The following is a 57,671-nucleotide window of genomic DNA, read 5'->3' on the forward strand; positions in this document are numbered from 1 at the left end:
CGTTTAGCTGGCATATTCGCCTTGAAGAGCAAGGCAGTATGAAAAAAGCCTGATAAATATAATCCCAAATTGCACCAATCCATACAGTTAATCTGTTTTGGGTTTAATTAAACGCTCCTTTTAGGGGCGTTTTTTTAGCGCTACTCTACACAATTAATTAGCCACTTAGTCTTGAGTATTAAAAGGCCTAAATTCGGATAATAAGTGCTGGCTAATTACCTTTAAGTAATCCATTAACACCTGGTATTAATGGGTTACTTAAACAGCCTCTAAAATCAAACTTAAGTAAGCTTTTTAGTTAGCCACATACCGCCTAGCACGGCCGCAAAAAACAGCAAAAATTCCATTTTAAGAGACACTAATTGAACCAAGCCCGGGCCTGGGCATATGCCACTTAAACCCCAGCCTAAACCAAAGAGTATTGAGCCAGTAATTAAGCGCGCATCAACTTTTTTTAAATCACTTAAATTAAATGATCCTGAAAGGAGTGGCTTCTCTTTTTTTGCAACCCATAACCACGTAAGCATCATTATTAGCATGGCAACAGCCATCACTATAATTAAGCTTCCATCCCATTGGTTTCCAAAGGTAAGAAAGTTAATTACTTTAGCGGGGTTTGTCATACCGCTAATAATAAGCCCTAAGCCAAATATAAAGCCTATAACAACCATCATAATTGCTTTCATTATTTATCCTACCAGGTTTGCTGTAATAAAGGCGACGAGCATAAATGTACACGTTGCAACCCAAGAGCGGGTAGAAAAACGCGACATGCCACACACACCATGGCCACTTGTACATCCATTAGCTAAAGTTGTACCTACGCCAACTAAAAGCCCCGCAACAACAATAAGCCAAGGCGACAACTGTAATTCGGCTTCTAATAAAGAAGGGGCAAATACCCTTACAGCTACACCTGCCAACAACAACCCTAAAATAAAGTATAGCTGCCAACGAGAGCCCGAACTTACTTTAGCAAATACAGACTTAACAATGCCCGAGATGCCTGCAATTTTTCCGTATAAAACCAGTAATAACGTACACGCTATACCTATTAATGCACCGCCTATTGCAGCCGACACTGGGGTGAATTCTGTTACCATTTTTTAAATTTCCCAAACAATAGAAACACCTAAACCGGTTTGTTTCATTTCGATTGATACTTGCTGATTCGGCGCTAAGTAGTTAGCACCCGTTATTTTTTTGCTGGCGATTAATATCACCGCTTTTAAAAATTACATAGATTCGAGCGTTTTACCGCGTGTTTCTTTTATGTATTTAACAACAAAAAACAGGCTTATAAGTGCCGATAACGCATAAAAGCCATAAGCACCGGCAAGGCCAATGTTAGCCACATAATAGGGAAGGTCATGGTAATGGCAAAGTTAGCAATCCACTGCGCACTGGCGGCCACAGCAAGGGCTGCAGCATCATAATTAGCGTAAGAAATAATATTATTAGCACTATTAATGGTGCTAAATCTTGTCCTAATTAACGCCTGATAACTCAAAGCATTACTGATTACAACTTTAAGATTGAATAATAAGCATAAATACTAGATACTGTTTTTATATACAGTCATGGCAATGTTATGAAAAAAGAATTACCAGCAAAATACTATTTAGCGCATTTTAGAGAGCTTATTGAGTTTGTAACAAGTAAATGCATGCATTTACTTGAGCCTAAACATAGTGAATTTATTAGTAAAATTAATCAGCTAGATGAGCAAAGCCAATGCATGTTGGCGCGTGTGTACTCGCGAAAGCCTTATTTAGTGCAGGCGCAATCGCTTAATTATGAAGAAATAACCTCGCCGCATCAGGCTATTTATACGCTAAAAAAAGCCGGCATTTTATTTGAGCCAAACGAGCAGCATTATTCGCAGCTTTTAGCGCACTTAACCAAACCTGCTTTACTAGAGTTACTAAGTAATTATCCTGATCAAATAAGCTATAAAAAGAGCGCCGCTAAAGGCGCGCTGGTGGATAGCGCCCGTGAGTTTTTTAAAAGCTGCCCGCACGAGCTTGCACCGTTTTATAGCCAGTATGTAATTAATAATCGCAGCGATTATTATGAGTATTTTGAGTTTTTATTTGCAGGTAAACTAAGCAGTGGTGATGTGAATCATCAAAACCGTTTTGTAATGCGAGACTTAGGTTTAACCGCTACGCGTGAAGGGCATAGCGAGAGCTTATCGCGCTTTGAAACGAAGGCCGAGGCGCAATCAAACTATTTATTAAACCGTTACCGATTAGCATTTAAAAATATAACCGATGAGAACGATTACGTTGCTTTAGCGCTGCAGGTTCTAGTGCAAGCTGCGTATGGTGCAATAGCTGTTGCGCTTAAAAATAAGTTATTAGTACAGCTTTTTAAACAGTTAAAAAACACCAATAGCGAACTTGCTTTTAGTTTACTTGAAGGGTGTGTTGATGATAGCGAAGCACACGAAATTCAAATAAGAGAGCAATACAGGCTTGGTAATAAACAGTGGGTAAAAGCACGCTTAGAAGCCATTATTGAAAATCCGCTAACGGATGATTTACTGTACTTTGCTGACGACTTTTTAATGCGTAAATTTAATAAGCAAACGCGTTCGCGTTTAAGCACTATGCTTGCTGACACTCAGTGCGTACTCGAAATTGACGAATTATACCGAGGTGAAGTAGAGCAAGGCGTAAACGATTATTACACTGGCCAAGGTATGCAGGTATTTAATACCGAAAACACATTGTGGCAAAGTTTGTTTAGTTTAGTATTTTGGCACGAATTATTTATTGATACCCCTTATCCGCTATGCAATGAGTTTGATATTTATCCGCAAGTATTAAGGCTTGGTAATTTTTATGCAGCGCAACCAGCGCAAATAAATGAGCGCTTAGCACAGTGCCAAACACCTCAGGCATTACTTAAATTAGTATGTAAAAATGCAGCGCAATACTTTGATCAACCTAACGGTTTATTTAAATGGCATAACGAGTTATTACAACCACTAGAAGCGCTGATTTTAAATAGCCCAATTGAGGCGTTAATTACTCACTTAACTAATATGAGTAAACATTATTTACAGCTAAAAGACGGCTACCCCGACTTAATGGTTATCCATAACGGCAAAGTACATTTTGAAGAAGTAAAAGCCCCAGGCGACAAGCTAAGGCGAAATCAATTAACGACTATAGATAACTTAAAGAGCAGTGGTTTTGAGGTACATATAGCCGTTGTTAAATGGTTTATAGATCCCAACCGCATTTACAGCGTAGTTGATTTAGAAACGACAGGCGCATTAAAAGGCGGTAACAAAATAACCGAAATTGGCTTAGTTAAAGTACAGCATGGCAAAGTAATCGATACCTGGACTACTTTAGTTAACCCACAGCGACATATACCTGGGTTTATCACGTCGTTAACCGGTATTAGCGATAGCATGGTAAGTAATGCGCCAGTATTTGCAGATATAGTAAAACCTTTAATGGCTAAATTAGCGGGAAGCATTTTTGTTGCGCACAATGTTAACTTTGACTACGGGTTTATTAAAAAAGAATGCGAAATGGCAAAGGTGTCTTTTAAAATGCCCAAGTTGTGCACTGTGGTGGAATCGCGTAAAGCCTTTGCGGGCTTAAAGTCGTACTCGTTGGGTAATTTGTCAAAGCACTTTAATTTAAACTTAACTAGCCATCACCGAGCGCTTGCCGATGCAACCGCCACAGCGCAGTTGTTACTGTTAATTCAAAAATCACAAAGCTAGCTCATTACTCTGCTTTTTTTCAAAGTCGATTTTTACTATTTCGAGTGCTTTAAGTACTTCATCAGGAGCAACGTCGTGTTGCTCTAGTAGCATAATTAAATCGACTGCGAGTTTTATATGGGTTGGTGCTTGTTGTAGATTATTGCTCATGCTGAGGTTTCTTTTTTGCAATTTGGCTAATTGCTACATCAATGGCTGTTTGCACTCGCTGTTGCATATGCATACGCTCTGTTTGTGATAAATAATAAGCCATATCTACGTCGGAGCGAATATAGCGCGCAGGCAGTTGATTTAAAACAGTACAGCAAAAATCGGCCATTACATCATCAGTATACTGCTCATTAAGTTTGCGATTAATTATTTCTTCTAAAACAAATTTTTCATAAAAGTTATGTATATCTTCGTGTAATTGCATATTCCACTCGCTCGTTTTTAATCCATTTAATTGAGTTTATACCAAGGAACAGTATAAATCGAGGGGATAGCTTTACAGCTATTTATTAACGGTTAATTAGTTAACGGCTTGATTGGCATTGTGAAACATACTTAAAGTGTTTAGCGAAGTTGTTGTTTTTCTACACGTTGTATTTTTTCTTCGGTGGCCGAAATCGCTTTTCTACAGCGCCCTAAGCGTGCATGCGTTGTTAATATTTCCAAATTTAGCTTTTGTGCTTTAGCTGGAGTTGCTTTATCCATTTGCATTTTACGCTCTTCAATCATTAGTAATAATCGGCGTTCAAATTCGTGATTTTGTTTAAGTTCGTCATAAAGCTCATGAGATGATTGTATTACTTGTTGCACGGCTTGTTTATAAACAGCTTGTTTGGGGCGCGGTTTATAGTGACTTTTATTTTCTTTTATCCAAATAGGGGTTGATTTAATAACATTAAAAACAGCTTGTACTTGTGTTGCTATACGCTCAAGTGCGTAGGTGTATGCATGGCGATGCTCACTTGGTGGTAAAGACGATACTTCGTCTTCTATTTCGGCTACATAGTCGGCTAGGTTCATACTTTTAGTACTAAAAACAGCACGGTCAAATAAGCTTGGTTGCGCTTGCATATAACGGTTTTTAGAAAACAGTTTTGCTTTATCAAATTGCTCGGCTTGCTGCTTTAAGGTTGCAACTTGTTGGCGTAGTTTATCAAAAGCGGGTGAGTGCATATTAAAAGTAAGCCTCGTAAATAAGTTTTAGTGCTAATAATATAACCATAGTATTAAATACTGGGCGAATAAACTTGCTGCCAAAGCGTATTGCTGAATGCGCGCCAAACCATGCGCCTAGCATGATAAAAAAGCCCATAGTAATACCCAGTAAAAAGTTAACATGGCCTAATGCTACAAAAGTAATAAGTGAAATAAAGTTAGACACAAAGTTCATTGAGCGCGATAAACCACAATTTAGCAGTAGGTTCATTTTATATAGCATGCCGTTTGAGGCGGTCCAAAAGGTGCCTGTACCTGGTCCTGCTAAGCCATCAAAAAAACCTAAGCTTAAGCCTTGCAGCCACTGCTTTATTTTCATTGTTTGGGTAAGCTTAGGTAGTTCACTTCCCTCTGTGGTACTTAAACTACCAAACAAGCTATAACAGGCTACAACAATTATAATTATAGGTAATAATTTATTTAAGAAGTCGATACTTAAGTGATCAACTATTAAAGTGCCTATTAATGCGCCAATGGCGGTGGCAAAAATAGAGGCTAGCCAAAACTTAGGGTTAAATAAGTCTTTTTTATAATAAGTATAACTTGCAGTTAAAGAGCCAAAGCTTGCGGCTAATTTATTTGTGCCAAGCGTTAAATGCGGTGGTAAGCCTGCTGTTAATAAAGCAGGAACCGTTAACATACCACCACCACCGGCGATGGCGTCAATAAAACCTGCGGCAAGTGCAACGGCACATAAAATAGCCCAGGTTGTTGGATCGAGTGCAAGTTCAAACATTATTAATAATCTATCTGTCTTTTAAAAGGAGGTAAGGTGTCGAGCATTGCTTTGCCGTATCGCTTAGTGATCAAGCGTCTATCGAGAATAGTAATACAGCCAGCATCGCTTTCTTTACGCAGCAGTCTACCACAGCTTTGTACCAATTTCTTTGCCGCATCGGGAACGGTTATTGATAAAAAAGGATTGCCGCCTTTACTTTGTACAAACTCGGCTTGCGCTTCTTCAATTGGCGAGGTGGGTACGGCAAAAGGAATTTTTGTAATTATTAGATTTTCTAAGTATTTACCTGGTAAATCAAGGCCTTCTGAGAGGCTTTGAGTGCCAAATAAAATACTACCTTTGCCGTCGTCAATATTTTTAGTATGTAATTTAAGCATTGCCTCACGCGACATTTCGCCTTGTACTAATAAGTTAAAACCCTTTGTTCTAAGAAACTTTGATACATGGTCCATTTGCCAGTAAGAAGCAAACAATACTAGGTTGGCTTTTTTGGTGTCTAAATACTCAGGTAGAGTATTGGCTAAGTGATCGCTAAATGCTTTATCGGTTGGTTCAATTTTAGAAACCGGAATACGCAAAGTAGCTTGATTTGGGTAGTCAAAAGGCGAGGGCACTTTAATAAATTTAACGCCTTCCTCTTTGGCCAGGCCTGTTTCGTAAGCAAAATGATCAAACGAGCCTAAAGCACTTAATGTAGCCGAGCATAAAACTGCGCCCGCGCACTCGCTCCATAGCTTGTCTTTTAAGTAGTAACCTACTTCAATAGGGCAGTCGCTTAATAAATGGTCATGGTGGTTTTTATACTCAAGGCGCTTTATCCATCTAGCATGCGGTGTACCTTCACCTTTATTTGCATAGCTAAACCACAGCTTATTTAATTGCTCTAAACGATTTATGTATTGCCCGCTCTCGCCTAAAATAGGGTCGGCTACGTAGGGTTTTATATCGCCGTCGCTTACATCTTGGGTTAGCGTGTCATGCATTTTACTTAAGCAGCGCAGTGCATCTTGCGTGGCTTCGCTTATATCTTTGGCTTTACTGTGTAATGACTGTGGAATTTCGCCATTTTCGAACCTGTAAGTATCATCTTTTGAATATTCAAAGTCAGCATTATCGAGAATGTCGCGTACTACTTTTAAATCTTTGTTGGCGTCGTTAATGCTATCGCAAAGCTTAAAGTTTTGTCCTATCGCCTTTTGACCCACTATTACTTTAGCCATTTTGCCGCTAAATTTAGTGAGCTTATCGAGCCACTCTATAGTGCCTTTTATTGTCGCCGCCGCGGATGAAAAGTCGCGAGTAATATGCGCTAAATGGTGTGCTTCATCAATTACATAAATAGTGTTGTCGGGTTCGGGTAAAATTTTACCCCCGCCTAAGTCTAAATCTGCAAGTAATAAAGAGTGGTTGATCACCAGTACATCCATTTGCATTAATTGCTGACGCGCAAGCTGAAACGGGCAGGTTTGATGCGCTTTCATTTGGCGCTGACACGAGTGTTTATCGCAGGCTATTAATCCCCATACTTTATCGGGAACTGTGTCGGCCCAGCTATCTCTGTCGCCTTGCCATTTTTTAGTCGTATAAGCGGTGTAAAGATCATTTAAACATTTAGTTTCCATTACGCTTAAAGGGGAGCTAAGCGTAGGCATAAATTCCATTTGTGTTTGGCTATCGCCGTTAACCGCATTGTGTAGTTTATGAGCGCAAATATATCGCTGGCGACCTTTTACTAAATCAAACTTAAAACTAAGCCCTGAATGCTTTTTAAAAAAAGGTAACTCTTTGGCTATTAACTGCTCTTGCAGCGCAACTGTGGCGGTTGAAATAACTAATTTCTTTTTTTGTGCTAGCGCAAGTGGCAAAGCGCCTAAACAATATGCCAGAGACTTGCCCGTGCCTGTACCTGCTTCTATAACGCAAATACGTTGTTTTTTGTGATATTCACCCGCTAGCGTTTTTGCTATTTCGGCAACTAAGTAATTTTGGCTGCTACGCGGGCGGTAATCACTTAGGTTATTAGCCACATGCTGATGTACTTGCCTAATAGTTTTTTTTAATGAGCTCGATAGCATGTGATGATTACCTAAAGTATGTATATAATTACAGTGTATATATTAAGTGGGATCGGACATTGACACAAGCAATCTATCAGGGCTTTATTTTATCAAGGCAACAATACTCGTCTAAAAACAGGCAGGGCCTTACTTTGTGTTATTGGTTAAGCTCTGAGTCTGGGCCTATAAAGGTGGTTGTTGAAAACCAGCAAGCCGTATTTTTTATTGCGCAACAACAACTTCCTCTTGCACAAACGTTATTAGCCAAAGCCAAAATAAAGGTAAGTTTTAAAGCGGTTAATATGCGCCACTTTAGTGGTGTTGACTGCACAGCCTGCTATTTTAACGACAGTAGTAGCCTTTATAAAGCAAGAGCCCAGCTTGAGGAGCAAATAAATATATACGAAGGGGATATTCGCCACAGCGACCGATTTTTAATGGAGCGCTTTATTAAAGGAGGAGTGTGGGTAACTGGAGAGGCGCTACAAAAAAATGGCTTTATCGAAATTACTCAAGCAAAACTAAAAGCTAATCCAAACTATACGCCACAGCTCGCGTCGCTTTCATTAGATATAGAATGTAACGCAGAAGGCGTGTTGTTCTCGGTTGGATTAGTTGGCAATGGCCTAGATTGCGTATTAATGATTGGTGAGCCACAGCCTCACAGTAACGCATTTAGTATTGACTGGTGCGTTGATGAAATAAACCTACTGCAAAAATTACAGTGCTACATTACTAGTAACGATCCGGATGTGATTGTGGGTTGGAATGTAATTGAATTTGATTTTAGCGTACTTAACGCCCGCGCAGAAGCATTAGGACTGGTGCTTAATTTAGGTAGAGATCAACAACCTTTAACAATTAGAACGGGTCATTACACCCGGCTTACTTTACCTGGGCGCAGCGTAATAGATGGTATAGATACACTAAAAAATGCCACTTATCATTTTGATAGTTATTCGTTAGCTAATATTTCTCATAAAGTGCTGGGCGAGTCTAAGTTAATTCAAGCTGATAATCGCCTTAGCGAAATTATTCGTCAATTTAATTACGACAAGCTCGCACTTGCCGCTTATAACCGCCAAGACTGTATATTAGTAAATAGAATTTTTGTTAAGTTAAAGCTATTTGAATTTGCCATAGTAAGAACGCAACTTACGGGGCTTGAACTAGAACGTATGGGCGGCTCGGTAGCTGCATTTACCAACCTATATTTACCCTTATTACATCGCAGTGGCTATGTTGCACCTAATTTAGGCGATCATGGCTTATCGTTTGAAAGCCCTGGCGGTTATGTAATGGAGTCGACTCCTGGTTTATATAAAAATGTATTAGTGCTCGACTTTAAAAGCTTGTATCCGTCAATTATGCGCACTTTTTGTATTGATCCATTAGGCCTTATAGAAGGGCTAAACTCTCCCGAAAGTGCGGTAGCAGGGTTTAACGATGCACTTTTTTCACGCGAGCTGCATCACTTACCCAAATTAATTAAGCACTTAACCCGTACTCGCCAAAAAGCTAAAGACACCAACCAGCCAATGCTTTCTCAGGCAATAAAAATAATAATGAACAGCTTGTATGGTGTATTAGGCTCTAAAGGTTGCCGATTTTACGATCCCAGGCTCTCAAGTTCAATTACACTTAGGGGGCACGAAATCATGCAAACCACCCGAAAATGGATTGAAGAGCTAGGTTATGAGGTTATTTATGGCGACACAGATTCAATATTTGTAAAAGTAAATGAGCGCTTAAATGCCACACAGTGTAATGAAATAGGTAATGATGTGATGCAAGTTATTAACAAACGCTGGTCTGATAGCATTAAAACTCGCTTTTCGTTGACCAGTTATTTAGAAATAGAGTTTGAAACCCATTACAGCCCATTTTTTATGCCAACCATAAGAGGAAAAAAAATAGGCTCAAAAAAACGTTACGTTGGCCAAATTGATAAAAACAACGCCAAGCAGCTCATTTTTAAAGGAATGGAAACCGTGCGCAGCGATTGGACCCAGTTTGCACAAGAGTTTCAAACCGAACTTTTTAAAACATTATTTGATCAACAATTTAAAATAGAGCAATTAAACGACATTATAAAAAGCTACACTAAAAAACTATACGCAGGGGAGTTTGATAAAAAACTTATATACCGTAAACGTTTAGGCCAAAATTTAAGTGACTATGTAAAAAATATTCCCCCGCATGTGCAAGCAGTAAAAAAATATAAAGCGAATAACCCCGACTTTGATGTAAAGCGTGGCCAAATAATAGAATATGTTTATGCTATTAATGGCGCTGAAATTTACAATTCAAATAACACCCTCAATTACCCTCTTTATATACAGCGGCAGCTAGAACCAGTTGCCGATATGATTCTAAGCGCACTTGGCGTACAGCCAAACTCAACCCAAAGTACCTTGTTTTAAGCTTAATAATCAGTAAAAAATCAAAGTGTGAAACTGATTAAATAAACTGTTTACAAAAATTCACATGCCGAAAGTTAACAAGTATGATTTCAATTAAACTACAGTCGAAAATAACACTGAAGTAAACTACTTTAAAAACAATGGGTTATTTTTATTTTTTAATTTGTATCGCACTTACCAAAAGACTTTTTGTAAACGGCCAGTACTAATAGCGGTGATTAAGTGTGATATATGATAATGACAGGTCACTTAAAGTTAATTTTATGTTGACCTTTCTGTTCTCATAGTATTATCATTGGTTGCATAATCATTGTTTATTCGTAATCAGATGATTAAATATAAAAAATAAAATAGTATTCTTGGGAGAATCAAATGTTAAATAATCAAGTTTCAAAAGCTGTTCGCTTAGCAATCGCTTTTGGTGCAGCTTCAACAGCTGTATTTTCAGCAAGCTCAATTGCTGCTGAAGAAGGCGTAGAAAAAGTAGAGCGTATCGCTGTTACTGGTTCACGTATTAAAAGAACTGACCTAGAAGGTTCTGTACCTGTAACTGTTATCGATCGTGCTGCGATTGACTTTTCAGGACAAACTTCTGTTTCAGACTTATTACGTAATACAAGCTTTAACTCGGCGGGTTCATTTCGTCCACAGTCTGGTAGTTCTGCGCAAGGTGTTTCGCAAATTAACTTACGTGGTTTAGGTGCTTCACGTTCACTAATTTTAGTTGATGGTCGTCGCTTACCTAAGTCACCTTCAACTGGTAACTCACAAGATTTGAACTCAATCCCAATGGCGGCGGTTGAGCGTATTGAAATTTTATCTGATGGTGCTTCTGCAGTATATGGTTCTGACGCTATCGCTGGTGTAGTTAACATTATTACCAGAAAAGATTTTAACGGTATTGAAATGCGTATCGGTGCTTCAGAAGTAAGCTTACCGGAAGATGGTGGTGACCGTGAAGAAGGCTCTGTAGTATTTGGTGCTTCAAGCGATAACTCTTCTGTAATTGGTGGTGTTTCTTGGAACAGCCGTGACATTATTTATGAAAATGCTTACGAATGGGTACAACCTGGTGCTTCAAGCTTTGGCGCAAACTGGGTAAGACCAAGTGGCTACGATGGTATAGGTGCTGATGGCGAGCCAAGTTCTGGTGGCTTAAGTTCAATTTTATCAGCTAGTGCTTGTGATGGAATCGAAAACTTCTTCTCACTAGGTGATGATTTCTGTGCATATAACTTTAACGCGACAAATGCTAACGAAGCTTCTACATCAAACACATCAGCGTTCTTAAAAGCTAATTATGACATTAATGATGACTGGAGAATCTTATCGCATACTCTAGTATCAAAAACTAAGTCTTTTGGTCGTTACGCGCCATCATTGAATGACGCTGGTGTTGGTGCATTCATGTCTGCTGATAGCCCAAATAACCCAACTAACCCAGCTAGCCCATTTTATGATGCTCCTTCAGATGGTCTAGGTGCTCGTGAAGTTGGATACCGTCATCGTTTTGCTGCATTAGGTAACCGTGATAGTCAAGTTGACAACTGGTCTACAGACTTTATGATTAGTGTTGAAGGTCAAATCGGTAATGTTTTTGTTGATTTTGGTGCACGTAAAAACCAAACTAAAACCTATGAAATTGGCCGTGGTTATTTAATGGGTTCAAATGCAAGAACTGCAGTTGATAGCGGTGACTACATGCTAAATGACCCATTCGGTACTCGTTTTACTACAAATGAGCAACGTAGTGATTATGCTAAACTACTAAACGGTTTAAACGTAACTACATCACGAATTGGTACTTTCCAACAAGAAGAAGTGTTTGGCTCTGCTGCATTTGATGTAATGGAAATGAATGGTGGAACTCTACAAGCTGTTGTTGGTCTTGAATACCGTAAAGAAGATTATTCTGATACGTACGATTCATTATCAGAAGCTGGTCAAGTAGGTGGTTCTGCTGGTAATAGTGCTGGTGGTGGTCGTAATTTAACTAGTGCTTACTTTGAAGCTTTATTCCCAGTTATGGAAGGCCTAGAGTTTACATTAGCAGGTCGTTACGATGATTATTCTGATTATGGTTCAGATTTTTCACCTAAAGTTTCAGTAAAGTATGATGTAACAGAAGAGCTAGTGCTACGTGCATCATATGGTGAAGGTTTCCGCGCACCTACATTGGATATCCTTACAGCTAAACCAGCTCCAGGTAACCCAAGTGTATCTGATGATCCGTCATGTCTTAACTTAGGTTTACAGGCCGGTTGTGATGTGCAAGTAAGTGCAATTACTTTAGCAAACGCTGAAATGGGTTCTGAATCATCAGAGCAGATTTCATTAGGTTTAGCTTACCAACCAACAGATTGGTTAAACTTTTCTGCTGATTATTATGAGATTGAAATCTCTAACATGATCCGTTTCTTTGGTGCTACTACCATTCTGACTCGTGAACAAACAGGCGACCCAATTCCTGCAGGTTTAGGTGTTACACGTTTAAGCAATGGTGGTATTGACCTTATCACTCAGGGTTATGCTAACGAAGGTAAATGGGAAATTAGTGGTTTAGATGTAAATTTAAACACAACATTTGACTTTGATGCAGCGGGTACGTTAAAGCAAACATTACAATTTAGTCATCAGTTTGAAAGTAAAATTGATGGTGGTCGTAATACACTTAAAGACACTGGTGAACCACAGCAACGTGCTTCATTGTCAAATAGCTATGCAATACAAGACTTTGACTTTACTTGGAACATCAACATGATTGGTTCTCAGTATGAAGATGTATCGCAAGTAGCCGGTGGTGGTGTTGAGCGTACAGGTAATATTGCAACGTGGATCACACATGATTTACAAGCGACATATAGCTTCCCTACAGGAACAAAGGTTTCTGTTGGTATGCAAAACGCATTTGAAAAAGAGCCACAGTTAAGCAGCTTCGGTGGTCGTAACTATAACTTCGACCTATATGATGCTTACGGTCGTGTTACGTACTTACGTTTCTCACAATCGTTTTAATTTATAAAATAAGTTAAATAAAAAGGTGGGTTTAAAACCCACCTTTTTTTTATGGGTAAAAAATGCAACATTGGAATTCATACTGGTCAAGGACCAAATCACTTAATAGTTTTGCAGAAGGGGAGCACAGCCAAGGTTATAAAGGCATTGTCGCAAGTTTTTGGCAAACTATTTTTAAATCACTACCTGAATCAACTACAATTTTAGACCTAGCTACCGGGAATGGTGGACTGGCTGTTTTAGCACAGCAATTTAATGCAAGTTTTGATGTTTATGCATCAGACGCGGCAAACATAGCACCATTATCTCAACATGCCTCCTCAGATCCTAATTACAAACACCTCGAAAAAATACATTTTTATGGCAATATGCCCTCTGAAACCTTAGCGTTTGAGAACGTTCAATTTGATAGTGTTATAAGTCAATTTGGTTTTGAGTATGCAGAGCCCGCCGCCGCCCTTTTAGCGGTAAATAAGGCATTAAAACCTAATGGTGAATTTATTGCGTTAGTACATCATCAAGACTCATTTATTTCTACAGATTGTAAAATTGGGTTAAAAGTACTCAAAGACTTAAGTAAAGACAATGGTTTGTTATTGCAACTGCAGGACTTTGCTGATTTTTGCCAGACTATTACAAACAAAATAGAGCCCACTGCTGAGCAACAAGTTCAATTTAAGCAAAAAAATGCAAACCTGTTACAGCAAGTAAAATATCAGCAGAGTAAATGCAACAGTGAAGATGAGTTAGACTGGTTTAATTTATTAGTAAAAGAGCTACTTCCAGCGATCATTGATTGGCCGCAAACAGACAGTAAAAGAGTAGAAGAACTCCGTGATAATTTATATTCTTTTCAGCTTCGCTTACAAGATCAACAAGCCGCATCGTGGTCAAACTCAGATGTTGAGTATATAAAAACCCTTCTGCAAGATAATTGGTCCAGCTACGAGTTCGATGTTATGAAAATAGACGCAGGTATTTTTTGTTGGGTTATAAAAGCACGAAAGTAAATTTAACATTGAATGTATTGTACTAATTTAAAAGTGTAAATTAGTACAATAATAAATAGCTATGTAGTTCTTCATTGCTGTTTAAATTAAGTAAAAAAGAATTGTAAATTACTATCTGCTTATTATAACCAATAATCCCCTCATTAATAACGCAACAGCCTGCAGGCTATTAATACTGTAGCGGTCTGTTTTAAATAGTTATCTTTCTGACTTGAGGCATATAAACCTCTGTCCCTCTGCTTATTTTATATAAGCTTTAAAGTTATTAATCCGCTAAGTGACTTTGTAGATATGTAGCAGCTACTATTACGCTTTTGTGCAGTTAAACTCAATTGTTCTATTTAGTTAGTAATATGTTACTGCTTTAGTATGGGCTGTTTTTCAATTTTAATGTAAAAGCTAGCTTAATAATTACTAAACCAAACATAATACAGAGATTAATTATAAGTAATATTACCTTTACTTCTATACCTTTATTTTTGCTCTATGCCCCGCCAAATATGAAAATCTGATTTTTATCAATTGGTACGTATACCCCTAAAGACTCGATTGTAGATAGGTATTAGTACCCACAAAAAGTGCGGTAAATTGTTTATCAGATATTAGTTATTGTGTTTATGTGAATACATGCGCTTTGTAAACACATGTAAACAAAAGCTCTTTTGTGTTAACTGGGTGTTGACCTGATGGTGTACTTAGTAATACTCTTTAATTGAAAGTAGATGCTATGCAGAATACCGTAGCTTTATTTTTCATAAAAAATGATAAAAATAAAATAGAAACATAGGGAGAATCAAATGTTAAATAATCAAGTTTCAAAAGCTGTTCGCTTAGCGATTGCTTTTGGTGCAGCATCAACAGCTTTATTTTCAGCTAGTTCATTTGCGGCAGAAGAAGGTGAAGTTGTAGAAGAAGTAGAAAAAATTCAGGTTTTAGGCTCTCGTATCCGCACAGATAGTTTTGCTAGTGATACGCCTATTACTATCATTTAATAGATATAAATGTTTTATCGTAGTATTCCCCATTAAAATGAGTTTTAATTATGCGATTTAAAAACCGCGTAATTAATAATTACCTTTAAAGTTAAGTTATTTGCTAAAATCCCTCATTAAAATTTAATTGTTATCTCATGACCTACACCCTAAGACCTTATCAGATCGAGGCGGTTGAACGTACCGTTTTACACTTTAGAAAAACCAATGATCCCGCAGTGATTGTATTACCTACTGGCGCGGGTAAAAGCTTGGTAATTGCTGAGCTTGCGCGTATAGCTAAACAAAAAATATTAGTACTGGCGCATGTTAAAGAGTTAGTAGAGCAAAACTCACAAAAATATAAAAGCTTTGGGCTTGAGGCGAGTATATTTTCGGCAGGATTAAAAGAAAAATCGTTAAACCATCAGGTTACTTTTGCCAGCGTGCAGTCGCTATCGCGTAATTTAGATCAGCTTAATGAGCATTATTCACTGTTAATTATTGATGAGTGCCATAGAGTTAATGGTGATAAAAAAAGTCAATACGGTAAAGTTATTAATGCCTTACAAGCGCATAACCCTCAATTAAAAGTATTAGGGTTAACGGCAACGCCTTATCGGTTAGGTATGGGGTGGATTTATCATCATCACTATCATGGTTTTGTGCGGGGCAATAAAGACAGCCCATTTAAAAGCTGTATTTTTGAATTACCGCTGCGCTATATGATCAAACATAACTATTTAACGCCACCCAATGAAGTGGATGCGGCGATTAGTCATTACGACTTTTCGGCGTTAACCAGTGACGCATTTGGCCGTTATACTAATGAGGATATGAATGCGTTATTAAAAAACAGCGCACGCGCAACGCAGGCCATTTTACAACAAGTAATACAATATAGTGAAAACCGCCAAGGTATTATGATTTTTGCCGCTACGGTTATGCACGCAGAAGAAATTTTAAGCTATTTACCTCATCAGCAAAGCGCCTTAATTACAGGTGACACACCTAATAGCGAACGCGATAAAATAATTAAGCAATTTAAAGCCAAGCAATTAAAATACCTGGTTAATATATCGGTACTCACCACCGGCTTTGATGCACCTCATGTTGATTTTATTGCTATTTTACGCCCTACTGAGTCGGTGAGTTTATACCAGCAAGTTGTCGGCAGAGGACTTAGATTAGCCGAGTCAAAAACAGATTGTTTGGTGATTGATTATGCCGGAAATGGTTTTGATTTGTTTCACCCTGAGGTCGGCGATAAAAAAGGCGATAGCGATAACGAGCCGGTACAAGTGCTTTGTCCTGGCTGTGGCTTTGCTAATATTTATTGGGGTAAAACTGACTCTACAGGAAAGGTTATTGAACACTTTGGTAGGCGCTGTAAGGGCTTGCTAGAAGATGATGAAGGTAATAAAGAGCAGTGCGATTATCGTTTTCGCTTTAAAGAGTGTGATGAATGTGGTGCGCAAAACGATATAGCCGCACGTAAATGCCATGATTGCGGTGCGGTAATGGCCGACCCTGATGATAAATTACGCAATGCTTTAAACTTAAAAGATGCACTCGTACTTCGCTGTAGTGGGTTAAGTGTAACGCAGCTTAAAAATGAGATGATTAAAGTAACGTATTTTGACGAAGACGGTGCAAGTTGCGATGAAGTTTACGATATTGCAAATAAAGGGGCGGCGTATATTTTTAATCGGCAATTTGGTAAGCGGGTAGGCCAAGGTCAAGCACCCGTAAAATTTAAAACAGCAGAGCAGGTAATTAACGCACAGTTAGATTTAATTGCGCCCGACTTTGTAATTGCGCGTAAAAGTAAAAAATATGGTTGGAAGGTAGCAGATAAGCTATTTGATTATAAAGGCAGTTTTAGAAAAGCTAATCAGTTAAACCCTTAGGTTTAACTGATTTATAATTTAGTATGGCAATGCAGGTTAAGCTTCTTCTGCGTCCATTAATCCCCAACCATCGCCGTAACCGTTAAAGTTATTAGCTATGCTTTCAATGTATTGCTCAGCTTGGCCTAATAGAGTGTGCTCAGGAACCATTTGTACTTGAGTAATTACTTCCCATACGCCAGTGTCTTGGCATTTTTCGAGTTCAGCATGCTGTACTAATGTATCGGCTACTACTTCTTTGGCAAACTTTTCTGCATCGCTTTGTTGCTCAAATAAAATATAAAAATCGACTTGGTGCATTTTACTTAAATCAATACCAGCGGCGGCTATTTCAGCTAAAAGTTGGCCATTTTCGTCATCAGGAAATTGCATTAAAAAACTCATTAAAATTATTGTGTACTTGTTAGGGCTATTGTAACCAAAATAAACGCTTAAAGCGTACTAATTTTAATATTATAGATTGCATATTATGTCACTGGGTAGCTATTAAGTTAATGTAAGGCTCATTACGGCTATGATATTATAGAGTTGATGCATCGTTATATTTTAAGAATTAAAGGTAAGGATATTTACTTGTTTAATCAGTTTTTGCGTTACATGTTTATTTTTTGCATTCTTCTGAGTGCTCAGTCTGTTGCCTCTGAAAATGTAATAGAAGATTATGAGATTAAAGGGATAAATGACGATTTAGAAAAAAATGTTGCGCTTTATTTAAAACAACTTATAGGTGAAAAGCCGACCTTGACCCTGCGCCGCTATGCAAAAAAACAAGTCGAGAATAGTATTAAAGCATTAGGGTATTACAGCCCTAAAGTAGAGGTTAACTTTGATAAAGATGAGCGTGATTTGGTGGTTAGAGTTGAGCGAGGGCCAGCTACTCGCATCGCTGCAATAAATATTAGTGTAAAGGGGGCTGGCAAGCAGGACCCCGCTTTATTGGCAGTAATTAATAATATTACCCTAAAGCAGGGAGATATTTTAAACCACGGACATTATGACAGCGCGCATAAAAAAATAGAATCAATGCTGTTAGAGCTAGGTTATTTTGACGCTAAATGGCCTGCGCGTAAACTAGAAGTATCTTTGGGGAAACATAGCGCAGAAGTTACTTTTATTATTGAAACTGGGGTGCGTTATCAGTTTGGCGATATTGTAATTGCTAGCGATACACCTGCTGAAAAGTATATTCGTTCTTTAGCGCCTTTTGCCAAAGGGCAGCCTTATAAATCGACCCACATAGCCGATTATAATCTTGATTTATCAAGCACGCCTTATTTTACTAGTGTACGAGTATATGCAGATATAACCGAACGTAAAAATAACCAAGTACCTATAAAAGTAGATGTATTACATAAACCTGCAAATAGCTATGAAGTGGGTGGTGGCTTTAGTACCGACTTAGGCCCCAAAGTGCGCTTTAAATGGAGTAAACCATGGATAACGCAAGATGGCCATTACCTAGAAAGTAACTTAAATGTGTCTGAGCGACAACAAGATATTTCAATGGCTTATACAATCCCAGAGGATGATCCTAATGACGATTTATGGCGTTTTTCGGTTGGTTATAAACTTGAGGATGAATTAGCTAATAATATTTATAGTGAAATACTTACCGGGCAAGTACAACGCCAATGGTTAACTGATAATAACTGGGTGCGTACCGCTTTTATACGCCGCGACCATGAAACATATAGAATAGGTGACGACGAAGAAGAAAGCAGTGAAATGTTAATGCCGGGTATTAGTTATGCACGTAAAAAATCAAAAGGGGGAACAACCCCTTATTGGGGCGAACAGTGGTTAATATCTGCAGAGTTTGGCGTAGAAGATGTACTCTCTAGTACTAATTTGATCCGCGTGCAGTTACAAAACGCTTGGCTGAGAACTTATTTAGACCGCCATTTAGTGTTTTTAAAAGCGAACCTAGGTGCCATGTTAGTCGATAATATAGCTAATGTGCCGTATTCACTGCGCTTTTTTGCTGGTGGCGATCAAAGTGTGCGTGGTTTTGCGTATCAATCAATTTCACCCGAAAACGATGAAGGGCAGCTAATAGGGGGTAAGTACTTAGTCTCTGGTACTGCAGAATACAACTATCAGTTTGCGCAAAATTGGCGGGTTGCTTTATTTGTAGATGGAGGTACTGCAACCAATGATTTTTCGGATAGATTTGAAGTAGGTGCTGGGTTTGGTTTTCGTTATTTAACACCTGTAGGTCCGGTTAGAATTGACCACGCTTGGGGACTTACCAAAGAAAGTAAAAGCACCCGTTTGAGTATTACTATAGGGCCTGAAATTTAATGACTGTATTTAAAAAAATAACTGCAAGTGTCAGTGCTGTTTTAGTCATACTGCTAATAACCGTATTTTGTATATTATTTACTGCACCCGGTAATCAATTTATTGCTTATAGTGCAAACAAGTTGGTTGATGGTTTAAATATTGACATTAAAAACGGTCGGTTTTTATATAACGATGTATTTAATGTTAGGTATAACAATAACGGGGTAGATTTTAATGCCCAGCAACTAAAGCTTAATTTATTTTGGTGGCAGTGCGACGGTATTTGCATTGATAATTTAAGTGCTAATACAATGGCCTTAACTTTGGAGCAATCAACTGAAGCAGTTGCAGAAGAGCCATCTGAGCCACTAACTAAAATTACCTTACCTTTTAATATCGCTGTTAAAAATATAGCTGTAAAAGTATTTACTTTAGAACACCCAAGCGCCAACGTGCGTGTTGATAACTTTAAGTTATCGGTAAAAGCGATGGGATCAGAGCTTGTAGTAAAAAGCTTAAACATACCTAAAATACTGGTTACGCTAAAAGAGCAAGCCCAATCCCAGCAATCACAAACAGCATCAACGGCAATTACGCAGCTTCCTGCACTGCCTAATATCGAATTTACTTCACCACTGGATATAACCATTGAGCAGTTTGATATTGATAAAGTGGCTATACAGCAGGGCGAACAAGACTATGAGATAGAAAATATAGCACTGCAAATGACTGTAGAAGATGCCAAAATAAATTTATATTCTTTAGCGGCTCGTTATCAGCAGTGGCAATTAAATACACAACTTAACACAGAGCTTGCAGGTAATATGCCGCTAAAAGGTCATATTGTATTAAAAAGCCCGCAACACCAAGCTGACTTATCACTCAGTGGCGACTTGGCAAATTTAAACGTTGATTTAGAAACCACCGGGCAATTTCCGCTTAGTTTAAATGCCAATGCTAATTTAAAGCAAACAAACTACCCATTTACAGTTAAAGGCAAAATAAACCAGTGGCTGATCGACGCACAAAGCGAGCAGTTAACGCTACGTAAGGTTAACTTAAGTGCGCAGGGCAACGCAGATGACTATCAACTTAGTTTAACTGCAACGAGCCAGTTAGGCGCGTACCCGGCCGTTGATTTAAACACACAATTAACGGGCACGCTTACCCATGCACAGCTTTCTACATTGTCGGTTAAGGCCAACGACAGCACTGCAAAAATAAATGCCAATGTTAACTGGCAACAAGGTATACAAGCAGATTTTGCAGGGACGCTATCGCATTTAAAAGCGCAATACTTAACAGATGCAGTAACGAGTGATATTTCTGGGCAGTTTAAAGGCTCATTTAATGCACAAACGGATACTTGGCAACTGAAAATGAATAATACCAAACTCACCGGCACACTTAACGACGTGCCATTAGAGTTTGCCGCAAACTTTAGGCTAGATAATGCATTAAAAGCTAATATTGATAGTTTTTATTTAAGCAGTGGTAAAAATAAATTAGAACTCAATGGCCAAATAGATAGCAAATGGTTAGTAGATGGCAATATAACACTACAAAGTGATGAGCAGGCTAATATGCCATTTATTGCAGATGGTAAGGCCAATATAGCCCTTAGAGGTCAAAGGTTAACACCGTCGGTTGACTTAGCATTAATGCTGGAACGTTTTATTTTTGATGAAATAAATATAAGTAAGTTATCTGTTAAAGCTGATCTTGATACAGCGGCCGATTGGCAAACTAATATTGCAATAGATGTTGGTTCGGCTTTAGTTGCTGAGCAACAAATTAACAGTGTAAAAATAGATGCAACAGGGGATAAAAAAGATCATCAACTTACCGCATCTGTTGATGCGCAACAAGGTGCAGTTGAGTTTGAAGTTAATGGTCAACTTACCAATGCGATTTGGCAAGGTGCATTGAGCAATGTGCAGTTAAGCGATAAAAAGCTAAGCTTTAACAACAGTAAAAAAATTACACTTAACGTAAACACCCAAACAGGCGATTTTGATGTAAGTAAGCACTGCTGGCAATCTGCACAAAGTGAGTTGTGTATCGACACTTTGTCGCAAAATAAACAGTTAGGTCAATTCAATGCTAAATTAAACAACTTAGTACTTGAGGAACTAAAGCATTTACTACCAGATAATGTTGGTGCAGAAGGCGCTTTAACAGGGGAATTTGTTGCAAACTGGCAAGCGAGTGCGCTGAAAACATTACGCGCTTCTTTAAATTCAAATAACTTAATAGCCAAATACAATTCCGAAGAAGATAACTTTCGTTTACCAATAGAAACGCTTAGTGTGAATGCATTTACTGATTCTCAAACAGGTAAATTAACAGCTAACTTAAACTCTAGCGTGTTAGGTGAAATTACCACGCAAATTAATGTAGATGACATACAAAACACGCAAGCGTTAAGCGGTAATGTAAACATAGATAAAATATTATTTTCTAACTTGCAGCCATTTTTAGACACTATTGAGCAGCTCAAAGGCAATATTAGCGGTAAAATTGCATTAGCAGGTACATTAAAAGAGCCACTCCTTGAAGGTGAAGTAAATATTGATGATATTAATTTACAAGGTGAACAACTACCAATAGCACTTGAAAAATCGAATGTGAGTATTTTATTTAACAAAGCGACAGCAACAATTAAAGGCCTTTTAACAGATCCCCAAGGCGGGAATATTAAATTAAATGGCGACATAGATTGGCAAGGTGAACAACCAGCCGTTAACGTTGCAATAGTAGGTGAGCAATTTTATGTACGTGCTCAGCAAGGAGTCGTTTTTAAAGTATCTCCAGATTTAAAAATTGGTTTGGCTAACAACGCAATAAACCTTGTGGGTGAAGTAATTGTCCCTTATGGGCGAATTGAAATAGAAGAGCTGCCAGAGGGCGCTGTGCAAGTTAGCGATGACGAAATAATCGTTGATCAAAAAACCAAAGCGACTAAAAAAGTGCCATTTGATTACGATATAGATTTAAAACTGATTGTAAAAAATGACGTGAAAATTGAATCATTCGGTCTAGAATCTAAAGTAGAAGGCGACTTGGCGATTAAAATGAGCCAAGGAACTCCTATTATTGCCACAGGCGAGCTTAAGTTAGTAAACGGTACATACTTAGCATTTGGCCAAGATTTGTTAATTCGTACCGGCCAGGTTGGCTTTAGTGGCTCAATAGAGCAGCCTTACTTAAATATTAAAGCCATTCGTAATCCCGAAAACACCGCCAATGGTGTTATTGCTGGGGTAACGCTTACAGGTAATATAGAGCAACCCAGGCTAAAAGTGTTTTCGGAGCCAGCGATGGATCAGGCACAAGCTTTGGCCTATTTACTCAATGGCCAACCACTAGGCGAGGGCGATAGCTCCACCGATGCTATGCTCACTCAGTTGTTACTTTCGCAGGGGGTTAGCCGCAGTGAAGGGCTGGTTTCTAAAGTGGGTGAAACGTTTGGTTTGTCGGATGTTAGCCTTACCTCTAAAGGCAGTGGTGAGCAAACAAAAGTAGAAATATCAGGCTATGTGGCACCGAGCTTACAAGTAAAATACAGTGTTGGTATTTTTGACTCCCTTAGTGAAGTGGCAATACGTTATCAGCTGCTTTCGCAGTTTTATATCGAAATAACTAGTGGGCTATATCAAAACGTAGATATACTTTATAAGTTTGATTGGGACTAATAACTACAGGTTAAAGCAGATGTTAGCAAGTAATAACCAAGCTTAAGGATAAGACCCTAATGTAAAACTATAATAATAAGGCGCTAATTGATGAAAAAGTACCTGTTAACAGTGGCCGCTGCGATGTTATTAAACGGCTGTGCTGGACAATATAAACAAAGCATTACCACGCAACAAGGTGAGCCTAAAATAAAGCACACTGCCAGTGACGTTATTACTAAAGCCGCCGAGGACGAGTGGCGAGTGGTTAACTCGCAAAATATTTTAAAAATAACCTTACCCACAGGCGCCACTTATATTGAGCTTAATCCGCAGCTTGCTCCACAGCATGTAAAAAACATTAAAAAACTTGCGCGAGAAGGCTTTTATCAAGGAACAAGTGTTTATCGCTTTGTTGAGGGATTTGTAGCTCAAGGTGGTGCTAGCAGTGCTAAAAAGATTATTAAGACTGCAAATAAATCACTTTTGGCCGAGTTTTATTTAACCACTAAACAGCCGCTGGCAATTACAGCCCTTGAAGGTGATGGTTATGCACCTATAACTGGTTTTTTAAATGGTTTTGCGGTTGCTCAAAACGCACTACAAACCCAAACTTGGCAAGTGCATTGCAGCGGCATATTTGCAATGGCGCGAGATAACGATATAAATAGTGCAAGCACCGAATTTTTTATCACTATAGGGCAAGCGCCACGTTATTTAGATAAAAACACCACTGTATTTGGACGCGTACTTGAGGGTATAGAGCATGTTAACCGCTTAGAGCGTACCGCTCGCAATGATAAAGAATTTAACCCAATAACAGATATTCAAGTACTTGAAGACATTAATAACAGCGATAAAAGTGTTTTTAAAGTGATGAAAACAAACTCACAGGCATTTAAAAACCTAATTGCGGCAAGAAAAAATCGCTCTGAGCCTTGGTTTGTACATACAGCTAATTATATAGACGTGTGCGCTGTGGCTATTCCCACCAAACGTAGTGAATAAAAAAGGAGCCTAGGCTCCTTTTTTATTACAATAAACGCTTATTGGCGGTTAATTTTAACTGCAAATGGCGTGTCGTTATTATGAGTTGAGCGATACGGATTTATATCAAGGCCACCACGGCGCGTATAGCGAGCATAAACTTCAAGATTTTTAATGCTGAGCTGAGTGCTTAAATCGCTATAAATACGCTCCACGCATTGTTCATGAAACTCATTATGGGTTCTAAACGAAATTAAGTAGCGCAGTAACGACTCTCTACATATTTGCTCACCTGTATAACGAATAATTACACTTGCCCAATCGGGTTGTGAGGTAATTAAGCAGTTAGACTTAAGTAAGTGGCTATGCAGGGTTTCGGTTACCGTTTTATTGCTTTGCGATTTTAGAGAATGAGCGTCAATATCGTAGTTATCAATTTCGATATCTAAATCATCAATACACTCACCAGGTAATGGGGTGTAAGGAAGGCAGTTATACTCATCTGCATTGTATAAAGTTACCTGTACTAAGCTGTTAACCACTGCGGTTAGATCTTTAACTAAATGCTGTTTCACTTCATCACGGCTGTTAAATCGAGTTTGGTTAAAGCTATTTAAATACAGTTTAAACGATTTAGATTCAACAAGATGAGTGCTTTGGCAGGCAAAAGTAAATACAGCGATAGCGACTTGCGGCTTGCCTTTGGCGTTTAACCACGACAGCTCGTAACCAGTCCAAATGTCTTGGCCTTTGAATGGTAAAGCGGCTTCGTCAATATTTAAAGCATCTCTATTTAGCTTGCGTGCAATTGGAAAAAGTAAGCTTGGAGTATATTGATCTATATATTCAGTTGATTGGCCTAACACACTGCCTTTAAGGTCGGGAGAATTGCTGTAATCTGTCATGTTTGCCCTTAAATAGTTACAATAGCGGCATTATATCTAATTTAAATGAGTTTCATAGTATGTCTGTTGTATTGCAGTTAACCCAGCTACACCAAAGGTTTAATGACAAAACCTTAAAAAACACGCAAAAACATCCACTTATGGTGCACGATGAACAATGGCCAAGCCCATGTGAAATAGGTAATGTTGATCAACAAGGTAATATTCAGTGGCAAGCTGTGCTGCAGCAACCTGCAGGCTCGCTTAATGATTTAGCTAAGGCATTGGATGTTACATTTCCAAGTGGCTTAAATGCGCTTTATGGGCATATGTATGGTGGCAATATTCAAGCCAGTATTGATGGTCACCAAGTTGAATTGTTACAGGCATGGAATAGCGATGACTTTGATTTATTGCAACAAAATATAACTGGCCACGTTTTAATGAAGCGTAAACTTAAACAACCTGAAACAGTATTTATAGGGTTAACAGCACAAGATGATTTGTTAGTAAGTGTGTTATTGCACAGCGGTGAAGTGTGCTTAGAGTACGTAGGCAAAAAAACGCATCATGTGCTTGCTGCCAATATAGAAGAATTTTTGCAAGCGCTTGAGGTTTAATTAAAACAGGCGTTAATTACCTTAAAGCGATTTAGTATAAAGTATTAGCTCGGAATTAATTTTAATATCGAGCTAATACATTAATAATATCTTTAACTTATTGAAAGTCCCACGATATGTTAGACACTAAGGCACAGGGCTCACACCTAAAATCAAATAATCCAAACCAGGATTCAGGTAACCTCCAATCGCCATTACAGCTTGGGCATTTACGCTCTAGTTCAGAAGTTTTATCGGTGCCACCTACGCGGTATATATAGTAATACACAGGTTTTTTAGTTAAAAAGCTAATTCGTTTAGTAATGTCTTTACCGCGGCGGAATAAGTCGCTTTTAATACTCGAAATTTCTTCAAGAGCAGGAAACTCACAGCGTGTTGCGCCATTAATTTGAATTTGATCGCAGGCTTGCCAGTCTTCCTGCCATTTAATTAAGGTTTTATAATCACCATTAGCAATTGCTGGGATCCGAAATAGCGGTACCGGTAAAAAGTCGTCACCACAATAAAGTGGGCTACAAGTATGCACATAAGTGGTGTATAAAATATAGCTAGAAGGCTCGGCGCAGCAATCAGACCCATTAGAATGAATATCTTGACCAATAATTTTTACTTTTGGCGCAAGTAAACCAGCGCTGTGCAATTGCTCAATGCTGTGTTTTACAAATGGACTATTGTTAAGCGGGTGCATGGCATCTTCGTTTGGGCACATAACACGGGTAATAAAGTAACCATCCTTTAAAACAGTAGGAAATTCTTCGCCCATTATTTGGCCATTAAAACGTAGCGCATTAACCAAGCGATTAATAGCTTGTTCGGCTTTCTCTAAAGTGGTGTCTTGGTAGCAATCAAAGGTTAAATCAACAACGAACATTTATAGTCTCGAATTATTATTTTTCTAGCAGGGTAAGTAACCGGTCGAGCTTTTCTTCAATTCTGTCTAGCTGCGAAGTTTTAGAATCGCTACTACTCGGTTGTACTTGGCTTTTCATTAAGTTATAAATTGAATCTGGATTGTTTTTATACTGACTCACCGCCGCAATAATAACAGGCATAGGCACAGGCTTAATTAAACGACTTTTAGTAAGCGCGACAGTAGGTACTTTGCCTTCATCAAGAAGGACTTTAATTGCATCAAATACAGCAGCATTCATTAGGTTTATAACTCTTTAGTATAAATAGGTACGCAGCATGAAGCTGCTGCGTGGAGGCTATAGTAACAATAAATAGGGAGGGGCACATTAAATGTCCCAAATTAAATCAATTACCTTAAAATTAATTGCCTTGGCGAAGGCGTACATCAAGCTCATCAATAACTTCACTCCAATCACTGTCCTCTGCGAGTGATTCAGCTAAAAAATGCTGTTGAGATTCATCCCAAAAAGGTGCATCTTGTATTAACGTTGTATCTTCAATCGCATGGGAAGCAATAAAAGCATCAATCTGAGCTTCAGAACTAGGTAAGCCAAGTTGTGCAAACAGTGTATTTATATCGTGCTTTGTTGTATCCATGTTGTGCTCCTAGCGTGTCAAAATAAGATTATAAATAAACTATAGCCTAAGCCAGCTAAACTCACGCTGAATTTACCATTAATAACTTTACAGCTATAGTTTAGAAAGTAAGTAAATAAAGCGCTTATTTAGAGAACAAATATAAATTTATTATGTGTGTAAGTTGTAGCTATGAGTAAACCCAATCGCATTAAGTTAGTGATTATAGCGCCAAGCTAATGGTTTAATCATAAGGCGAAAATAATGATGTGTTGTTCTAATACAAAAAAGGAATAATAATGACTGTGACCACCCAAGCCGATACATTTAGCGTACAGTATTTAGCCGCAGAAGATATAAGTATTGCCGCGAGTTTAATTTATCAGGCGTACCACGACGATCCTATTTTACAAACTATGCTCAATTACGAGCAAGAGAGTAAATCGGCCTACGAAAAAAAACTTCGGTCATTAATTCGCGAAGAGCTAAGCAGCTTTTGGCAAGAAAAGCAGCCGCTTATTGGTTTATATCGTAACGATAAGCTCAAAGCCGTTGCCTGCGTGTTCGAATCAAACAGCCAATTACAGGCGCAGCGTTATTGGCATTGGCGCTTAAAGCTAATGTTAAGTGCTGGTTACTTACAAACCAATCAACTAATAGATAAAGAGCAAACAATTAGAGATGCACTAGAGCAGCAGGGCAACTACTATTTTTTAGCTTTTATTGCGGTCGATCCGCATTTTCATGGCCAAGGGTTTGGGCGTTATTTATTAAGAGGCCTAAATGACCTAATTCAATCTAATGCTGAGTCTACAGGTATGGCGGTGTTTGTAACGCGCAAAGAGCATACTCAATTTTTTAAAACCGAAGGGTTTGAAAGCTTTAAGCAGCTTACTTTTAATAAGATTGCGGGCGAATTGTTATTTAAGTCAAAAAACTAAATTTAATTTAGGTTATAAGGTAGCCTGCATTGGTGGTTTACATCCCAAAACGGACATATGACCGTGAGATATATCTCACATCACTGTGCGAGTTGTCAGTTTAAATTGCATTGAAATAGTTATTCCTTACCTATTTGATTGATATGTAAGGTTATTTTTATAGTTTGTGTTTTTTAATATAAATGCCATTTAATAATTAACAGCTAGGTACTATATCTACTAGCCATTTGCTTTAAACTTTACTTTGTCAAGACGACACAGCTCAATGATTGAGTGATTGCCAAGGATACGGAAGTAGGCAACATAGCAGACGCTAGCAAGAAGCAAAACGGACAAGTTAACACGGATGCAAGGATGAGTAGGAAAGTGCATGATGCGCTTAAGTGGCAGGAGCTACTAAGGGATAATCAAGGATGGCGCTACAGGAAGTAGCCGGAGCGTTAGTTTACGCAGGACAGCCAAGGTGGCAAGAGGATATTGCAGGATGCAATGTGAGGGTGAACAAGGTTGTTTGCTCGTTCAGAGGATGATAATACGGATTACACAGGTAAAGGATACCTAACAGGATGTTTGTCAATTGGGGCGTAACTTTAGTTACGCCTTAGTTTTTTGTGTTTTACTTATTTTTAAATTAAACCTTACCCTAAATTAAACTTTTAGCGCAGTATAAAGGTTATATTTTATGCGGTGGAATAACCACACTTTTTAAATACTCATTTTCCATGATCAGTATTCCCTGATAGGCATTTTCGCCATCACTTGAAAACTCAAAAATAAATTCGCTTTTCACTCCAGGTTTACCACTTTTTAAAAAGCCAAAGCGGCGTTTACTACAGGCAACGCTCATTAATTGCACCTGCAGTTGTTCGCTTTGGCGTTTAGCATGAACGTTCGCCGCCTCGGCTACCTTTCGGTTTAGCCAAAATAAGTAAATTACACTACCAATAAGTATGAACGTCCATAAACTTGCCATTTAAGAGAATAACCTTCCAATTGCACGCGCGAGGGTTTCGCTACGATTTTCTTTACGTAATAAGCCTAATAAATGCGGGCGAATGGTGGGTATTGCAACTAAATCAGCAAAAACACTCACAAATAGTTCAGTAATTTGTTGATGGTGTGCACAGTTGTCCATAAATACATGCAAGCGTTCAGGGTCTTCTAGTTGTTTAAAACAACGCCCAGCAATAGTGAGCAGTACGTCAGCATCTTGATTAACCGATGAAGTTAATACGCTATCGACCAATTGGGCGGTTAAGCCTTGCGCTTGCGCTTTAGAAAGCGAACGTAGCGCTACTGTAACAGCAAACGGGTCGTTATTTTTTATAGCCGCTTGGCCGAACTCTACTAGTAATTGACTTAATGAGGGCGGTATTTCTACATGCTCAAGCATGGCGCTAAGGGGCTGTAATACCTCAGCGGGCAAATGAGGCCAGGCTTTTTGTAAATTAGCTAAGTTAGTCTCATTATCGAGGCGCAGTGCAAAATCGGCAATGCCTTGTAATGCCACACTTTGCCAATTTTCAAAACCCAGCTTACCACTAAAGTACAGCTGCGTATGCTCGTAATACTGTGATGCAGGTTGTTTTAATAGTACTTTAAGTTGCGCATTAAAGGCTGCTAATTTATTAGCGTTTGGTGTAAAAACATAAGGATTGTTATCAAGTTTACCATCGGCTTGCTCACCGGTAAGCTGTGTGCCGAGAGCTTCAATTACCATGTCGGCAAAGTGATCACGACTCGCACTCACCAGTTTGCTTTGCTCATCAACTGGAAATTTCAAAAACCATACATAAGGTTCTTTACTCGCTTTACTATCCCAAAACTGAATAGCTAACCACGCATGACCAGCAAGCGGATATGGGTAAGGGACTTGTGCTTGCTCTATGGCTAAAAATTGTTTTTTATCAAGCTTAGTTATGTGTCTACCAATATCAAACGCGCGCCACTGAGTACCTGCATTATCTAAAAGCTGCCCTAATGTCGCTATTTGCTTACTCATCGTTTTCTCAATTGTTTTTACTACAAAATTGCGTCAATTATACGCCATAGCAAAGGTTGAGGGAACCGCGCTTATAGAGTTTGAGTTTTGATTTTGCTAAATAACTGAGCAAGCGGGGGTAATATTAAGCGGGTATTTTCAGTTACTATAATTTCCCTCTTAATAAATACAAATGGTATTATTACTTCATCTAGTTTTAAGAGGGCGGTTATGTACCAGCAAACTCAAGCTTATTTAGTGCAGTTAAGGGCACTTTTAAAAAAGCATCAGCTTTGGCAAAATGAGCCAATAGCAGTAGAAGCATTACAATCAAACGTGCCTTTTTGTCACGACACCATGGCATTTGAACAATGGTTACAGTTTGTATTTATTGAAAAAGTTGAGCAGCTAATTATTGATAAGCAGCCATTGCCGCGCAACTTTGCAATTGCTCCTATGGCACAAATGACGCTTGCGAGTAAAAAAGGCAGCGGTGAAATTATTACTCTGTTAACAGCTCTCGATGCCTTTTTAGGAGAGCCAAATGAGTGAGCGCCCAATACCAATTGAGTATGGCGAACTGACTATCTTGTATCAGGATGAAAACTACGTAGCCATAGATAAACCTTCAGGCTTATTAGTGCATCGTTCGTTTTTAGATAAGCACGAAACCCAGTTTGCTATGCAAATGCTACGCGATCAACTTGGGCAGCATGTTTTTCCGGTACATAGGCTCGATAGACCCACATCGGGGGTGTTACTGTTTGCGTTAAGTTCAGAAGCGGCCCGCGATATGAATCAGTTATTTATTGAAGGCACTATTAGTAAACGCTATTTAGCCTTAGTACGTGGTTTTGCACCCGAGTCGGTATTTTTAGATAAACCACTAAAAGAAGAGCTGGACAAAATAGCAGATAAGTTTGCCGATCAAGACAAAGCGCCACAAGAAGCGCAAACTCAGTTTAACTGCTTGCACCAAGCAGCCTTGCCTATTCCCATTGGCAAGTATCCAACGGTGCGCTATTCCCTCGTAGAATGTTTTCCTAAAACGGGGCGTAAACATCAAATTCGTCGGCATTTAAAGCATTTATCACTGCCTATCATTGGCGATGTAAACCATGGTGATAATCAGCATAATCAATTTTTTAGGGAGCATTTTGAGCTGCGCAGATTAATGTTATTTGCAACTGAGCTTAGCTTTGTGCACCCTTATAGTAATGAATCAATAACAATTAAAGCGCCACTAGGTGATGCAATGCTCAGCATTTGCAAACAACTAGGTTGGCCAGATGAAGAAAAGGATTATTAATTAATGGCACATATTAGTATTTTTGTAGGCAGCGTATATGGCGGTGCAGAGCGTTTAAGTGACGAAGTAGCCACAACAATAGAGCAAGCTGGGCATGGCGTTACGGTATTTAATGAGCCAGTGTTGAGCGACATTCAAAGTGCGTCACATATTTTAATTATTACCTCAACAACCGGCCAAGGCGATGTGCCTGATAACTTGGCTGATTTTTATAATCAGTTAAATAGTACTTTTCCTATGTTAACCGACAAGCCATTTGGAATTATTGCCATGGGCGACAGAAGCTACGGCGACACCTTTTGTGGTGCAGGGCGCAGCTTTGATGAATTATTACGTGACTTACAAGCTAAGCCTGTTGGTAACCGCTTAGAGGTTGATGCCTGCGAAGACTTTGAACCTTGGCCGGTTACCGAGCCGTGGTTAAAAAATTGGCTTAGTAAGCTTTAATTATTAATAAAGGTGAGTGTTACCCTAAGCTCACCTTTATTATCTGAGTTATTTTATTTTTAGGTAGCAAAATAGCTATGCAGCTAAATCCCATCGCGGTTCATTTGTCTGAAAGTTTTGGCGTAGGCAATCAGCATATCAGTATCAAACCAATCGGTAGTGGGCTGATCAATAGTACATGGTTACTTAACACTGCTAAAAAGTCGCTAGTAGTACAAAAGCTCAATGTTGATGTGTTTCCTGAGCCCGATTTACTCGTAAAAAATGCCCGTTTAATAGAGCAACACCTAACTAGCAAGCAGCAATTGGGTGAGTACAACTTAGATATTATTCGCCACGTAGCGACTATTAATAATGACTATTTAGTTAACTGTGATCAGGGGGTATGGCGAGCACTAGAGTTTATTGGTGGCAGTTACAGCGACGATGTAGTCACTAATGCTACCCAAGCGCAAACTGCGGCGAATGCCTTTGGTCAATTTGCTGTGGCGCTAGAGGATTTTGATGCAGAACAATTGCACCATGTGATCCCTGACTTTCATAACTTAGCCATGCGTGCACAGACGTTTAAAACTGCAGTTAGTCTTGACCCAGAGCAGCGCTTAGCTAGTTGCCAAGCTGAGGTTGATTTTTGTTTATCGCAATTTACACTCATTGATGAACTCCAAGCATTAGCAGGATCTATACCGGTAAGGCCTTGTCATAACGATACAAAAATAAATAACATGCTGTTTTGTGAGCAATCACATAATGCTAAAGCGGTAATCGATTTAGACACCTGTATGCCAGGGTATTGGCTTTACGACTTTGGTGATATGGTACGCACCTTTTGCTCACCAGAGCAAGAAGACTCCACCGATTTAAGTAATGTAGGTGTGCGCGAAGAAATATTTGCAGCCATAGTTAAAGGTTACGTAGAGCCATTAAAAGGCCTGATCACCGAGCAAGAAAAACAAAGCTTTTGGCTAGGTGCTAAAGTGATGACCTTTATGATAGGCCTGCGATTTTTAACAGATTATATTGATGGCGATAATTATTTTTCAATCAAACATGCCAATCATAATTTAGAGCGGGCGCAAAATCAGTTTGCGCTTTATAAAGATATTATTGCAAAACAAAGCACCCTTAAAGCAATATTAGCACAAGCCTAAAATAACTAAGGCGCTATAAGCGCCTTAGTTTTACCTGTTGCAGTTTAACTGCTTCTAACATCTACTTTTAATTTAAGCTTTTGCCCCGGCTGTAAATACTTTTGTCCGGCTAAACTATTCCACTTTATAATGTCGTTTACAGTTAAGTTAAACTTAGACGCAATACGCGCTAACGAATCACCGCGGCGCACTTTATACGTAATTGTACGATGCGTAGTGTTTGCTGCTGTCTTTGCTTTATTAGCAGATTTATATACCGTTAGCTTTTGATTTAAACGCAATGTAGCGCTTTTCTTCAGCTTATTCCACTTTGCAAGCTCATCCATAGTGACATCGTATTCACGACTAATATCCCACAGCGTATCACCACTTTTAACCGTATGCGAAAGCTTAGTACGGCTGGTATTATTAGCCGCAGAGCGCATTTGCTCTGGTAAATGTTCGCTATTAATTGCGCCATCAGTTAGTGGCACTAATAGTTGCTGACCGACTCTAATTGTATTTGAGCTTAACTTATTTAATGATCGGATTGCACTGGTGCTGGTGGTAAACTTTTTGGCAATAACCGATAAACTGTCGCCACGCTCAACCGTATATTGCTGCCAGCGTAAGCGGTTTTTAATATCAGTATTAGCTAATTTTTGACTAAACTGCTCAGCTTTATCAACCGGTAATAGTAAAGAATGCGGGCCATTAGGATCGGTTGCCCAACGATTAAAACCAGGGTTTAACCTATACAACTCAGTGAGTGTTATATCGGCCATTTCTGCAGCGAGTGCTAAGTCAATTTGCGAACCAATTTCAACTACTTCAACAACTTGTGCATTTATAATAGGATTCCACGTCACGTTAAAGTCATCTGAGCGCTTTAACAAGTCGGCCAGTGCTAATAATTTTGGTACATAGGCGGTGGTTTCGCTAGGTAAATCAAGTGACCAAAAATCGGTCGGCAAGTGTTTTTTGCGATTCTTTTTAATCGCGCGCAACAAGCGACCTTCACCCGAGTTATAAGCTGCAATGGCATTGAGCCAATCGCCCTCAAGGGTTTTGTGTAAATACGACAAGTAATCAAGCGCAGCGCGAGTTGATTGTACTATGTCGCGACGCCCGTCATACCACCAGTTTTGCTTTAAATCGAAACGCTCACCGGTTTGTGGCATAAATTGCCAAATACCCGACGCCGTGCGATGCGAGTAACCAAACGGATCAAAAGCACTCTCTACAATAGGCAGCAGTGCAATTTCGATAGGCATTTCACGTTTTTCTATTTCTTCAACAATAAAATGCAAATAAGGTTCGGCACGCTTCGAAATACGATTTAAATAAGATTGGTGCTTTGCATAATAGTTACGCTCGGTAACTACGGGGCGATTTTGCGGCACCTCTATTGAAAGCTGGTAACGAATACGCTCCCATACATCATCAAAAATAGGTGCTTCAGTGTCAGTATCTTTAACGTGTTGATACTTGGCGCTGCTCATTAATGCATTGCTAATATCGTGTGGACTTGCGCCTCCAAGCTGCTTATTTGCTTGAGTTGCGGCTTGCGAGTCAGTGTTTTCGTTTGTTAACGTTTGACAGCCGCTTAGTGCTAATACTAAAACCAGTAATAGGGGAGATTTATTCATAAATACCAATACATGGGGTAAAAAACTCGGCGAATACTACCCGTTATGAGCTAACATTGCCACTTGTGACCTTTTAAAACACTTAGCAATAATCAAATGCTAATTTTAACTTTTTGATTGCTAAACAAAAAGTACATGTGGCTATTGGTTAGCGGATTAAAAATGGTCTTTGAACTTTCTCAGACCCGCAAAGTTTTCCCAAGGTTCATTGTTTTTTGTAACCGAGCAAAACTCTTTTGGTAATAGTTCAGTAATGTTAGGTAAATCGCTGCGCATAAAGGGGTTTATTTTTAGCTCTTGGCCGATAGTGCTTGGTAAAGTAATTTCATTTTTGCTGCGCAGTTCATCTACTCTTTTACTATAGGCAAGTAGCTCTGGGTTACGCGGTTCAATGGCTGTTGCAAAAGCGAGGTTAGCTTGAGTGTATTCGTGAGTACAGTAAACTTTGCAATCAGCAGGTAATTCGCGCAGTTTATTAAACGAGTGCCACATTTGCGCTGCAGAGCCTTCAAATAAACGCCCACAACCACCACTAAATAAAGTATCACCAGTAAAGGCAAGTTGTTCATTAACATAACAAATATGATCTAGAGTATGCCCGGGTGTCGCTATAATATTAAAAGCAGTATTAAGCACTGTAATACTTTGGCCATCAGTAAGTTGCTGAGTAATCCCCTTAAACGGGCTGTTAGTTGGGCCGTATACAGCAATATTTGGGTTTTCGCTAACCAGCTTTGCTACGCCATCGGTATGGTCGTAATGATGATGGGTAATTAAAATACCCGCCAAGGTTAAATTATGCTGCGCCAAATAATCAAGTACTGGCTCTGCTTGGCCCGGATCGACTACCCAAGCTTGCGTATTATTGCTTGTAGTTAAGCACCAAATATAATTATCTGAAAAGGCTTTAATTGCTTTGACTTGCACCATGTAACGTTGCTCTATAAAGTGACAGTTAACACCTAGTATAACGAGCTCATAAAATGAAACCAGCCCTTAGTTTTCAAGAAGGACCTAAACCGTTGTCATGGCAGCAGTTTCCTCATGGGGATTATTTACGCTGTGAGATTGAACGTAAATTAGCGCCGTGGCTCCCCCGTATGTTTGGCTACCATATGCTTAAGTTAGGTAGTTTGAGTGGCGAGCTAAACACCAGTAAATGTTTAATAAAACACCAAGTGTGCGTAGCGCAAGCGGGCGCTCACACCGGCGTTATTGCCGATATAGACGAATTACCATTTTATGAGCACACTATTGATGCATGTATTTTAAGCCATTGCTTAGAGTATCACTCAGATCCTCACCATATTTTACGCGAAGCACATCGCACTTTAATTCCAGGTGGGTATATTGTGATAACGGGCTTTAATCCGTTTAGTTTATGTGGGCTTGCGCAATTATTACCATTTAGTGGCCAGAAACTGCCATGGGCAGGGCGTTTTTTTACCCCTGCACGGGTTAAAGATTGGCTTAATTTATTGGGATTTGAAATAGTGAGTGATGAGCGCTTTATTTACTCATCACTGGCGCGAGGTAATAGATTGTCGCGTTTTGCGTTTTGGCGTAGCTTTACCAAACAATACTTAAAACCTATGGGCAGTGTTTACATGCTGGTGGCACGTAAACGTGTTGCACCGCTCACACCCATTAAACCTAAGTGGCATGCTCGCCCGCGCTTTACAACAGTAGAAGGGGGCCTTAGACAAACCTCAAAGCAACACTTAAAGCATTGTGAGCAAAATAAAAAGTAATTTGGTATGTGCTAATCAGCTTTAAGGTTGATAACCTACATCATCGAGTAAATCTTTACTGCCAGCGGCATCGCGCGCTAAGTCATCTACAATTTCATTGTATTTATGACCGCTATGCCCTTTAACCCATTTCCAGGTTACGGTGTGTTTAGCGCACGCTAAATCGAGGCGTTTCCATAAGTCGACATTTTTTACTGGTTTTTTAGCTGAGGTTAACCAGCCGCGCTTTTTCCAATTCGTGATCCAAGATTCAATACCTTGTTTCACATATTGGCTATCGGTAGTGATATTAATAACACATGGGCGAGTTAATACTTCCAGAGCCACAATTGCCCCCAGCATTTCCATGCGATTATTAGTTGTTAGTTTATAACCTTGACTCAATTTTTTTTCATGTTCGTTATAAATCATGAATATACCATAACCACCGGGGCCTGGATTACCTAAACACGAACCATCGGTATAAATCTCTACGGTTTTTTCCACTGTTTTACCTTGATATTATGTACAATAAAGTGATTATAGAAAGATACCAGAGTCAGGATTAATTCGATATGGCACGCAGACAAATAGTTTTAGATACAGAAACCACCGGCATCGACCCTAAACAAGGGCATCGTATTATCGAAATAGGGTGTGTTGAATTAGTAAATCGCCGCTTAACCGGCAATAACTTTCATGTGTATATTAACCCGCAGCGCAACAGTGAAGAAGAAGCAATAGATGTTCACGGTATCACTAATGAGTTTTTACGTGATAAACCATTGTTTCATCAAATTGCTCAAGAGTTTTTTGATTATATTAAGGGTGCAGAACTGGTTATTCATAATGCGCCGTTCGATATTGGCCATATGGATAACGAATTTTCTCTGCTTAACCAGGGCTATCCTAAAACGGCCACTTTCTGTCAAGTACTCGACACGCTTAAAATGGCGCGTGACTTGCATCCAGGACAAAAGAACAACCTAGATGCGTTATGCCGTCGTTACGACGTAGATAACGCTAAGCGAACCTTGCACGGCGCATTACTGGATTCTGAAATATTAGCTGACGTTTACCTAGCAATGACTGGCGGACAAGTTAAGCTAAATTTGAATCAAAATAAAAATGACGATACCGATCAGCAAAAAGGCGGAATACGACGCTTAAGCGCCCAAAGAGCACCTCTTGTAGTATTAAGCGCCAGTGAGGCAGAACAAGCTGCACACGAAGCACGATTAGATATTGTTAATAATGAAGGCGGCCACTGTATATGGCGCGCTGATTAAGGCCATATTATGAAAACCTTTTATTTGGTAACCGCATTAGTATCTGCTAGTTTTTTTGCAACCAGCGCATATGGCGTTAAACAAGTTGAAGTACTAAAGCGTGATGGGAGGCAAAATGAAATCCCTTTATTAGATAATCGTTTTCGTATTGATAGTAAAGTAGCTGAAATAACCTTACTTTTTTTTAGAAAACCAGGCTCACCGGCTGTTATTTTAGTAAGGCCCGATGGCAGTAAATATTTTGCTACCGAATCAGTTAAAAACCCTGACTTAAGTTGGCATGACGAGCTTAGTTATGATTTGGTTACCATACGCAACCCCATGGCTGGCCCTTGGCAAGTTATAGGTAATATCTTAACCGACAGCCGCATTGTCGTATTAGGCCAGGTATCACTTGAGGCAGAGCCGTTACCGGAAATGCTGTTTCGAGGCGAGACAATAAAAATCACCGGAAAAATTTTAAATGACGGTGCTCCCATAAATGCCAATCTATTTAGAGATGTCGTTACCTTAAATGTTGATTTTGTAAGTACTAATAGTGCAGAGGCTGCTAATTTTGGAGCCAGTACTCAAGAAGTCGCTGAATTTAAAGATGATGGCCGAGGGTTTGACGAACGCCCAAACGATGGCGTTTTTACGGGCGAGTTTAAATTAGACTTTCCCGAAGGAGAATGGATCCCCGAACTCTACATAGCCACCCCCTTATTACAACGTCGAATAGTGCAAAGCAGCATTGTGGTACATTCTGCCCCAGTAAGTTACGACATGACGTTAGCAGAGCAAGAAAGTAACGAGCACCTTTTAGCTATTAATTTAGATGACACAATAGTTAAGCCAGAAACCGTAATTATGCAGGGTAAAATTTACTACCCTAATAACGAAGAGCAAATGTTTAGTATAGAGTCGGATGCACAACATACGAGGCAGTTAGCAATTAAAAATTATGGTTGGGGTCGATATAGTGTCGAGCTGTCTATTTTTGGCACAAATATAAAGGGTCGTGAGTTTATGGCAACGCTGCCAACGTACAAATTTGAAATTGCACGCCCAATAGAAGCGGTACCGGCAGTTGATCCAGCGACCATAATTCCACCTGATTTAATGATTGAGAGTGAACCCGTAGCAGAAAAAATAGCGAATTGGGTTTTACTCAGCTTAATTATTGTTGGAAATCTGTGCGTTTTATTAATGGGTTGGCTGGCAATTCGTATTTTTGTACAGAAAAAATCGCTTAAATTTAAAGTGAAGCTGCCTTTTATAAATAAAAAGACAACAACAAATGACGATGTTGGTAATTCTGAAAAAAAGCAAAGTACTAAAAACGGCTCAAAAAATGACAAAAGCGGTGAAATTTTAAACCTTTCGATGACAGATGACTAAAAAACCTAAATAAAAGCGAAAAAGCCCTTGACGAAATAGGGGCTGGTTCGTATTATTCACGCCGCTGTCAGGGGAGACTCAAACAGCAACGAAAATGTGGAGTGGTAGTTCAGTTGGTTAGAATACCGGCCTGTCACGCCGGGGGTCGCGGGTTCGAGTCCCGTCCACTCCGCCAATTTTCGAAAACTTGTAAGCAAAACTGGAGTGGTAGTTCAGTTGGTTAGAATACCGGCCTGTCACGCCGGGGGTCGCGGGTTCGAGTCCCGTCCACTCCGCCAACGCTTACACAACATATGGTTGTAAAACATATTCTTATTCTGGAGTGGTAGTTCAGTTGGTTAGAATACCGGCCTGTCACGCCGGGGGTCGCGGGTTCGAGTCCCGTCCACTCCGCCAATAAGAAAAAAGATAACAGTTTAAATATACGCTGGAGTGGTAGTTCAGTTGGTTAGAATACCGGCCTGTCACGCCGGGGGTCGCGGGTTCGAGTCCCGTCCACTCCGCCAACTATTTAAACATTGTTATAGTATAAAATTTGTATGCTGGAGTGGTAGTTCAGTTGGTTAGAATACCGGCCTGTCACGCCGGGGGTCGCGGGTTCGAGTCCCGTCCACTCCGCCAACTATTTAAACATTGTTATAGTATAAAATTTGTATGCTGGAGTGGTAGTTCAGTTGGTTAGAATACCGGCCTGTCACGCCGGGGGTCGCGGGTTCGAGTCCCGTCCACTCCGCCAACAAATTAAGTAATACAAGTAAAGTTAAAGTAATATGATATCTCTGCGGAGTGGTAGTTCAGTTGGTTAGAATACCGGCCTGTCACGCCGGGGGTCGCGGGTTCGAGTCCCGTCCACTCCGCCATTTGATATCAGTAACAAAATTAGTAAGTGCATTACCCCATGCACATACCACTGCGGAGTGGTAGTTCAGTTGGTTAGAATACCGGCCTGTCACGCCGGGGGTCGCGGGTTCGAGTCCCGTCCACTCCGCCACTTGTTATTTCCTCAATAACAAGTTGAATACAATCAAAATCATAAATTACATTTCTTAGCACATAAAAAAGCCCACAAAAATGCAGGCATAAATTAATCAGTGCAAACTTATTCAGCTTTTAAATACTGCTCTAAAAATTTCAAGTAAGCGTTTGATGCCGTGATCCGATTTTCTTTTTTGCTAAAACCATGACCTTCATCGTCAAACAATACATACTCAACTGGTACGCCATTGGCTTTAACTGCAGCTACAAGCTCATCACTTTCAACTTGTAACACGCGCGGATCGTTAGCGCCTTGAATAACCATAAGTGGCTTGATGATGTTTCTAGCGTGGAATAACGGTGAAATGGCGCGGTGACGATCACCGTCTGTTGCCGGATCGCCCATTTCGTCGTACAGCGACTTTTTAAAGCTCTCCCACCAAGGTGGAATAGAATTAAGTGTACGTACCCAGTTGGTTACTCCAAAAATATTAATCCCAACTTTAAACTCTTCGGGTTCAAAGGCAAGGGCTGCCGCGGTCATAAAGCCGCCATAGCTACCACCCATAATGCCAATTTTATCGGTATCGACCCACTCTAAGCTCTGTAAATGTTTTTTGCCGTATACAATATCTTGTAGGTCATCGGTGCCGTGCTTTTTATCATCTAAATGAAAAAAGGTTTTACCATAGCCCGAGCTGCCTCGATTATTAACTGCAAAAATGGCATAACCATGATTTACCAAATGCTGTTGCATCGCACTATAACCGGTACGGCTTTGTCCGCCTGGCCCACCGTGCACCCAAATTAACGCAGGCACTTTGTTGGTGCTACTCGCTTGCTTGGGTTTATATAAAACACCTGGTATTTCTAAACCATCAAAGCTCTTAAAGCGTACTATAGTGCTTTGCACTAAATCGTTTTGATTAATTTTTTTACTGAGGGTATTAGTTAATTGCTGCGTGTTATTACTGCCTACTTGCCATACAAATAAATTACTAGGTGCAGTGTCTGAATTTAAATAAAAGGCCATGCTTTGCTCATCAGCTGAAAAGCTCACACCCCGTAAATTACCTGCCGGTAGCTTAGGCATGGCAATTTCTTTATTCGTTTGCGTATCGATCACGGTTACTTTAGTGCTGGCATCGGCGTTCACACCACTCACCTGGTAGCGCCCCGACGTTGAAAAATAAATAAAGCTTACGTCCCAGTCATCGGCTAAAGCTGGGCTGTGCTCGCCAGAAGCTAGGTCATAACGCCACATCTGCGAAAACTCGCCTTTAGCGTCTGTAGAGTAGTATAAGTATTTGTTATCGGCAGAGAAGGTTTCAGGGCTGTATTGAGCAGGTGTATGGTGTTTTGAAATTAACTGTGGCTTTAGTATTTTAGTATAAGTATCTAAAATAAAGGTATCGCTGTCTTTGTTGCTATTACTTTTAGACAGCGCAATAAAACGACCATTTGGGCTTATTGCACCTACATTTAGTCCTAAAGTATTTTGATAAACCGGCGTCACTTTATAGGTTTTACTATTAACGCGATATAAATCCATAAACTTAGCATCACGCTGATTGCTGGTAATAAAAAATTGGCTGGCATTTTTAGTGAAGCCGGCAAAACTAGCACGGGTTTCATCCCCTGGGGTTAAGTCTTTTACTGTGCCGTCAGTTTCGCGTACATAAATATGAAAGCGTTCGTTACCGCCCGTGTCTTTGGTAAACAACACTCGCTCATCATTTGGAAAATAGCGGATAGGGTAGGTACTGTCGGTAAAATCGGTTAAGCGAGTTTTGCCGCCTGTTTGGACATTAACCTCATATAGGCTGTAAATGCCACTTTCATCACTACTGACTAAAATTTTATCGCCATGGGGTGAAAAGCTACTCCCCATAATTGAGGTGGTATCAAAAAATGTTTCAGCTGAGTAGGTGCTCAGTTCTTTTACATGCGCTTTAGAGCTGGTTAGCGGGGCTGTATATGAGGATGAGTTGGTTGATTCACTGCAACCAGAGAGCGCTAGGGTAACTGCGCATGTAATTATTGTAAGTTTAATAATTTGCTTCATTGTTACGTTCCTTCACTGTTGTTTTTATAACCCGAATTTAGGTTAAAGTATTTATAGCAGTTTTACCTGAACAGTTTTTAAACGCAATAAGCAGCTGGTTTTATGTACAACAAAAGTGTATCAAAATCTTACACATAAAAAAGCCAGCACATAATGTGCTGGCTTTTATAACTTAAAAGTAGATGCTGGGCTTATTTAGCGGCATCAGTTTTTTTAGGTTTATTATTACGAGCTGCTTTACCAGCGAGTAAATCAGCAGGATCAAAGTCGTCAACGTTTATAACGTCTAAACGAGCTTGTTCTACAGCGGCTAACTTGTCAGCTTCTGCTTGGCTTAAAATACCAGCCTCAAGACCCATTTGCGCTACTTTATCAAGCTGAAAGAATGGCAGTTTAAGGCCTTTTTCTTTACATACACGGTCAAATAATGGCTCAACTTCAAGTACGTCTTTAAGCGTTTGCTCTTGACGGCCTACAAGGTTAAGCGGCTCATTTGTTAAATACACATAGCTTGCCAAACGATTACGCGTTTCGCTAGGTACTTGTAGTATTTGCGCTAATTTGTGTTCAAGTTGGTCGGTAGGTTTACGAACCGGACGGCCAAACGGGAATAACAATACTTTTAATACGCCACGCAGTGGAGCAGAAGGCATGTTATTAATTAAATCAGCAAGTGCGCGTTGACAATGATACAGGTGATCTTGACAGCTCCACTGTACTAACGGGAAGTCTTCTTTTTTACGGCCTTCGTCGTTATAACGTTTAAGCGTTGCAGACACTAAGTATAGGTAGCTTAGTAAGTCACCTAAGCGAGCAGAAATACGCTCTTTACGTTTTAGTGAGCCACCAAATACTGCCATGCTAATGTCAGACATAAGTGCAAGTGATGCACTAAAGCGCGACGCTATACGGTAAAACTCAGCGGTTTCGTCTTTGTACGGCACACTTGTAAAACGAGCACCCGTTAACGCGAGCCATTTAGTGCGCACAAGGTTAGACATGGTAAAGCCAATGTGACCCATTAATGCTTTATCAAATACGTTTAGCGCTTCTTCACGGTCTTCAATTTCGCACGCACCTAGTTCGGTAAGTACAAACGGGTGACAGCGAATTGCACCTTGACCATAAATAATCATATTACGGGTCAAAATGTTGGCGCCTTCAACGGTAATCGCAATAGGTGCACCTTGATAACCACGGCCTAAATAGTTATTTGGCCCAAGCATGATGCCCTTACCGCCAAGTACGTCCATGGCGTGCAGGGTAGAGTCACGCATTTGTTCTGTAAGGTGGTATTTAATAATAGCCGAAACAACCGAAGGTTTTTCGCCTAAATCTACCGCACCGGTAGACATGCTTACTGCAGCATCAGAGCTATATGCATAACCAGCAAGTTTTGCTAACGACTCTTCAACGCCTTCCATTTTACCAATAGGTAAGCGGAACTGGCGACGAATACGGCTGTAGGCACCGGTTGCAACAGCAATCATTTTAATGCCACCGGCTGAGTTTGACGGCAATGTAATTGCACGGCCAACCGATAAACACTCAACCAGCATACGCCAGCCTTGGCCTGCCATATCTGGCCCACCAATAATGTAATCAAGCGGTACGAATATATCTTTACCCTGCGTAGGACCATTTTGAAACGGCACATTAAGCGGGAAGTGGCGACGACCAATTTCAACCCCTGGAGTATCGGTTGGAATAAGTGCACAGGTAATGCCAGGCTCTTTATTATCACCAATTAAACCATCAGGATCTTGTAATTTAAATGCAAGCCCTAGTACCGTAGCCACAGGTGCAAGCGTAATATAACGCTTGTTCCATGTAAGGCTAACACCTACAACTTCTTCACCTTTCCATTGTCCTTTACATACTACACCGTAGTCTGGAATTGAGCTTGCATCAGAACCTGCTTCTGGCGAGGTTAATGCAAAACATGGAATTTCTTGGCCACTGGCAAGGCGCGGTAAGTAATGGTCTTTTTGCTCTTTTGTTCCATAGTGCTGGAGTAATTCACCAGGGCCTAATGAGTTTGGTACGCCAACAATTGACGAAAGTAAGGTTGATTTACTGGTTAGCTTTTGTAGTACGCACGACTGTGCAAATGCTGAGAACTGTAAACCGCCATATTCTTTTTTGATGATCATGGCAAAAAATTTGTTATCTTTTAGGTATTGCCATACATCTTGAGGAAGATCGGTAAGTTCGTGTGTTGCTTCCCAGTCATCGAGCATACTACACACTACTTCAACAGGGCCATCGATAAAGGCTTGTTCTTCAATAGTTAGCTTAGGCACTGGATATTGGTGTAACTTTTTCCAATCTGGGTTACCACAAAATAAATCAGCTTCCCACCATGTTGTACCGGCATCAATGGCTGACTTTTCAGTATCAGACATGCTAGGCGTTACTTTTTTAAACATAGTAAAAAGAGGCTTAACAATATATTGCTGGCGAATACCAGTAACAGAGAGAGGTACCGCTATAATTAAAAATATTATCCAACTAATTAAACCAAAAGCACCCGCAAAGGTACCAATTAATAATGTTGCAATAGAAACACCAAGTGCGGTGTTCCAACTTGCTCTGTGGTAAACCGCTGCGCTGAGCAGTGCGATTAAACCGAGTGTAAATATGAGTGTCATTGCTAATTCCTTATTAGAGGTCAGACCACCTTAGTTAGAGTAGCGTTAGTAACGCTAAGTTTCAAGTACCTTACGTAGTTAAATTTTAATCAAAATAACCGTAAAAAAGCAGCTCATTTAATAGAGTCAGCGTTAATAAAGTAAGTTACAGCTTTAGTCTATGCATTCATAGCGACAAAAAAAATTTAATCTAATAGTAAAATGTTATTTTTTAAGTAAATATAGACGCCCGTACACATAACTAAATAGTGTACGCTTAATATAAAAATATAACGTTATTTATTAATACGTGGTTTAAAGGTTATTTATTTTATGTGTGAATTGCTTGGCATGTCAGCGAATGTGCCTACAGATATTTGTTTTAGTTTTTCGGGGCTGCTGGAGCGCGGGGGTAATACTGGGCCACATAGAGATGGGTGGGGTATTACATTTTACGAAGGCAAAGGCTGCAGAACCTTTAAAGATCCGCAGCCGAGCTACCAGTCAGAAATAGCGAAGTTAGTTAAAGCATACCCGATTAAAAGTGTGTCAGTTATTAGCCATATTCGCCAAGGTAACCGCGGTAAAGTATGCCTTGAAAACACGCACCCGTTTACGCGTGAACTGTGGGGGCGCGAAATTACTTATGCGCATAACGGCCAGTTATCTAATTACCATGATTTAAAGCCTGATCATTACCGACCTGTTGGCGATACTGACAGCGAGTTGGCTTTTTGCTGGCTGCTGGATCAAATACGCACTAAGTACCCAAATAAGCCAGAGGATATGGCATCGGTATTTCGTTATGCAGCAACGCTTTCGCATACACTGCGTGAAAAGGGCGTTTTTAATATGCTGCTGACCGATGGCGTATTTGTTTTAGCTTACTGCACCAATAACTTACATTACATAACTCGCCGTGCGCCCTTTGGAAAAGCGACCTTGATTGATGCTGACATGGTGGTTGATTTTAACGAAGAAACCACGCCCAACGATATTGTTAGTGTTATAGCAACAAAACCACTGACTAACGACGAGCGCTGGAAAAAAATGCAGCCGGGTGAGTTTGTATTATTTAAGATGGGTGAATTGATTTAAGCTTGTTTTTTGCCTTTAGCGCTTAGTTGAGAGGCAAAAAACTGTTGTAGTAAAGTAGACGCGGGCTTTTATATTGAGCTGACCCAGTACATTATTTATTATCGGAATTATATTATGACTCCTAAAAAACGCCGTATTCTACAAGCTGTGTTGTATGAATTATTTGCCATTGCTTTTGTTGGCCCTATTATAAGTTTTATGTTTGATAAATCAGCCACTTCGGCGATAGGCCTCGCTTTTGTATTATCCAGCGTAGCACTTAGCTGGAACTATGTATTTAATGCGTTATTTGAGCGCTGGGAGTCCCAGCAAACAATAAAAGGTCGCTCATTCAATCGTCGCTTATTACACGGAATTGGCTTTGAAGGTGGCCTTGTTTTAATTTTAGTGCCGGTTATGGCGCTGTGGTTGAAAATTTCAGTGCTTAGTGCGTTTATAGCGAACCTTGGATTTTTTATATTCTTTTTTGTTTATGCAATTGTTTTTACATGGGCGTTCGATCGAGTTTTTGGCTTGCCAGCTTCTGCGCAGCAGCAAAGTGAAGCATAATAAAGCTTAACTTTTAGATTTAATCGCGAAAAAACGTATAAAAAAAGCGCGATTTGCATCGCGCTTTATATAAACTAATAGTAATAAAGATATAAACTAATAGTAATAAAGCCATTTGTAGCTAAAAATAATTGCTTACTCTGGGCTTGTTACTTTTTTAATATCAGCAGGTGGGGCAATGACAGGTGTTGTCACGGTAAATGAGTTTATTTGCACTTCAAATTGTTCCATTCCTTTTTCACCTTTCCACATACGCACTAACATGTAATCCATTTCTGGTGCAAACCAAGCAAGTGCTTGGCGTTTGTCATTATCGTATAAGCGTTTTACTTTAATTGCTTCTACGTTGCCGATAGGTAATGAAATCATCTCTGTTGCAACAACTTCAAAATTGTAGTCGCGGCGATTACCTTTTTTATCGATTAACGGGAATGAAAAACTGGTTTCGCCTTTTTTCAAACCTTCGCGCACTTGTACCTGATACGAAATAGCATCTTGAAAGTCATCAGTCCATTCGCACTCAAGCGGGTATTCGCTGCGGCTACTGTTAACGACTTTCTTTTGTGCGTCAAAATCAATGTTGTAATCTTTATCAGGACCAGTGCCGGTACGGATCATTGAATAATGATGCGGGCTTACTTTGCCATCTTTAAAGGTAAATTTAGAGGTTTCCTGGCGTGAGTCAGAAAAAATCATCCACTCAATATTGCTGTGATAGGTTAACTCGTAGTTATCGTCACTTATCTTTTTGAGTTCACGCACGGCTTCACCATGATTTTTACCTTTGCGTAAAATATCATACTTAGCTTCGTACTGTGTCAATTCGCCGGCAATAAGGCTAGTTGGAAGTAAAGTGCCCACACATAATAGCAGGGCACTTATTTTTTTATTGTGGGTACTGCGCGCCGTGTGCAGGAAGTTTTGTTTCGTCAAGAACTGCATAATCTGCTTCCATAGTTAGTCTGTGTTCACTGAACCACTTGACCACCAAAGGATAAATTATATGCTCTTGTTCGTGCACGCGTTTTGCTAGTGTGTCTGCTGTATCATCCTTGAGTACAGGTACTTTTGCCTGAAGTATAACCGGACCTCCGTCTAGCTCTTCAGTTACAAAATGAACACTTACGCCATGAACATCATCATTTGCATCAATTGCTCTTTGGTGGGTATTCAGCCCCTGGTACTTAGGCAACAAAGATGGATGAATGTTCAACATTTTTCCAATATATTTTTGCACCAAGTTAGGAGTAAGAATACGCATAAACCCAGCTAATACAACTAGATTCGGTATAAAAGAGTCAATGATGCTCATTAACTGTGTATCGTAGGCCTCGCGCGAGTCAAAATCTTTATGACTCAGCACTTGTGTAGCAATGCCTGCTTGCTTAGCACGTTCAAGGCCATAAGCGTCTGCTTTGTTACTAATAACAGCCGCTATTTGCGCATTTATCTCGCCACTTTCACAGGCATCAATAATGGCTTGTAAATTAGAGCCACCGCCTGAGATTAAAACTACAAGACGAGTGGGTGCCATTACTTAGCACCACCTACAATTTCAACTTGCTCTTCGCCAGGCGCTGCGTCTTGAATTTCACCAAGGTGCCATGCGTTTTCGCCCAAGTCTTTTAGCATGCTTAAACTTTGCTCAAGTTTGTCGGCTGGAACAACTAATACCATGCCTACACCACAGTTAAATGTGCGGTACATTTCATGCGTAGTAATGTTACCGTTTTCTTGTAACCAGTTAAAAATAGGTGGCCACTGCCAGCTATCGCCTTTTACTACTGCTTTTGCAGAGGCAGGTAATACGCGTGGGATATTTTCCCAAAAGCCGCCACCGGTAATGTGCGAAAGCGCGTGTACGTCAACGTGCTTGAATAACTCAAGCAGTGGTTTAACGTAAATGCGAGTAGGTTCAAGCAATGTTTCGCCTAATGTTTTGCCTTCAAAATCAGCGCTTGTATCTGCGTTAGATACTTCAAGTACTTTGCGAATTAGTGAGAAACCATTTGAATGCGGACCACTTGAAGCAAGGGCAATAAGTTGATCGCCCGCGGCTACTTTTGTGCCATCAATAATTTTTGATTTTTCTACAACACCGGTACAAAAACCAGCCATATCGTAGTCTTCGCCGTCGTACATACCAGGCATTTCTGCGGTTTCGCCACCAATAAGGGCACAGCCAGAAATTTCACAGCCTTTACCAATGCCGGTTACTACGTCTGCGGCAGTGTCTACGTCTAGCTTACCTGTTGCATAGTAATCTAGGAAAAACAGCGGTTCAGCACCTTGAACAATTAAATCGTTTACACACATAGCGACCAAGTCGATACCGACAGTGTCGTGCTTTTTAAGATCGATAGCTAAACGTAACTTAGTACCCACACCATCAGTGCCGGCAACTAATACTGGTTGCTTATAACCTGCTGGAATTTCGCAAAGTGCGCCAAAACCACCAATACCGCCCATTACTTCAGGACGACGAGTTTTTTTAACCACACCTTTAATACGCTCAACAAGTGCATTACCAGCGTCGATATCTACGCCCGCGTCTTTATAGCTTAGAGACTGTTTTTGTTCGCTCACAGGTTTTCCTCAAAATAGTTGTTTTGGGTTGCTTAGAAACGCGCGTATTTTACAACAATTGCGTAACCGCGGCTAGCGTAAATATAGTATTGAAATAATTAACAGGACACTTGTCCGCTAATTGCTGGCTAAATAAACAAAAAAACGCCCGTAGGCGTTTTTTATTGTTTGCTGATGTTGCCGTTAACGCTATGCTTTAGCAGTTAAAATAGCACGTAGTGGTGCTGGGTAACCTTCAATGGTTTTACTGGTGTCGTTTGGATCTAAAAAGTCGACTAACGATTCGTTTTCCATCCAAGCTGTTTTGCGTTGCTCATCTAGCGTAGTAATTGCGCAGTCTTTAATTTGTACGTTTTTAAAGCCCACGCGCTCCATCCACAGTTTTAATGCCGCAGTGCTTGGAATAAACCATACATTACGCATTTTTGCATAGCGATCAGTGGGTACAAGCACTGTATTTTCGTCGCCTTCAATGACTAAGGTTTCTAGTACCAGCTCGCCACCGGGGCGCAGTTGTGCTTTTAATTGCGCTAAAAAGTCGATAGGCGAGCGGCGGTGATAAAGTACCCCCATCGAAAATACCGTATCAAATGCTTTTAACTCGGGTAGTGCCTCAACACCCAGTGGTAATAAGTGTACATTTTCGTCGGGATTAAAGTGTTTTATAGCTTGAAACTGACACAAAAATAAGTCAGAAGGGTCAATGCCTACTACAAACTGAGCGCCTTCACCGCGCATACGCCATAAATGATAGCCCGAGCCGCAGCCAATATCTAATACTGTGCGGCCTTTGAGTGGCTCAATATGTGGAAGCAGGCGATCCCATTTCCAATCGCTGCGCCACTCTGTATCTATTTCAATACCGTGAACACTAAATGGGCCTTTGCGCCATGGCATCATGCGCTTTAACAAATGCAGGGTTTGTTTTTGCTCACCATCGGTCATTTCACCCGGAGTGCCAATTTTTACCTGAGTAGTAATATCAACATGCTGAGTTTTAACCTCAGGTAAATTTTTAAGCACTTTTTGCCACTGTGGTAAGTCGCCATGACTTGCCTCTAACTGCCAATGTTTTAATTGCGCAGGCAGAGTTTCTAGCCAGTGACTAAGTGGGCTTTGTGCAATAGCAGCGTAAAATTGGTTAAACCATTGAGACATAAATTACTTACTCTCTTTATTTAATTGCGATCATTGAGCAAAAATTAAAACATTGGTACCACGCCTGAGTTTGGCTAAAGCCAATGTCTTTTAAGCGGGTAAAGTGCGTGCTTAGCGTATCTGGGCGCATTACGTTTTCAATAGCGGTGCGCTTTTGACTTATTTCAAGCTCCGAATACCCATTATGGCGTTTAAAGTCGTGGTGTAGGTCAATTAGTAAATTATCGCACAGCTCGTTTTCGGCTTTTATTTTTTCGCTCAGCAGCAATACACCGCCGGGTTTTAAGTTGGCGTATATTTTTTCAAGCACGGCTTGGCGCTGTGCATGCGGAATAAACTGCAGCGTAAAGTTCATTGCCACCACTGAAGCATTTTGAATTTCAAGCTCGTTAATGTCGCCTAAAGTAACGGTAACCGGTACTTCTGACTTAAAGCCTTGTAAATGTACCTTACAACGCTCAACCATAGCTTGTGAGTTATCGACTGCAATAATATGGCAGTTATCGGTGCGAATATTACGACGCATACTTAATGTAACCGCGCCCAGCGAGCAGCCTAAATCGTAAAGGTTAGAGTTACTTTGCGCATACTCACCGGCAAGTTTACCCATAGTACTTACTATAGTGGCGTAACCCGGCACAGAGCGCTGGATCATATCAGGAAAAACTTCGACTACGTTTTGATCAAAACTAAAGTCTTTAACTTGTTGCTCAGAGGCATAAATACTGTCTTTAATGGTCACGAAGCCAGTCTCTTTGAAAATAATGGCGCTATTTTAACATTTTATGCTGGATAGTCAGTGATAAATTAAGTAGCTTGGCTAGAATAATGAAAAATAAGTATAAATGAGACTATTAAATGAGCAAAAGTAAAGTTATTAGCACCGATGATATATTGGCAACCCTTTGTCACTCGGTTACAGGGGTACTCACATCGGCCAGTGGCAATAGTGTTAGTTACTCCGCTATGGTGCAAAAAATTACTCGTACTTGTATGCGCCCAGATATTGGCTGTTTTGTGTTATTTGATGGTGGCTTTACTGGCCTAGTAATTACTAATTTCACATCGCAAGCGGCAATGGAAATTTATGGCGATTACATGCGTAACATGGGTATGCCCGAGGAAGAAATAGCACATAGTCATTTGTCTGACGATGTATCAAATGTGTTAGGCGAGCTAATGAACCAAATAGTTGGTGACTTTACCTCTAAAGTACGCGAGCAATTACATACCTCTATTACCCAAAATCAGCCAAAAATGATGGCAATTAATAAACAGGTACAAATTTCTGTAGATACCACAATGGATCGCCCACAAGCGCGCCGCGTAACGTTTACCACCAGTAAGCAAAATATATTTTATTTAGAGCTGGCAATGGATAAAACTGAGTTTATTAAATTACACGACTTTGACATTGTCGAAGCAATAGATCCCGACGACATCATCGAAAACGAAGCAAAACAAAAAGCAGAAAAAGCCAAGGCTAAAGCTGAAAAAGAAGCAGAAGATAGTGATGATGACGACTTTATGGCAGGGCTAGGGCTGTAAGAATAAGAAAATAATTATGTGGTTAAGGTCATAAAATCAGCCACGCGCAGTGTGACCTTTATTAATAACTGTTGGGTTACATGCAAACCCAACAGTTATTTAAACACAATAGCGCTATTTAGCGAATAATCATCTGTTCGCGCTCAGGACCAACAGACACCATAGTTATTGGTACGCCCATTAACGCTTCAATGCGCTCAACGTATTGTTGCGCTGCAATTGGTAGACTGTCGAAGGTACGACAACCGGTAATGTCTTCATCCCAAGGTTGCATATTTTCATATACAGGGCTTAATGCAGCTGTTTGTGGCCAAATTGGGTTTTCGCTATGATCGCCGTCATAGGCAACACAGATTTTTAAATCTTTCATACCCGATAAACAATCAATTTTGGTTAAAGCAATTTCGGTTGCAGCTTGTAGCTCAACACCATTGCGCGTGGCAACTGCATCAAAGTAGCCCATGTCCCGTGGGCGGCCAGTTACTGCGCCATATTCGTTAGCGCTTTCACGAAAATTGTCTTGCTCTTCCATTGCAGTAACTAAAGTACCCGTACCTACTGATGAGCTAAACGACTTTGCTACCGCAACAACACGTTCAGGACGAAGCGCTGGTAAACCGCTGCCTATGCCTGCATAAGCAGCAGTTACGTTTGAAGAGGTAGTGTAAGGGTATTCGCCATAGACTAAATCGCGACCTGCACCTAACTGAGCTTCAAATAATAAATTAGCATTTTGTTTTTGTAGTGCTTTTAACGGCTCTGTTACATTACAAATAAATGCACGCCAAGGCGCGGTAACATCGAGTAACCACTGCGTCATTTCTTCAGCTGTTTGCGAAAAATCACAACTTGGATATAAGGCTTTTAGCTGTGGCATTTTCCAATCAAGCATAAATTGAATACGCTCTAGTAAAACGTCAGGCTGATTTAACCAACCCACTAAAATGCCTTTTTTCATTACTCGGTCGCCATACGCTGGCGAAATACCTTGGCGAGTCGAGCCGTAAGCAGCGTCGCCTAAACGTAATTCTTCAAGGGTGTCTTCAAGGGCATGTAAAGGCAGACATAAAGTGGCACGATCAGAAATACACAGCTTTACATTAACGCCAGCGGCTTTAACTTCGGCTATTTCTTCACTTAAGGCGCTAGGGCTTATTACCATGCCAGGGCCAAGTACTGCTATGCAATCAGGATTAAAAATACCGCTAGGTAATTGGTGTAGTTTAAAGGTGCCAAAATCATTCACAACGGTATGACCGGCGTTATTACCACCTTGAAAGCGAATGCTTGCTGATGCGTTCTCAGCTAAAAAATCTACGATGCGGCCTTTGCCTTCATCACCCCAGTTTGCACCTACAACAACAATTGACGGCATAATTTAATCTCCAAATTGAACAAGCTGATATGATATGCGGGCTGTTAAAATAAGAGAAATTAATTATAATTATGATATCAATAAGGATTCCATATGGAGTGTGCAATATTAAGGAAGTGAGATGTTAGATATTCATTGGTTAAAAACCTTTGTTACATTAGCAGAGCTAAAGCACTTTGGTAAAACGGCAAGTGCACTGCACATGACGCAACCTAATGTGAGCTTGCATATTAAGCAGTTAGAAAAAATGACGCGGGTGAAGTTAATCGAGCGTAACCCATTTTGTTTAACCCAAGCGGGTTTGCGTTTATTACAGTCTGGGCAAAAAACTTTATGGGAATTGAAGGTATGTCAGTCTGATCTAAATGCAATAAATAACTTAAGCCAAGGCACGCTCACCATTGCAGCCAGTGATATTATTTCTCGCTTGTTACTCATAGAGCCTTTTCAGCTGTTTAAAACCCAGTTCCCGGGGATTGATTTTACCTTGCTTAATACCACTTCGTCACAGGCATCGGCGCTGGTTAAAAGTGCAGAAGCCGATTTAGGCTTTGTAATTGCCCAAAAAGAAAGTGAGCCACTGCATTTTAGTGAGCTCCAGCAGATAAAGTGGTGTGCGCTGGGAAATAATTTAGCGTTATGGCAGCAAGCAAAAAACGATGAAAGTATGGTACTCACTGAGCCGCCAACATTAATTTTATTAGGCCACGATACCCGTACCCGTGAGCTATTAGATAATGCGCTGCCGTCTTTAAATTTACCGAGTTATCGGGTTATGGAAGTGGGCAGTGTTGATGCACAAATTGATTGGGCAGAAGCTGGTTTTGGTGTGGCAATTGTACCTGAGTTTTCGCTGCGCTCTAAAGCCAATTTAACCACCACAGTGACTGCTTTACCGCAATTTCCAACCACTAGTTTGGGTTATATAGTACGGCAAAATCAGGTGCTATCTAAGGCAATAAAACAATTATTACACTGGGTAAATGAAGAGATTTCGCGCACCCACTTAAAGCAGCCAAAATAGTCATTACTTAACCGATTATTGTATTGTTAATAAGCCGAGGGGTTTTATGCTATTTATGTGTTGTTCAGGTAATTACGTTAAGATAATGCGCTTACGTTTTTAAGCGCTTTAGCATGCACACTAGTACGGACCCCAAATTAGATGGACTATTTTAAAAGTTTAATAACAAAATTTATAATTGCAATGCAACAGCGGCCGGGGTTATTAGCGGTAATAGCATTTTTCTCAGGTGTGGCAAGTTATGTATTAGTTGAGCGAAAAGAATCGTTTTCGCAATTTATCGCCATATTTTTACTAGTGAGTTGGGTATGGTTAATTATTGATAACTGGTTGCGCGACAAAGTAGAGCAAAGATTTGGTGTTGCGGTATCGCCCAACTTTATGCGCTTTGCTTTACAAATGGTGCAACAAGAGAGCCTATTTTTTGCTTTGCCATTTTTTTTAGCGGTAACGCAGTGGGATCATCCACAAGCTATTTTTACCGCGCTAATGATAATGTGTGCAGTTATATCGGTAATCGATCCCTTGTATTATAAAAAGTTAGCAAAAAATCGCATGCTATTTGCGGTGTTTCATAACTTTGCATTGTTTGTAGTTATATTGGTTACTTTACCTATTTTATTTAATGTAACCACTAGCCAAAGTTTAGCAATTGCTTTGGTTACTGCTGTTATTTTTACCCTTCCAAGTTTAGGTAATTTAATGCCCAATACCCGTTGGTGGCGATTTCCTTTATTGGTGGTAATTTTGTGTATGTTAAGTGCTGGCTTATGGCAACTGCGTAGCTGGGTGCCGCCAGCGGCTTTGCGTTTAACCGATATTACTTTATCGCACGAGGTTGATTTAGAGCAACGCCAACCTATTGGCAATGTTAAGCAGTTAGACTCTTATTCACTACATCATCAGGGGTTATATACGTGGACCGCTGTTAAAGCGCCAAGAGGATTAAATGAAAAAATATTTCATGTGTGGTTATACAACAATAAAGAAGTAGATCGGATCACACTAAATATAAGTGGTGGGCGAGAGCAAGGTTATAGAGCCTGGACCCATAAAGTAAATTTTCCAACTGATTCTGTCGGTAAATGGCAGGTGCACGTAGTAACAGAATCGGGGCAACTTATAGGTTTAACTAAATTTACAGTTTTGCCTTAGCTAATGTGCGTTAAATTAGCTCATTTTAAATAAGGATTGTTGCCTTGCTCTACAGCCACGCAAAAAATGCGTAAATCGAGCTCTAGCTGGTGGTAACTTGGCTCCATGTGACAACAAAGTTTATAAAAACTTTTGTTGTGGTCTTTTTCTTTAAAATGAGCGAGCTCGTGTACAACTAAGGCTTTTAATAACGGCTCGGGAGCGCGCAGTAAATCACTGTTGATGGCCAAATCGTGCTTGCGAGTTTTACCTTGCATACGATAGGTGTGCGTGCCAAGTGCATTAGTGACCATGTCGCCTTGCTTTTTAAATGCGGCGCGACCAAACGGCGGGGCATTTTTTAAATACTGTTTTTTAAGCTCTGTGGCGTAGCTAAAAAGTGCTTTGTCGCTGGTAATATTATGTGCCTGCGGATACTTTTTAAGTAAGTAGTTACTTACTTTATCATTACTGATTAGATTTAATACTTGCTCAACAATGTTTGCAGGGTAGCCGGTAAAATAACGTGCATATTCACTCATGTTGCTCTCTAAGTTCTAACATTTTATTTGTTGTAAGTGGTTATTTAAAACAGTGCTTGCTGGTGGGCTTCTGCCTCGCCGCTAAATGGATTTAGTACCTTGTGGTTATAACCTAGGTCCTTACAAAACTGCCTTGCTAATAACGGTGCTTCTCGGTTGTCTGCGGTATGAAAAAATACATAGGGCGTTTTTCCTTCATCAAGCCACTGTTTTACTTTACTAAGCCAAGGCTTATAAAAGGTTTTATATTCACTTTGTAAATTAGCAATAACAAAACGTGCCATGGGTTGCTCACTTGTAGCAATAGCATGCACGGGCAGATGCGGCTTTTTTTGTTGTGCATCAATCAGCGCTTCTGTATTCGCTTTAACTGCAAATAGGGCGCGGGTATCCATGGCTATACGGTTTATGTTATTTGCCATTAATAATTGATTAAGCGCTATTTCGGCTTCACCCTTTTGAAAAAATGCCGGATGGCGAACTTCTACCCCGAAGTTTAGCTCTTTGGGTAATAGGCTAATAAATTGCGCTAACTTGGGTAAATCATTAGGGCCAAAGGCACTTGGCAGCTGCAGCATAATTTGCCCAGTTTTTTCTAAAATTGGTGCAAATAAGTTAAGCCAAGCGGTTAGCTCGTTGTGTACATTAGTCAGCTTTAGCTCATGGCTAAAGCGCCGATGAAACTTAAAGGTAAATTTAAAATCGTCGGGTACACTGTTTGCCCAGCGTAAAAGAGTACTTGGGGATGGGTCGGCGTAAAAGCTGGTATTTCCCTCTATAGAGTTAAAATGTTGCGCGTATTGGCTTAGCATATCGGTATTTTTACATTGGCTCGAAAATAAATTGCCTTTCCACGCATTGCTTGACCACTGTGGGCACCCAATATATAGCATACAAACTAACGCCTAATTATAAAGTAGCTATAGTGTATCAAATAATAAAATATGCTGCTTTAAATCCGATGCAAAAAACGACACCCGCCCTAGTATCTTCATATCACTTGCGTATAATACAGGGCTTAATTTGATTATTTTGAATTGCAAGCGGTGTTATTTTTATATTCGTATTTATAAAAAAGATTTACCCTACTTAAAACGAATGTTTTTTGACCGTTGCACGCCTTTTATCTGACAGGAAAACTATGCGCTCTATATACTGCGGACAGCTAAATAAAACTCACGTAGATCAAGAAGTTGAACTATGTGGCTGGATCAACAAACGACGTGACCTTGGTGGACTTATCTTTGTCGATTTACGTGATAGAGAAGGTTTAGTACAAGTTGTATTCGATTCTGACATTGAAGAGTTGATGAGTTCAGCTAACACGCTTCGCCAAGAATTTTGTGTGCAGTTAAAAGGTATTGTACGTGCACGCCCAGATAGCCAAGTAAATAAAGACATGCCTACAGGCGAAATCGAAATATTAGGCACTGAGCTTAATATTATTAACCGCTCAGAGCCATTACCACTTGATTTTAACCAAGTGAACTCTGAAGAGCGTCGTTTAAAATACCGCTACCTAGACCTACGTCGTTTAGAAATGAGCGACCGCATTAAGTTACGCGCTAAAGCAAGCAGCTTTGTGCGTCGTTTTTTAGATGAAAACGGCTTTTTAGACATAGAAACACCCGTACTTACCAAAGCAACGCCAGAGGGCGCGCGCGATTACTTAGTACCGAGTCGTGTTCACAAAGGTAGTTTTTACGCATTACCGCAGTCGCCGCAGTTATTTAAGCAATTGTTGATGATGTCGGGTTTTGACCGTTACTACCAAATTGTAAAATGTTTCCGTGATGAAGATTTACGTGCCGATCGCCAACCTGAGTTTACTCAAATAGATATTGAAACCTCGTTCATGAGCTCTGATCAAGTACGTGGTATGACTGAAAAAATGATCCGCGAAATGTGGCAAACATTGTTAAATGTAGATTTAGGCGATTTTCCAATTATGCCTTACAGCGAAGCAATGAGCTTATACGGTTCAGATAAGCCTGATTTACGTAATCCAATGAAGCTTGTTGATATTGCCGATTTAGTTAAAGACGTAGAGTTTAATGTTTTCTCAGGCCCTGCAAATGACGAAAAAGGCCGTGTTGCGGTATTAACTGTACCAGGTGGT

The 57,671-nt window shown here is 40.0% G+C and carries 51 protein-coding genes, 8 tRNA genes and 2 pseudogenes (2 of these 61 running past the window's edge); 33 read left to right on the forward strand and 28 right to left on the reverse strand.

Translation table 11 applies throughout. The annotated features are described in order from the left end of the window. Positions 1 to 53, forward strand: partial view of an acetyl-CoA hydrolase/transferase family protein gene (locus tag I6E78_RS05975; protein WP_011328660.1) — the end only. It extends 1,441 nt beyond the left edge of the window; only the last 53 of its 1,494 coding nucleotides appear in the window; its start codon lies beyond the left edge, outside the window; it ends in the stop codon at positions 51 to 53. A 228-nt stretch (positions 54 to 281) separates the two neighbouring features. Here I6E78_RS05975 and I6E78_RS05980 read toward each other — a convergent pair whose 3' ends face one another. The 3 genes and pseudogenes from I6E78_RS05980 to I6E78_RS05990 all read right to left on the reverse strand — a co-directional run. Continuing rightward, positions 282 to 686: a DUF6691 family protein gene (locus I6E78_RS05980; RefSeq protein ID WP_182677443.1), complete on the reverse strand. Its 405-nt coding sequence runs from the start codon at positions 684 to 686 to the stop codon at positions 282 to 284. Between the two features lie 3 nt (positions 687 to 689). After that, on the reverse strand, positions 690 to 1,103 hold the full coding sequence (locus tag I6E78_RS05985; RefSeq protein WP_179807317.1) for a YeeE/YedE family protein: 414 nt from the start codon (positions 1,101 to 1,103) through the stop codon (positions 690 to 692). 132 nt (positions 1,104 to 1,235) lie between these two features. Next, a pseudogene (locus I6E78_RS05990) lies at positions 1,236 to 1,426 on the reverse strand (MFS transporter); the annotation flags it as partial. A 165-nt stretch (positions 1,427 to 1,591) separates the two neighbouring features. On the opposite strand from I6E78_RS05990, the gene I6E78_RS05995 reads away from it, so the two are divergent. Beyond that, on the forward strand, positions 1,592 to 3,745 hold the full coding sequence (locus tag I6E78_RS05995; protein ID WP_231617949.1) for an exonuclease domain-containing protein: 2,154 nt from the start codon (positions 1,592 to 1,594) through the stop codon (positions 3,743 to 3,745). Here the strand turns inward: I6E78_RS05995 and I6E78_RS06000 are convergent. The 5 genes from I6E78_RS06000 to dinG form a co-directional block, all read right to left on the reverse strand. Further along, the gene (locus I6E78_RS06000; RefSeq protein WP_179807318.1) at positions 3,734 to 3,895 is read right to left on the reverse strand and encodes a DUF2496 domain-containing protein; all 162 of its coding nucleotides are present in this window, start codon (positions 3,893 to 3,895) and stop codon (positions 3,734 to 3,736) included. The genes I6E78_RS05995 and I6E78_RS06000 overlap by 12 nt on opposite strands. Beyond that, the gene (locus I6E78_RS06005; protein WP_089368542.1) at positions 3,885 to 4,160 is read right to left on the reverse strand and encodes a late competence development ComFB family protein; all 276 of its coding nucleotides are present in this window, start codon (positions 4,158 to 4,160) and stop codon (positions 3,885 to 3,887) included. Before I6E78_RS06005 ends, I6E78_RS06000 begins: the two co-directional genes overlap by 11 nt. A gap of 140 nt (positions 4,161 to 4,300) precedes the next feature. Then, positions 4,301 to 4,909, reverse strand: coding sequence for a primosomal replication protein (locus I6E78_RS06010; RefSeq protein WP_011328651.1), 609 nt, complete (start codon positions 4,907 to 4,909; stop codon positions 4,301 to 4,303). A 1-nt stretch (position 4,910) separates the two neighbouring features. Beyond that, positions 4,911 to 5,687: a TSUP family transporter gene (locus tag I6E78_RS06015; protein WP_011328650.1), complete on the reverse strand. Its 777-nt coding sequence runs from the start codon at positions 5,685 to 5,687 to the stop codon at positions 4,911 to 4,913. A gap of 2 nt (positions 5,688 to 5,689) precedes the next feature. After that, entirely contained in the window at positions 5,690 to 7,765 is a 2,076-nt protein-coding gene (dinG, locus tag I6E78_RS06020; protein ID WP_197182150.1) for an ATP-dependent DNA helicase DinG, read from the reverse strand. 59 nt (positions 7,766 to 7,824) lie between these two features. On the opposite strand from dinG, the gene I6E78_RS06025 reads away from it, so the two are divergent. The 5 genes and pseudogenes from I6E78_RS06025 to I6E78_RS06045 all read left to right on the forward strand — a co-directional run bounded on the left by I6E78_RS06025 (position 7,825) and on the right by I6E78_RS06045 (position 17,076). Then, complete coding sequence (locus I6E78_RS06025) at positions 7,825 to 10,170, forward strand: DNA polymerase II (protein WP_197182151.1); 2,346 nt, start codon at positions 7,825 to 7,827, stop codon at positions 10,168 to 10,170. Positions 10,171 to 10,542: 372 nt separating this feature from the next. After that, complete coding sequence (locus I6E78_RS06030; protein WP_197182152.1) at positions 10,543 to 13,185, forward strand: TonB-dependent receptor plug domain-containing protein; 2,643 nt, start codon at positions 10,543 to 10,545, stop codon at positions 13,183 to 13,185. A 62-nt stretch (positions 13,186 to 13,247) separates the two neighbouring features. Further along, a complete protein-coding gene (locus I6E78_RS06035) occupies positions 13,248 to 14,195 on the forward strand; it encodes a class I SAM-dependent methyltransferase (RefSeq protein ID WP_197182153.1) in 948 nt (315 codons plus the stop codon). A 797-nt stretch (positions 14,196 to 14,992) separates the two neighbouring features. Further along, positions 14,993 to 15,184 (forward strand): annotated as a pseudogene (locus I6E78_RS06040) (hypothetical protein); the annotation flags it as partial. A 140-nt stretch (positions 15,185 to 15,324) separates the two neighbouring features. Continuing rightward, complete coding sequence (locus tag I6E78_RS06045; protein WP_197182154.1) at positions 15,325 to 17,076, forward strand: DEAD/DEAH box helicase; 1,752 nt, start codon at positions 15,325 to 15,327, stop codon at positions 17,074 to 17,076. A gap of 36 nt (positions 17,077 to 17,112) precedes the next feature. Here I6E78_RS06045 and I6E78_RS06050 read toward each other — a convergent pair whose 3' ends face one another. After that, a complete protein-coding gene (locus I6E78_RS06050) occupies positions 17,113 to 17,448 on the reverse strand; it encodes a ribonuclease E inhibitor RraB (RefSeq protein ID WP_011328642.1) in 336 nt (111 codons plus the stop codon). Positions 17,449 to 17,649: 201 nt separating this feature from the next. Between I6E78_RS06050 and I6E78_RS06055 the strand changes: the two genes are divergently transcribed. The 3 genes from I6E78_RS06055 to I6E78_RS06065 all read left to right on the forward strand — a co-directional run bounded on the left by I6E78_RS06055 (position 17,650) and on the right by I6E78_RS06065 (position 24,041). Then, positions 17,650 to 19,377: an autotransporter assembly complex protein TamA gene (locus I6E78_RS06055; protein ID WP_041454736.1), complete on the forward strand. Its 1,728-nt coding sequence runs from the start codon at positions 17,650 to 17,652 to the stop codon at positions 19,375 to 19,377. After that, a complete protein-coding gene (gene tamB, locus I6E78_RS06060; RefSeq protein WP_197182155.1) occupies positions 19,377 to 23,054 on the forward strand; it encodes an autotransporter assembly complex protein TamB in 3,678 nt (1,225 codons plus the stop codon). The genes I6E78_RS06055 and tamB overlap by 1 nt, the downstream gene beginning before the upstream one ends. Before the next feature lie 90 nt (positions 23,055 to 23,144). Then, a complete protein-coding gene (locus tag I6E78_RS06065; RefSeq protein ID WP_197182156.1) occupies positions 23,145 to 24,041 on the forward strand; it encodes a peptidylprolyl isomerase in 897 nt (298 codons plus the stop codon). A gap of 38 nt (positions 24,042 to 24,079) precedes the next feature. Here I6E78_RS06065 and queF read toward each other — a convergent pair whose 3' ends face one another. Next, positions 24,080 to 24,925, reverse strand: a complete 846-nt coding sequence (queF, locus tag I6E78_RS06070; protein WP_197182157.1) for an NADPH-dependent 7-cyano-7-deazaguanine reductase QueF — start codon at positions 24,923 to 24,925, stop codon at positions 24,080 to 24,082. 59 nt (positions 24,926 to 24,984) lie between these two features. On the opposite strand from queF, the gene syd reads away from it, so the two are divergent. Then, entirely contained in the window at positions 24,985 to 25,524 is a 540-nt protein-coding gene (syd, locus tag I6E78_RS06075) for a SecY-interacting protein (RefSeq protein ID WP_089368970.1), read from the forward strand. A 97-nt stretch (positions 25,525 to 25,621) separates the two neighbouring features. On the opposite strand, the gene I6E78_RS06080 is transcribed toward syd, so the two are convergent. From I6E78_RS06080 to I6E78_RS06090, 3 genes are all read right to left on the reverse strand, one after another. Then, positions 25,622 to 26,395: a Zn-ribbon-containing protein gene (locus I6E78_RS06080; RefSeq protein WP_011328636.1), complete on the reverse strand. Its 774-nt coding sequence runs from the start codon at positions 26,393 to 26,395 to the stop codon at positions 25,622 to 25,624. Positions 26,396 to 26,411: 16 nt separating this feature from the next. Then, positions 26,412 to 26,675, reverse strand: a complete 264-nt coding sequence (locus tag I6E78_RS06085) for a hypothetical protein (RefSeq protein WP_011328635.1) — start codon at positions 26,673 to 26,675, stop codon at positions 26,412 to 26,414. A gap of 121 nt (positions 26,676 to 26,796) precedes the next feature. After that, positions 26,797 to 27,033 carry a DUF2789 domain-containing protein gene (locus I6E78_RS06090; RefSeq protein WP_011328634.1) on the reverse strand — a complete coding sequence of 79 codons (237 nt, stop codon included), beginning with the start codon at positions 27,031 to 27,033 and terminating at the stop codon, positions 26,797 to 26,799. A 278-nt stretch (positions 27,034 to 27,311) separates the two neighbouring features. On the opposite strand from I6E78_RS06090, the gene I6E78_RS06095 reads away from it, so the two are divergent. Next, positions 27,312 to 27,953 (forward strand): GNAT family N-acetyltransferase, encoded by a 642-nt coding sequence (locus I6E78_RS06095; protein WP_089368534.1) that lies wholly within the window; start codon positions 27,312 to 27,314, stop codon positions 27,951 to 27,953. A gap of 673 nt (positions 27,954 to 28,626) precedes the next feature. On the opposite strand, the gene I6E78_RS06100 is transcribed toward I6E78_RS06095, so the two are convergent. Together I6E78_RS06100 and I6E78_RS06105 are read right to left on the reverse strand one after the other, a co-directional pair. After that, positions 28,627 to 28,926: a DUF3301 domain-containing protein gene (locus tag I6E78_RS06100; protein ID WP_011328632.1), complete on the reverse strand. Its 300-nt coding sequence runs from the start codon at positions 28,924 to 28,926 to the stop codon at positions 28,627 to 28,629. Continuing rightward, a complete protein-coding gene (locus I6E78_RS06105) occupies positions 28,927 to 29,955 on the reverse strand; it encodes a DUF3549 family protein (protein ID WP_197182158.1) in 1,029 nt (342 codons plus the stop codon). It lies immediately after the preceding gene. Between the two features lie 210 nt (positions 29,956 to 30,165). Here I6E78_RS06105 and I6E78_RS06110 point away from each other — a divergent pair, with 210 nt between their 5' ends. The 4 genes from I6E78_RS06110 (at position 30,166) to I6E78_RS06125 (ending at position 32,841) form a co-directional block, all read left to right on the forward strand. Next, positions 30,166 to 30,486, forward strand: coding sequence for a YqcC family protein (locus I6E78_RS06110; protein ID WP_197182159.1), 321 nt, complete (start codon positions 30,166 to 30,168; stop codon positions 30,484 to 30,486). Further along, positions 30,479 to 31,243 carry a tRNA pseudouridine(65) synthase TruC gene (truC, locus tag I6E78_RS06115; RefSeq protein WP_011328629.1) on the forward strand — a complete coding sequence of 255 codons (765 nt, stop codon included), beginning with the start codon at positions 30,479 to 30,481 and terminating at the stop codon, positions 31,241 to 31,243. The genes I6E78_RS06110 and truC overlap by 8 nt, the downstream gene beginning before the upstream one ends. 3 nt (positions 31,244 to 31,246) lie before the next feature. Then, positions 31,247 to 31,690, forward strand: a complete 444-nt coding sequence (locus I6E78_RS06120; protein WP_011328628.1) for a flavodoxin — start codon at positions 31,247 to 31,249, stop codon at positions 31,688 to 31,690. A gap of 77 nt (positions 31,691 to 31,767) precedes the next feature. After that, the gene (locus I6E78_RS06125) at positions 31,768 to 32,841 is read left to right on the forward strand and encodes a phosphotransferase enzyme family protein (protein WP_197182160.1); all 1,074 of its coding nucleotides are present in this window, start codon (positions 31,768 to 31,770) and stop codon (positions 32,839 to 32,841) included. A 44-nt stretch (positions 32,842 to 32,885) separates the two neighbouring features. Here the strand turns inward: I6E78_RS06125 and I6E78_RS06130 are convergent, their stop codons facing one another. Then, a complete protein-coding gene (locus I6E78_RS06130) occupies positions 32,886 to 34,469 on the reverse strand; it encodes a LysM peptidoglycan-binding domain-containing protein (RefSeq protein WP_011328626.1) in 1,584 nt (527 codons plus the stop codon). A 156-nt stretch (positions 34,470 to 34,625) separates the two neighbouring features. Beyond that, positions 34,626 to 35,399 (reverse strand): hydroxyacylglutathione hydrolase, encoded by a 774-nt coding sequence (gloB, locus tag I6E78_RS06135; RefSeq protein WP_197108281.1) that lies wholly within the window; start codon positions 35,397 to 35,399, stop codon positions 34,626 to 34,628. Between the two features lie 53 nt (positions 35,400 to 35,452). Between gloB and I6E78_RS06140 the strand changes: the two genes are divergently transcribed. Then, complete coding sequence (locus tag I6E78_RS06140) at positions 35,453 to 36,220, forward strand: class I SAM-dependent methyltransferase (protein WP_197182161.1); 768 nt, start codon at positions 35,453 to 35,455, stop codon at positions 36,218 to 36,220. A 21-nt stretch (positions 36,221 to 36,241) separates the two neighbouring features. On the opposite strand, the gene rnhA is transcribed toward I6E78_RS06140, so the two are convergent. Further along, positions 36,242 to 36,706, reverse strand: coding sequence for a ribonuclease HI (gene rnhA, locus I6E78_RS06145; protein ID WP_011328623.1), 465 nt, complete (start codon positions 36,704 to 36,706; stop codon positions 36,242 to 36,244). 68 nt (positions 36,707 to 36,774) lie between these two features. On the opposite strand from rnhA, the gene dnaQ reads away from it, so the two are divergent. From dnaQ to I6E78_RS06195, 10 genes are all read left to right on the forward strand, one after another. After that, positions 36,775 to 37,488 carry a DNA polymerase III subunit epsilon gene (gene dnaQ / locus I6E78_RS06150; RefSeq protein ID WP_011328622.1) on the forward strand — a complete coding sequence of 238 codons (714 nt, stop codon included), beginning with the start codon at positions 36,775 to 36,777 and terminating at the stop codon, positions 37,486 to 37,488. A 9-nt stretch (positions 37,489 to 37,497) separates the two neighbouring features. Further along, positions 37,498 to 38,868, forward strand: a complete 1,371-nt coding sequence (locus tag I6E78_RS06155; protein ID WP_197182162.1) for a TIGR03503 family protein — start codon at positions 37,498 to 37,500, stop codon at positions 38,866 to 38,868. A gap of 98 nt (positions 38,869 to 38,966) precedes the next feature. Then, positions 38,967 to 39,043 (forward strand) — tRNA-Asp (locus I6E78_RS06160). A gap of 26 nt (positions 39,044 to 39,069) precedes the next feature. Continuing rightward, positions 39,070 to 39,146: transfer RNA gene (locus I6E78_RS06165), tRNA-Asp, on the forward strand. A 41-nt stretch (positions 39,147 to 39,187) separates the two neighbouring features. Then, positions 39,188 to 39,264 (forward strand) — tRNA-Asp (locus I6E78_RS06170). Positions 39,265 to 39,297: 33 nt separating this feature from the next. Continuing rightward, positions 39,298 to 39,374 (forward strand) — tRNA-Asp (locus tag I6E78_RS06175). 38 nt (positions 39,375 to 39,412) lie between these two features. Continuing rightward, positions 39,413 to 39,489: transfer RNA gene (locus I6E78_RS06180), tRNA-Asp, on the forward strand. A gap of 38 nt (positions 39,490 to 39,527) precedes the next feature. Continuing rightward, positions 39,528 to 39,604 (forward strand) — tRNA-Asp (locus I6E78_RS06185). A gap of 47 nt (positions 39,605 to 39,651) precedes the next feature. Then, positions 39,652 to 39,728 (forward strand) — tRNA-Asp (locus tag I6E78_RS06190). Between the two features lie 54 nt (positions 39,729 to 39,782). Beyond that, positions 39,783 to 39,859, forward strand: a tRNA-Asp gene (locus I6E78_RS06195). Positions 39,860 to 39,967: 108 nt separating this feature from the next. Here I6E78_RS06195 and I6E78_RS06200 read toward each other — a convergent pair. Together I6E78_RS06200 and fadE are read right to left on the reverse strand one after the other, a co-directional pair. Next, positions 39,968 to 41,908 carry a S9 family peptidase gene (locus tag I6E78_RS06200; protein WP_197182163.1) on the reverse strand — a complete coding sequence of 647 codons (1,941 nt, stop codon included), beginning with the start codon at positions 41,906 to 41,908 and terminating at the stop codon, positions 39,968 to 39,970. A 191-nt stretch (positions 41,909 to 42,099) separates the two neighbouring features. Further along, on the reverse strand, positions 42,100 to 44,559 hold the full coding sequence (gene fadE, locus I6E78_RS06205) for an acyl-CoA dehydrogenase FadE (RefSeq protein WP_011328618.1): 2,460 nt from the start codon (positions 44,557 to 44,559) through the stop codon (positions 42,100 to 42,102). 312 nt (positions 44,560 to 44,871) lie between these two features. Between fadE and I6E78_RS06210 the strand changes: the two genes are divergently transcribed. Further along, complete coding sequence (locus tag I6E78_RS06210) at positions 44,872 to 45,636, forward strand: class II glutamine amidotransferase (RefSeq protein WP_011328617.1); 765 nt, start codon at positions 44,872 to 44,874, stop codon at positions 45,634 to 45,636. Positions 45,637 to 45,750: 114 nt separating this feature from the next. Further along, positions 45,751 to 46,185: a PACE efflux transporter gene (locus I6E78_RS06215; protein ID WP_011328616.1), complete on the forward strand. Its 435-nt coding sequence runs from the start codon at positions 45,751 to 45,753 to the stop codon at positions 46,183 to 46,185. A 135-nt stretch (positions 46,186 to 46,320) separates the two neighbouring features. Here the strand turns inward: I6E78_RS06215 and I6E78_RS06220 are convergent, their stop codons facing one another. From I6E78_RS06220 to cmoA, 5 genes are all read right to left on the reverse strand, one after another. Continuing rightward, the gene (locus I6E78_RS06220; protein WP_080516814.1) at positions 46,321 to 47,127 is read right to left on the reverse strand and encodes a DUF3108 domain-containing protein; all 807 of its coding nucleotides are present in this window, start codon (positions 47,125 to 47,127) and stop codon (positions 46,321 to 46,323) included. Further along, complete coding sequence (purN, locus tag I6E78_RS06225; protein ID WP_011328614.1) at positions 47,072 to 47,719, reverse strand: phosphoribosylglycinamide formyltransferase; 648 nt, start codon at positions 47,717 to 47,719, stop codon at positions 47,072 to 47,074. The genes I6E78_RS06220 and purN overlap by 56 nt, the downstream gene beginning before the upstream one ends. Next, complete coding sequence (purM, locus tag I6E78_RS06230) at positions 47,719 to 48,771, reverse strand: phosphoribosylformylglycinamidine cyclo-ligase (RefSeq protein WP_011328613.1); 1,053 nt, start codon at positions 48,769 to 48,771, stop codon at positions 47,719 to 47,721. The genes purN and purM overlap by 1 nt, the downstream gene beginning before the upstream one ends. 189 nt (positions 48,772 to 48,960) lie before the next feature. Next, the gene (gene cmoB / locus I6E78_RS06235) at positions 48,961 to 49,929 is read right to left on the reverse strand and encodes a tRNA 5-methoxyuridine(34)/uridine 5-oxyacetic acid(34) synthase CmoB (RefSeq protein WP_182678564.1); all 969 of its coding nucleotides are present in this window, start codon (positions 49,927 to 49,929) and stop codon (positions 48,961 to 48,963) included. A gap of 16 nt (positions 49,930 to 49,945) precedes the next feature. Further along, positions 49,946 to 50,671, reverse strand: a complete 726-nt coding sequence (cmoA, locus tag I6E78_RS06240) for a carboxy-S-adenosyl-L-methionine synthase CmoA (protein ID WP_011328611.1) — start codon at positions 50,669 to 50,671, stop codon at positions 49,946 to 49,948. Positions 50,672 to 50,787: 116 nt separating this feature from the next. Here cmoA and I6E78_RS06245 point away from each other — a divergent pair, with 116 nt between their 5' ends. Further along, complete coding sequence (locus I6E78_RS06245; protein ID WP_011328610.1) at positions 50,788 to 51,477, forward strand: DUF3334 family protein; 690 nt, start codon at positions 50,788 to 50,790, stop codon at positions 51,475 to 51,477. Between the two features lie 118 nt (positions 51,478 to 51,595). Here the strand turns inward: I6E78_RS06245 and I6E78_RS06250 are convergent, their stop codons facing one another. Beyond that, positions 51,596 to 52,852 (reverse strand): adenylosuccinate synthase, encoded by a 1,257-nt coding sequence (locus I6E78_RS06250; protein WP_011328609.1) that lies wholly within the window; start codon positions 52,850 to 52,852, stop codon positions 51,596 to 51,598. Between the two features lie 121 nt (positions 52,853 to 52,973). Here I6E78_RS06250 and I6E78_RS06255 point away from each other — a divergent pair, with 121 nt between their 5' ends. After that, complete coding sequence (locus tag I6E78_RS06255) at positions 52,974 to 53,876, forward strand: LysR family transcriptional regulator (RefSeq protein WP_011328608.1); 903 nt, start codon at positions 52,974 to 52,976, stop codon at positions 53,874 to 53,876. Positions 53,877 to 54,017: 141 nt separating this feature from the next. Further along, a complete protein-coding gene (locus I6E78_RS06260) occupies positions 54,018 to 55,031 on the forward strand; it encodes a DUF5924 family protein (RefSeq protein ID WP_197182164.1) in 1,014 nt (337 codons plus the stop codon). Positions 55,032 to 55,051: 20 nt separating this feature from the next. Here the strand turns inward: I6E78_RS06260 and I6E78_RS06265 are convergent, their stop codons facing one another. Then, positions 55,052 to 55,552: a M48 metallopeptidase family protein gene (locus tag I6E78_RS06265; RefSeq protein WP_011328606.1), complete on the reverse strand. Its 501-nt coding sequence runs from the start codon at positions 55,550 to 55,552 to the stop codon at positions 55,052 to 55,054. A 44-nt stretch (positions 55,553 to 55,596) separates the two neighbouring features. After that, positions 55,597 to 56,445 carry a DUF72 domain-containing protein gene (locus I6E78_RS06270; protein ID WP_197182165.1) on the reverse strand — a complete coding sequence of 283 codons (849 nt, stop codon included), beginning with the start codon at positions 56,443 to 56,445 and terminating at the stop codon, positions 55,597 to 55,599. 248 nt (positions 56,446 to 56,693) lie between these two features. Here I6E78_RS06270 and aspS point away from each other — a divergent pair, with 248 nt between their 5' ends. Next, positions 56,694 to 57,671, forward strand: the 5' portion of a protein-coding gene (aspS, locus tag I6E78_RS06275; protein ID WP_011328604.1) for an aspartate--tRNA ligase. It continues 801 nt past the right edge of the window; the window shows 978 of its 1,779 coding nt (coding positions 1-978); it begins with the start codon at positions 56,694 to 56,696; its stop codon lies beyond the right edge, outside the window.

This window comes from Pseudoalteromonas sp. NZS127 (assembly GCF_015864805.1).
GTDB classification, from domain to species: Bacteria; Pseudomonadota; Gammaproteobacteria; order Enterobacterales; family Alteromonadaceae; genus Pseudoalteromonas; species Pseudoalteromonas nigrifaciens.

Excerpts from the sequence above, each read along its gene's own strand:
- I6E78_RS05980 (WP_182677443.1), bottom strand. The coding sequence starts at position 686 with ATGAAAGCAATTATGATGGTTGTTATAGGCTTTATATTTGGCTTAGGG.
- I6E78_RS05985 (WP_179807317.1), bottom strand. The coding sequence starts at position 1,103 with ATGGTAACAGAATTCACCCCAGTGTCGGCTGCAATAGGCGGTGCATTA.
- I6E78_RS05995 (WP_231617949.1), top strand. The coding sequence starts at position 1,592 with ATGAAAAAAGAATTACCAGCAAAATACTATTTAGCGCATTTTAGAGAG.
- I6E78_RS06000 (WP_179807318.1), bottom strand. The coding sequence starts at position 3,895 with ATGAGCAATAATCTACAACAAGCACCAACCCATATAAAACTCGCAGTC.
- I6E78_RS06005 (WP_089368542.1), bottom strand. The coding sequence starts at position 4,160 with ATGCAATTACACGAAGATATACATAACTTTTATGAAAAATTTGTTTTA.
- I6E78_RS06010 (WP_011328651.1), bottom strand. The coding sequence starts at position 4,909 with ATGCACTCACCCGCTTTTGATAAACTACGCCAACAAGTTGCAACCTTA.
- I6E78_RS06015 (WP_011328650.1), bottom strand. The coding sequence starts at position 5,687 with ATGTTTGAACTTGCACTCGATCCAACAACCTGGGCTATTTTATGTGCC.
- dinG (WP_197182150.1), bottom strand. The coding sequence starts at position 7,765 with ATGCTATCGAGCTCATTAAAAAAAACTATTAGGCAAGTACATCAGCAT.
- I6E78_RS06030 (WP_197182152.1), top strand. The coding sequence starts at position 10,543 with ATGTTAAATAATCAAGTTTCAAAAGCTGTTCGCTTAGCAATCGCTTTT.
- I6E78_RS06035 (WP_197182153.1), top strand. The coding sequence starts at position 13,248 with ATGCAACATTGGAATTCATACTGGTCAAGGACCAAATCACTTAATAGT.
- I6E78_RS06045 (WP_197182154.1), top strand. The coding sequence starts at position 15,325 with ATGACCTACACCCTAAGACCTTATCAGATCGAGGCGGTTGAACGTACC.
- I6E78_RS06050 (WP_011328642.1), bottom strand. The coding sequence starts at position 17,448 with ATGCAATTTCCTGATGACGAAAATGGCCAACTTTTAGCTGAAATAGCC.
- tamB (WP_197182155.1), top strand. The coding sequence starts at position 19,377 with ATGACTGTATTTAAAAAAATAACTGCAAGTGTCAGTGCTGTTTTAGTC.
- I6E78_RS06065 (WP_197182156.1), top strand. The coding sequence starts at position 23,145 with ATGAAAAAGTACCTGTTAACAGTGGCCGCTGCGATGTTATTAAACGGC.
- queF (WP_197182157.1), bottom strand. The coding sequence starts at position 24,925 with ATGACAGATTACAGCAATTCTCCCGACCTTAAAGGCAGTGTGTTAGGC.
- syd (WP_089368970.1), top strand. The coding sequence starts at position 24,985 with ATGTCTGTTGTATTGCAGTTAACCCAGCTACACCAAAGGTTTAATGAC.
- I6E78_RS06080 (WP_011328636.1), bottom strand. The coding sequence starts at position 26,395 with ATGTTCGTTGTTGATTTAACCTTTGATTGCTACCAAGACACCACTTTA.
- I6E78_RS06085 (WP_011328635.1), bottom strand. The coding sequence starts at position 26,675 with ATGAATGCTGCTGTATTTGATGCAATTAAAGTCCTTCTTGATGAAGGC.
- I6E78_RS06090 (WP_011328634.1), bottom strand. The coding sequence starts at position 27,033 with ATGGATACAACAAAGCACGATATAAATACACTGTTTGCACAACTTGGC.
- I6E78_RS06095 (WP_089368534.1), top strand. The coding sequence starts at position 27,312 with ATGACTGTGACCACCCAAGCCGATACATTTAGCGTACAGTATTTAGCC.
- I6E78_RS06100 (WP_011328632.1), bottom strand. The coding sequence starts at position 28,926 with ATGGCAAGTTTATGGACGTTCATACTTATTGGTAGTGTAATTTACTTA.
- I6E78_RS06105 (WP_197182158.1), bottom strand. The coding sequence starts at position 29,955 with ATGAGTAAGCAAATAGCGACATTAGGGCAGCTTTTAGATAATGCAGGT.
- I6E78_RS06110 (WP_197182159.1), top strand. The coding sequence starts at position 30,166 with ATGTACCAGCAAACTCAAGCTTATTTAGTGCAGTTAAGGGCACTTTTA.
- truC (WP_011328629.1), top strand. The coding sequence starts at position 30,479 with ATGAGTGAGCGCCCAATACCAATTGAGTATGGCGAACTGACTATCTTG.
- I6E78_RS06120 (WP_011328628.1), top strand. The coding sequence starts at position 31,247 with ATGGCACATATTAGTATTTTTGTAGGCAGCGTATATGGCGGTGCAGAG.
- I6E78_RS06125 (WP_197182160.1), top strand. The coding sequence starts at position 31,768 with ATGCAGCTAAATCCCATCGCGGTTCATTTGTCTGAAAGTTTTGGCGTA.
- I6E78_RS06130 (WP_011328626.1), bottom strand. The coding sequence starts at position 34,469 with ATGAATAAATCTCCCCTATTACTGGTTTTAGTATTAGCACTAAGCGGC.
- gloB (WP_197108281.1), bottom strand. The coding sequence starts at position 35,399 with ATGGTGCAAGTCAAAGCAATTAAAGCCTTTTCAGATAATTATATTTGG.
- I6E78_RS06140 (WP_197182161.1), top strand. The coding sequence starts at position 35,453 with ATGAAACCAGCCCTTAGTTTTCAAGAAGGACCTAAACCGTTGTCATGG.
- dnaQ (WP_011328622.1), top strand. The coding sequence starts at position 36,775 with ATGGCACGCAGACAAATAGTTTTAGATACAGAAACCACCGGCATCGAC.
- I6E78_RS06155 (WP_197182162.1), top strand. The coding sequence starts at position 37,498 with ATGAAAACCTTTTATTTGGTAACCGCATTAGTATCTGCTAGTTTTTTT.
- I6E78_RS06200 (WP_197182163.1), bottom strand. The coding sequence starts at position 41,908 with ATGAAGCAAATTATTAAACTTACAATAATTACATGCGCAGTTACCCTA.
- fadE (WP_011328618.1), bottom strand. The coding sequence starts at position 44,559 with ATGACACTCATATTTACACTCGGTTTAATCGCACTGCTCAGCGCAGCG.
- I6E78_RS06210 (WP_011328617.1), top strand. The coding sequence starts at position 44,872 with ATGTGTGAATTGCTTGGCATGTCAGCGAATGTGCCTACAGATATTTGT.
- I6E78_RS06215 (WP_011328616.1), top strand. The coding sequence starts at position 45,751 with ATGACTCCTAAAAAACGCCGTATTCTACAAGCTGTGTTGTATGAATTA.
- I6E78_RS06220 (WP_080516814.1), bottom strand. The coding sequence starts at position 47,127 with ATGCAGTTCTTGACGAAACAAAACTTCCTGCACACGGCGCGCAGTACC.
- purN (WP_011328614.1), bottom strand. The coding sequence starts at position 47,719 with ATGGCACCCACTCGTCTTGTAGTTTTAATCTCAGGCGGTGGCTCTAAT.
- cmoB (WP_182678564.1), bottom strand. The coding sequence starts at position 49,929 with ATGTCTCAATGGTTTAACCAATTTTACGCTGCTATTGCACAAAGCCCA.
- I6E78_RS06245 (WP_011328610.1), top strand. The coding sequence starts at position 50,788 with ATGAGCAAAAGTAAAGTTATTAGCACCGATGATATATTGGCAACCCTT.
- I6E78_RS06250 (WP_011328609.1), bottom strand. The coding sequence starts at position 52,852 with ATGCCGTCAATTGTTGTTGTAGGTGCAAACTGGGGTGATGAAGGCAAA.
- I6E78_RS06255 (WP_011328608.1), top strand. The coding sequence starts at position 52,974 with ATGTTAGATATTCATTGGTTAAAAACCTTTGTTACATTAGCAGAGCTA.
- I6E78_RS06260 (WP_197182164.1), top strand. The coding sequence starts at position 54,018 with ATGGACTATTTTAAAAGTTTAATAACAAAATTTATAATTGCAATGCAA.
- I6E78_RS06265 (WP_011328606.1), bottom strand. The coding sequence starts at position 55,552 with ATGAGTGAATATGCACGTTATTTTACCGGCTACCCTGCAAACATTGTT.
- I6E78_RS06270 (WP_197182165.1), bottom strand. The coding sequence starts at position 56,445 with ATGCTATATATTGGGTGCCCACAGTGGTCAAGCAATGCGTGGAAAGGC.